Below are 57,671 nucleotides of genomic sequence, written 5' to 3' on the forward strand. Positions count from 1 at the left end.
GTGGTCGTCGTGCATTTACTTGTCACTTCTCGAATCGTTTAACAATCCATCGTACAAAGCTTGAGAAAGCAGATGAATTGTATAAAAATCATGCTGGGGATTTACTAAGCCCGCCAACACCAGAAGAATTAGAAAATATGCCAGAGTTAGTGAAATACGAATTTAATATTCGTGAACCAAAAACGGATGTTGTATTCTCTGGATTAGGATGGGTTACGGTAAACGAACCGGGAGCAAAAATTGTTGCACACGTACCAAAAGGAGTAAGTGTTTCGCTACGTAAATCTTTAATTTAATATGGAGAGGGATTTATGAAACAATTATATGGTGTAATCGGAAATCCAATTGGACATTCATTATCGCCTGTTATGCATAACGATGCATTTGAACACTTGAATATGGATGCCCATTATCATGCATTTCTTGTTAAAGAGGAAGTGCTAGGGGAAGCAGTAAGAGGTTTAAAAGCATTAGGTATTTCAGGATTTAATGTAACCACTCCGCACAAAGTTGCTATTATGGATTATTTGGATGAGATTGACCCGCTAGCAAAACAAATTGGTGCAGTAAATACAGTGGTTCATAAGGATGGGAAATTGATTGGCTACAATACAGATGGAATTGGTTTTGTCCGAGCGCTGCAGTCAATTAGTAGTGAACCACTTCAGGAGAAACGTATTTTATTGCTTGGCGCAGGTGGTGCTAGTCGAGCTATTTATTTTTCTCTTGCTGATGTAGGTGTGAAAGAGATTGATGTAGCTAATCGTACAGTAGATAAGGCGAAAGAACTTATTGCTGCATGTACAGCTACTGTTAATTCTGTTGCTTTATCGCTAGAAAAAGCAACAGAAGAACAAGGGAATTATGATATTATCATTCAGACGACAACAATAGGTATGCATCCACGCGTCGAATATACGCCATTACAAATTTCTTCGTTAAAAAAAGGGACGATTGTATCAGATATAATTTATAATCCATTTGAAACGAAAATTTTATATGAGGCAAAAGAGCAAGGTGCAATGATTCAAAATGGTATTGATATGTTTGTTTATCAAGGTGCACTTGCATTTGAAATGTGGACAGGGCGTGTACCGAATATCGATAGAATGAAACAATTAGTTATAAGAAAGCTTGGAGGCTAACATATATGTTAACAGGAAAACAAAAAAGATTTTTACGTGCACAAGCACATCATTTAACACCAATTTTTCAAGTAGGAAAAGGCGGAGTAAATGAAAATATGATTAAACAAATCGCAGATACTTTAGAAGTTCGTGAACTATTTAAAGTAAGTGTGCTACAAAACTGTGAATTCGATCGTCGTGAAGTTGCAGAAGAACTTGCAAAAGGCGCACGTGCTGAAATCGTTCAAGTAATTGGAAGTACAATCGTTTTATACAAAGAATCTAGAGAAAATAAACAAATTAAACTTCCTCGATCAAAAGACTAGCATATGCTATTTTTTATCGTTAGTGCGTAATGATGTAGAGAGCGAAACCAATTGAACTTTTATTAACAGTGAACTCTCTTCGGATAGGAATGAAGAGAGTTACTGTAGGTAAAAGGAAGGGGCGTTTCTTTTGAGAAAAATTGGCATCATTGGCGGTACATTTGATCCGCCACATTATGGGCATTTGCTAATTGCAAATGAAGTATATCATGCTTTGAATTTAGAAGAAGTATGGTTCTTACCGAACCAAATTCCACCGCATAAACAAGGACGGAATATTACAAGTGTAGAAAATCGCTTACAAATGTTAGAGCTTGCGACTGAGGCGGAGGAACATTTTTCTATTTGTTTAGAAGAGCTAAGCAGGAAGGGCCCATCTTATACGTATGACACTATGTTACAATTGACGAAGAAGTATCCGGATGTGCAGTTTCACTTTATTATTGGTGGAGATATGGTTGAGTATTTACCGAAGTGGTATAACATTGAAGCGTTACTCGATCTTGTGACGTTTGTTGGGGTTGCAAGACCTGGTTATACATTGCGTACGCCTTATCCTATCACCACTGTGGAAATTCCGGAGTTTGCAGTTTCTTCATCTTTATTGCGTGAGAGATATAAAGAGAAGCGAACATGTAAATATTTACTTCCTGAAAAAGTACAGGTGTATATCGAGAGGAATGGGTTGTATGAATCGTGAGAAAGCACTTCATATTGTCAAACAACAAATGCATGAAAAACGTTATATACACACAATAGGTGTAATGGAGACAGCAATTGAACTTGCTAAGTTATACGGTGTGGATGAAAAAAAGGCTGAAGTTGCAGCTATATTCCATGATTATGCGAAGTGTAGAGCGATTTCTGAGATGGAAGAGATTATTAAAAGTGAAGATTTGCCGAAAGATTTACTTTGTTATAACAAAGAGTTATGGCATGCGCCTGTTGGGGCATACTTAGTAGAAAAAGAAGTAGGCATTACGGATCATGAAATCCTGCAAGCTATTACATATCATACAAGTGGTCATGAGAAAATGACGATGTTAGATAAAGTAATTTATGTAGCTGATTACATTGAGCCTGGGCGAAAGTTTCCAGGGGTGGAGGAAGCTCGTAAACTCGCATATACGGATATAAATCAAGCTTTATTATTTGCGTTAAAGCGAACAATTCAATTTTTAATGGAAAAAAATCAAACGATTTATCCATTAACATTCCAAACATACAACGCAGTTATCAAGGAGGAAATTAGTAAATGAAAGATAAAGAGTTATTAGTATTAGCAGCAAAAGCAGCTGATGATAAGAGAGCAGAAGATATGGTTGTCCTAAATATGCAAGGTATTTCACCAATTGCAGATTATTTCATTATTTGTCACGGTAACTCAGATAAGCAAGTGCAAGCAATTGCGCGTGAAATTAAATCAAAAGCACATGAGTTCCAAATCGACGTACAACGTATGGAAGGTTTTGACGAAGCACGCTGGGTACTAGTTGACCTTGGAGATGTAGTTGCTCATGTATTCCATAAAGATGAGCGTAATCACTATAATTTAGAGCGTCTTTGGGGCGATGTGCCACGTGAGGATATTACAGACGAGCTAGACCAATGAAATACGAACAATTTGCATTGTTGTACGACGAACTAATGAATGATGTTCCTTATGATAAATGGGTGGAATTCACAGAGGAAAGTTTACAGCAAGCGGATATGAAAGAGGCGAAAATTCTTGATGTAGCATGCGGTACTGGTAATGTAACACTTCCGCTTGTACAAAAGGGTTACGATTTAATCGGTGTCGATCTTTCAGAAGAGATGTTAACGGTCGCTCAGCAAAAACTAGGCGGAGAAGGATACTTTATTCCTTTTTACCAACAAGACATGCGAGAGCTTGATGTTCCAGGTGAGTTTGACTGTGTAACGATCTTTTGTGATTCATTAAATTATGTATTGCAAGAAGATGGAGTGCAAGAAACATTTCGAAGAGTGTTTCACCATTTACGTCAAGATGGTTTGTTTTTATTTGATGTACATTCTTTATATAAAATACATCATGTATTTCAAAATGAAACATACACAGTGAATGGAGAAGAAATATCTCTTATTTGGAATTGCTTCCCTGGTGAAGAATCAAATAGTGTAGAACATGATTTAACATTCTTTGTTCAAGACCCAGAAGAAGATGTGTACCATCGTTTTGACGAATGTCACGTGCAACGTGCATATCAGGTTGAAGAGTTAACGAAATGGCTTGAAGAAGCTGGTTTTACCGTGCTTCGCGTCACTGGTGACTTTGAGCGACTTGAAGTTACAGAACAAACAGAGCGTATTTTCTTCATGGCGAAGAAAAACGCATAAAACAAAAGCAACCGAGAAGGTTGCTTTTGTTTTATAAAGAAGTTGTAATTTTAGTTCTAGCATAATAGGAAGATGATATACGTGAAGTGTGAAAATGCTAGTTTAAGTGAAAATGTAATGTAAAAAAGTAAGTATTTATAAAAAGGATTTGGAATGACGATGACGTATTTATTATGTGTGTTTATTGAATTGTTGATCGACGCATTTTAAATCTTCATCAAATTTCTCATGTGTTCGCTCAATTAATTTATGAAACATATCCCCAACATGTTCTTCTAAAACACGAATGCCTTCTCCTGTAACGCCGCCTTTAACACATACTTTTTCTTGTAAAGTAGGCAATGTGAAAATCTCTTTTTCAAGTAGTTTCCCCATTCCAACGACCATTTCACTTACTAAAGTAGTGGCTTCTTCATGTGTAATATTTGTTTTATCTACAGCAGCGTTAATGAAACATTGTAATAAATAACTAAAGAATGCAGGGCCGCAGCTTGCTATATCAGATGAAACGCGCGTTATATCTTCTTCTATCATAAGGGGAGTAGAAATGTTTTTGAATAGGCGAAATAGCTTTTGTTGCCACTCTTCAGAGCATTTACTTCCAAATGTAAATAGTGATGCACCAGACAGGGCGCGGTTTGTAATGCTTGGAATGATACGTGCAACGTGGCAAGGTACAAGTGTCTCTAATTGTGACGGAGATATTGGACTTGTGATAGAAACTAAGCACTTTTCATCAGAAAAATGTTCAGCGTATTTTTGTAGGATCGGGTATATATCTATCGGCTTTACACAAATAAAAATAAGATGTGATCGTTCGATTACCTCATCGATAGTTTTGGCTATATGAACAGAAGGGTATTTTTCCTTTATATGATATGCTTTGGCGGGCGTTCGATTAATGATTGTAAGGCACGAAGGTTTGACAGCACGGGTTTCTAAAAATGCGTCGATTAGTATATTCCCCATGTTCCCTGTCCCTATAATTCCTATGTTCAATGTTTCATCCCTCCTTCGTAACAGCTTTCTCCTAAACAATATGAATGATGTTATAAATTTATGATTAGAGGTGTAAAATGATGTGGGATTTTCCAAAGAAATGGTTAGGGTTAGTAGCTATTATTGGAACTGTACTTTTTCTTCTTTTTTGGAAAACGAACCAGCATACAGAGCGAACGGTCGTTGCAACGGATGTGCAAGCGAAAGAGATAGAGAAAAAAAGTAAACCGAAAATATCGGATACAAAGCAGCAGAAAAAAATAATTGTAATTGATATGAAAGGGGCTGTTGTTAAAGAAGGGGTGTATGAAATGAAAGAAGGGGACCGGGTCAAGGATGCTATTGAAAAGGCAGGTGGTTTTTTACCCGAGGCAGATAGGAAGAAGGTGAATTTAGCACAAATGGTACAAGACCAAATGATCCTTTATGTACCGAATGAAAACGAACAAGTGCAAGAGGTAGCTGCTATTTCAAAGGGGGAGGGGAAAGTTCAAATAAATGCGGCTTCTAAAGAACAACTTGAAAAAATTACAGGCATTGGTTCTCGGAAAGCAGAAAGTATTCTGAAATATCGAGAAGAACATGGTCCTTTTCAGAAAATAGAAGATTTGTTAGAGATTGATGGGATTGGTGTGAAGTCATTGGAAAAAATAAAAGATCAAATTATTATTCCGTAAAAGATTGACGAAGTTTTTCTTCATTCGCTACACTACAAGTAGACAAAAAAGTAGGTGAAAAATATGGAACGAATTTCATGGGATCAATATTTTATGACGCAAAGCCATCTGCTATCTTTACGTAGTACATGTACAAGGCTTGCAGTAGGAGCGACAATCGTTCGTGATAAACGAATTATTGCTGGTGGATATAATGGTTCAATTAAAGGTGGCGTACATTGTATAGATGATGGATGCTACGTTATTGATAATCATTGTGTTCGTACAATTCACGCAGAAATGAATGCTTTATTACAGTGTGCAAAATTCGGTGTGAAAACGGAGGAAGCGGAAATTTATGTTACGCATTTCCCTTGTTTACAATGCTGTAAGGCGATTATTCAAAGTGGTATTACAGCAGTTTATTATGCGCAGGATTATAAAAATCATCCATATGCCGTAGAGTTATTTGAAAAAGCGAATGTAACAGTGAAACACGTTCCGCTAGAATATAATATTGCAGCATTAGAGGATCAAAAGCGTCATATGGAGTTAAAAGAACTATTTGCATCTTTAGAAAAAGAAAACTTATCAATGGAAGAATTACAGCATGTATTCACGAAAGCAAAAATGATGCTATAAGGAGTGAGTATGAGTTGTATGGACAATGGGGCTATGTTGCAATCTCGTTTATCATAGGGATTGCAATTGCCTTTTCCACTTCAGTTTTATTGCTGACTTGTTGTCTCGTTTTGTATGTTTTCTATTGTTTATACCGTACTTCGCGTAAAACCTTCTTTTTTTGTATGTTAGCGTGTTTTAGTGGCGCTATGTACACTACGTATATTCAAGGGAAAAACAAGCCTCTAGGAGGACCTTACGAAGTTACAAGGGGATTAATACAAAATACACCTCTTATTAACGGGGATCGCCTAACATTTCAAGTTGAAGATCAGAATAAAAATATAGTGCAGTTAAGTTACAAAATTAAATCGGCCTTGGAAAAGAAACAACTGCGACAATTACATGCAGGAGTATCATGTGTATTCGAAGGTGAGAGGAAAGAACCACCAATAGCTCGGAATTTTCATGGTTTTAATTATCGTGATTATTTGTATAAGCAAAATATTCATTTCATATTGGAGGCTACATATATTTCTGAATGCCAAAAAACATCGTTGTCACTCGTGCAATGGATTCTTCTTTTGAGACAGCAAGCAATCTTGGGCGTTACAGAAATGTTTCCAGCGCAATCAGGTGCTTTTATGAATGCATTAGTATTCGGTGATAGACAACAAATGACATTTGAAGTTGAAGAGCAATATCAGCAATTTGGTCTTGTACATTTGTTGGCGATTTCAGGATCGCATATCGTATTGTTAATGGTGATTGTGTATTTTATTTTGCTAAGAAGTGGTGTAACGAGGGAGGTAGCGACAGTATGTCTTATCTTTTGTATTCCTCTATATATGATTTTAGCAGGAGCATCACCGTCTGTTATAAGAGCTTCTATAACAGGAGTTTTGATGTTGATTGCTTTCATATGTTCTATTCGTTTATCTAGCTTAGATGCTTTAAGCGTTACAGCTATATGCATGCTTATATTTGATCCGTATCTTGTTTTTAATATTGGCTTTCAGTTTTCGTTCGTTGGTAGTTTCGCCTTGCTTTTGTCAGCCCCGCTTTTACTAGATAGTAGTAATGGAGTAATCCGAAATTCCATTTATATTTCTTTTATTTCACAACTCGTTAGTACTCCGATTTTGTTATATCACTTCGGTTATTTTTCTCCATATAGTATTTTTCTTAATATCCTATACGTTCCGTTTTTATCTCTTATTGTATTGCCGGGTAGTATTATCGTTTTGGTATGTATACCGATCGTCCCGTTTCTTGCAAAAGGACTTGCGAATGTACTATCAATAGGTTTGAATCTTTCTAATGATTTTCTAAGTTATTGTGAAAATTTACCGTTTATCCGCCTTGTTTTCGGGCAAACATCTATACTTCTTGTAGCTCTATATTACGCGAGTATTGTTAGTATATTGATGGTTTGGGAAAGGCGGGTGTCGAAGAAAATTATGTTCGTAGCTTCGGGTATATTTCTTTTTGTTTGTACATGTCATTATGTATATCCGTATTTTCGAGAAAGTGGGAGTGTTACATTTCTTGATGTTGGACAGGGAGACGCAATTTTAATTCGCCTCCCGTACGATAAAGGGATTTACCTCATTGATACCGGTGGCACAATGCGTGCAAATAAGGAAGAATGGCAACGGAAAAAGCATGAATTTTCTGTTGGAAATGATATTTTAATCCCTTATTTACAAAAGGAAGGGATTAAAACAATTGATAAATTAATTGTAACGCATGGAGATGCGGATCATATAGGTGCTGCGCAAGAGTTATTATCAAATATAACCGTAAAAGAAGTTGTATTTGGCCGAAAAGAACAAGATGCGGTATTAGAAAAATTATTAAAGAAACAGGCATTAGAAAAGGCAGTGAAAATAAGTGAAGTGGGGGAAGGAGAGAGTTGGAGCGTAAATGAAGCAGAATTTTTTGTGTTAGCTCCAACAGGAAAAGCAAGAAGTGAAAATAATGCTTCAATTGTAATATGGGCAAAATTAGGAGGGGCAACGTGGCTGTTTACAGGTGATTTAGAAGAAGAAGGAGAGAAATTTTTAATAGCTACGTATCCAGATTTACGGGCGGATGTTTTAAAGGTTGCTCATCATGGGAGTAATACGTCATCTATAGTGCCTTTTTTGAGCGCTGTACAGCCTGATGTAGCGATTATTTCTGTCGGTGAGCGTAATAGGTATGGGCATCCTCATAAGGAAGTGATAGAGCGTTTGGAGAAGATGGGGATTGAAATATGGCGTACGGATAAGCAAGGCGCTATTTCCTATGTGTTTAAAGTGGAACACGGAACCTTTCGTAGCAAAATCACATATGATGAAACACATGATAGATAAAAAAGAAGACTGCCAGTAAGCAGCAGTCTTTAAGAACCGATAAATTTAATAACAGTTGCAATGATGAAAAGTGTTGCGAAAAAACCAAATGAGACGATAAATCCTACCCCTGAATCAATAGCGTCATTGCGTTTACTTTGAACGTTCTGTTCAAAATCATTCATTTAGAATCCCTCCCCAACATTCCACTTTAGTATAAAATATTGTCAGAAAAAAATCTACAATTTCCATATGAAGAGAAATCGAGCGTTTTTACTACTTTAGATCATTAAGGAACGCGAGTTTTTTGTTTCCAAGCATGTTAACAGTTGGCACTTATACTCGAATTTTTATTGCGAATAATAAAGGGAAGGTGATTACCGCACACCAATAAGAAACCCGGGGCTTATTGCGTGGCGTTTAATATAAATAAAGGAACGGGTCATAAAGCCTGTTCCTTTGTACTTGTAAAACGAAAGCTAGGGCATTAGTATAAATATATATTGCCAAGTTAGGGAGTAGGAAAAAGTATGAGTGATATACATAAAAAGATTAAAAAGAAGCAGTTTGCTCCAGTGTATTTACTGTATGGAACGGAAGCGTTTTTGATAAATGAAACGATAAAGCTTATTACAACAGAAGCGCTTGAAGAGGAAGATCGCGAGTTTAATGTTGTGACATATGATTTAGAAGAAGCGTATTTAGAAGATGTGGTTGAGGATGCACGTACACTTCCTTTTTTCGGGGAACGTAAAGTGATATTAATAAAATCACCACTATTTTTAACTTCACAAAAAGAAAAATTAGAGCAAAATATAAAAATTTTAGAAGAATATATTGGGGAGCCTTCTCCATTTTCTATTCTTGTTTTTGTTGCGCCTTACGAAAAACTTGATGAACGAAAAAAAATTACAAAACTATTAAAGAAAACAGCGGATGTAGTAGAAGCGAATGCGATGCAAGTGCAGGATGTTCAGAAGTGGATTGTTGCTCGTGCAGATGAAGTACATGTGCATATAGATAATGCAGCTGTTAGTTTGTTGTTAGAGCTTGTGGGAAGTAATGTAACGATGTTGGCGAAGGAAATGGACAAGTTAACGTTATACGTCGGTATGGGCGGAGAGATTACACCGAAACTCGTTGGGGAGCTTGTGCCAAAATCGGTTGAACAAAATGTGTTTGCTTTGACAGAAAAAGTGGTAAAAAAAGATATTGCGGGTGCGATGCAAATTTTGGATGGATTATTTACGCAGCAAGAGGAACCAATTAAACTGCTTGCGTTATTAGTAAGTCAATTCCGCTTGCTCTATCAAGTGAAAGAGTTACAGCAACGTGGTTATGGACAAAATCAAATTGCGTCTCATATTGGTGTGCATCCATATCGTGTAAAGTTAGCGATGAATCAAACGAAGTTTTTCTCTTTTGAAGAATTAAAAAAAGTGATTATAGAATTAGCGGAAGCTGATTATAGTATGAAGACTGGAAAAATGGATAAGAAACTTGTACTTGAGTTTTTCTTAATGCGGTTAAATCATATGTGATGAAACAAAAAGTTCACGTGTTTAGCACGTGAACTTTTTGTATATAAAAAAACGATCCAAATGGATCGTTTTTTAAACGCCTTACGCGTTTACTTGTTTCGCTAAGCGAGATTTTTGACGAGCTGCAGCGTTTTGGTGGATAAGACCTTTACGAGCTGCTTTGTCAAGTTTTTTAGAAGCAGTTTTGAAAGCTTCTTTAGCATTTTCAAGATCGTTATTAGTAACTAAAGCTTCTACAGTTTTAACAGCAGAACGCATGTCAGACTTGATAGAAGCGTTATGTGAACGACGCTCTTCGCTAAGTTTAGCGCGTTTGATAGCAGATTTGATGTTTGCCATACTTTTCACCTCCCTGGTGCAATCGAATGACTCGATTCTTAACATAGAACAAGTGATATTCTATCAAACGGTGAAGAGAATTGCAATAGTATATCAATGAAATTTCACGTAAAGGAAAGAATGACCTTATATAACTTTGGGAAATCTAACGATATTTACTATGAATTACGGAGGAGATACGATGAGAGAACCATTAGATTTAAGTAAATATAGTGTTAGAACGGACCTTGCTGTCGAGGCACATGAAATGCTGCAAGAGAGTCAAGAAGAGCAAAAAGGGATACAAGGAGTTATTGTCAAAGAGAGGGAAGAAGAAGGTATTACCATTACAAAAGTAACGATTGATGAAATTGCCTCTGAATCGATGGGTAAAAAACCTGGGAGTTATTTAACGCTTGAAGTACAAGGCATACGTCAACAAGATACGGAACTGCAACAAAAAGTAGAGCGCATTTTTGCAAAAGAATTTTCTTATTTCTTAGAAGAGGTTGGCGTTACGAAAGAAGCGAGTTGTTTAATTGTTGGTCTTGGGAATTGGAATGTAACGCCAGATGCGCTTGGACCAATCGTTGTAGAAAATGTATTGGTAACGAGACATTTGTTTCAATTGCAGCCTGAAAGTGTAGAAGAAGGGTTTAGGCCTGTTAGTGCAATTCGGCCGGGGGTAATGGGAATTACAGGAATCGAAACGAGCGATGTCATTTATGGAATCATTGAGAAGACGAAGCCAGACTTTGTCATTGCAATTGATGCATTAGCTGCCCGCTCTATTGAACGAGTAAATAGTACGATACAAATTTCTGATACGGGAATTCATCCTGGATCGGGTGTTGGGAATAAGCGTAAGGAACTTAGTAAAGAAACATTGGGTATTCCTGTTATCGCGATTGGTGTTCCGACTGTGGTTGATGCAGTTTCGATTACAAGCGATACAATTGATTTTATTTTGAAACATTTTGGAAGGGAGATGAAAGAAGGAAACAAACCTTCCCGTTCTTTGTTGCCAGCCGGTTTTACATTTGGAGAAAAGAAAAAATTAACAGAAGAAGATATGCCGGATGAAAAGAGTCGGAATATGTTTTTAGGTGCTGTAGGTACACTGGAAGATGAAGAGAAGAGAAAATTAATTTATGAAGTGTTATCTCCTCTTGGTCATAATTTAATGGTGACTCCGAAAGAAGTGGATGCTTTCATAGAGGATATGGCGAATGTAATAGCGAGTGGTTTAAATGCAGCCTTGCATCATCAAATTGACCAAGATAATACAGGAGCATATACACATTGATGGGAAGAGACGATAATCGTTTAAGCCGTTTTTCGCTTTTATGTATATGTAGTGCGGCCTTATGTTTACTTATGATAATAGCAGGGATGGCACTTGCTAATCATGGTTTGAAAAGTATGAAAGGTTATCAGCAAATGTCGTATGAACAAATCGCTCATATGACAGGAACAGAGGGTGCGGGTGCTGAATCAGAAATTTTGGAGGGTTCATTTTCCGCTACTGAAAAACAAAAACAATTAGAAAGCTTAAAAAGCTTTAATGTTGTAGAAGGAATTGGTATGGCAATAGCAAGTGCTACTTATGAAGTAACAAAGTTCGGAACGGATATAGTTGTTGGGAAAGTAAGAGAGATTTTTAGTTAAGGGTAGCAGGAAGAACGGTTGTCTTACCATTTTGTACGACAGCCGTTTTTAAATTTGAAAAAAGTTTGTCTCTTATGGTTTGTTCGCATAAGATATAGATAGAATGATTTGTATTGTAAGCAGCACGAGTTTTCATTGAATCTTTGCTGCTCTATTGATATAATCAGTGCTAGTGTATATTGGCGAGACTATTAGGAGTTGAGAACATAGATGAACAAAGAAGAAAGAGCAAAAAGACAGTCCAAAATCCGTAATTTCTCTATCATTGCTCATATTGACCACGGAAAATCAACGTTAGCAGACCGTATTTTAGAGAAAACAAATGCGTTAACACAACGTGAAATGAAAGCTCAATTGCTTGACTCTATGGATTTAGAGCGTGAGCGCGGTATTACAATTAAATTAAATGCAGTACAACTAACGTATAAAGCGAAAGACGGTGAAGAGTATATCCTTCACTTAATCGATACTCCAGGACACGTCGACTTTACGTACGAAGTATCTCGTAGTTTAGCGGCTTGTGAAGGTGCGATTCTTGTTGTGGATGCAGCACAAGGGATTGAGGCGCAAACATTAGCGAACGTATATTTAGCGCTTGATAATAATTTAGAAATATTACCAGTTATTAATAAGATCGACTTACCAAGTGCGGACCCAGAACGTGTACGTCAAGAGGTAGAAGATGTAATTGGTTTAGATGCATCGGAAGCTGTACTTGCCTCAGCGAAAGCTGGTATTGGTATTGAAGATATTTTAGAACAAATTGTTGAAAAGGTACCAGCTCCAACAGGGGATTCAGAAGAGCCTTTACAATGTATGATTTTCGATTCTTTATATGACCCGTACCGCGGTGTAATTGCATATATCCGTGTTGTAAATGGAACGGTAAAAGTTGGCGATAAAGTACGTATGATGGCAACTGGAAAAGAATTTGAAGTAACAGAAGTAGGTGTGTTTACACCGAAAACAACGCAACGTGACGAGTTAACAGTAGGTGATGTAGGTTTCTTAGCAGCATCTATTAAAAACGTAGGTGATACACGCGTAGGTGATACAATCACACATGCAAAACGTCCGGCTGCAGAGGCGTTAGCAGGTTATCGTAAATTAAACCCGATGGTATTCTGTGGTTTATATCCAATCGATTCTGCACGTTACAACGACTTACGTGATGCGTTAGAAAAATTAGAGTTAAACGATTCTGCTCTTGAGTTTGAACCAGAAACATCTCAAGCGCTAGGATTTGGTTTCCGTTGTGGTTTCTTAGGACTTCTTCACATGGAAATCATTCAAGAACGTATTGAACGTGAATTTAAAATCGATTTAATTACAACAGCACCAAGTGTTATTTATAAAGTTTATTTAACGAACGGTGAAGATGTTATTGTTGATAATCCATCTAATATGCCGGATCCACAATCTATTGATCGTGTAGAAGAGCCGTTTGTGAAGGCTTCAATTATGGTTCCGAATGACTATGTTGGAGCTGTAATGGAAATTTGCCAAGGTAAACGTGGAACGTTTATTGATATGCAATATTTAGATGAAACACGTGTTACACTAACATACGAAATCCCGTTATCAGAAATCGTATATGACTTCTTCGATCAGTTGAAATCAAATACGAAAGGATATGCATCGTTTGACTACGAGTTAATTGGTTACAAACCATCGAAACTTGTGAAAATGGATATTCTTTTAAATAACGAACAAGTCGATGCTCTATCATTTATCGTACACCGTGATTCAGCGTATGATCGTGGTAAAGTAATCGTAGATAAATTAAAAGAATTAATTCCAAGACAACAGTTCGAAGTACCAATTCAGGCGACTATCGGAAACAAGGTTGTAGCACGTTCTACAATTAAGGCGATGCGTAAAAACGTACTTGCGAAATGTTACGGTGGTGACATTTCTCGTAAGCGTAAACTTCTTGATAAGCAAAAAGAAGGTAAAAAACGTATGAAGTCTGTTGGTTCTGTAGAAGTACCGCAAGAAGCATTCATGGCTGTACTGAAAATGGATGACAACTAATAATGGATTGTTATTTCATGCGGATTGAGATAAAAAAGAAGTCGTTTATACGGCTTCTTTTTTATGTATAATTACTTTTTAGACAACGTAGCTTCTCTCATTTACAATAGTGAGGTGGCTATATTTATGAATGATTGATATAGAGTTAGGAGACTATTAATGTCCGAAAATATTCGAAAAGATATTCACGAAAAAATACAAAATGGCAATTTTAATTGTGAAAAGGAATTGACGCTTTCTATTATTAGCGGGAAGTGGAAAGTTGTGATACTGTGGCATCTTGGTGTGGAAGGGCCTCATCGTTTTAGTGAATTACAACGATTATTCCCAAGCATTTCTCATAAAGTTTTGTCGAACCAATTAAAAGAGTTAATAGAAGATGGGATTGTTGACCGAACGGTATACCCAGAAATTCCTCCGCGAGTAGAGTATTATATGACGGAATTAGGCATGTCGCTTTTACCGATCGTTGAAATGATGTATGATTGGGGAAAAATGCGAATGGAACAAATTCGTAATACGTTAGAGAAGTGAAGATTCCTCCGGAGTGCGGAGGTTTTCTTTTTAGAAAGGTAGGAGTTATATTTGGTTCAAGCTGCATATATTCATATTCCATTTTGTCAGCATATTTGTCACTATTGTGATTTTAATAAAGTGTTTATTGAACGCCAACCGGTTGATCAATATTTAGAGTATTTAGAGAAAGAAATAATAAATACAGTTCAAAAAGTACCGTTTGATAGTATGAAAACGATTTTTGTTGGTGGAGGAACTCCGACAGCGTTAAATATGGAACAGACAAAAAAGTTACTAGATATTATAAACCGTCGCTTACGTCCGTTTGCCCCAAATTGTGAATTAACATTTGAAGCGAATCCAGGTGATTTACCAAAAGAGAAGTTAAATGTATTGCTAGAAGGTGGAGTGAACCGAATTAGTTTTGGTGTGCAAACATTTCGGGATGAGTTGCTTGAGAAAATTGGGCGTAAGCATACGAGGGAAGATGCATTTGTAGCAATTAGAGAAGCGCAGGAAGTGGGCTTTAAAAATATAAATGTAGATATTATTTATGCTCTGCCAGGGCAGACGATAGAAGATGTAAAAGAAACATTAGACATTGCTTTTACGCTTGGTGTACAACATTTCTCAGCATATTCATTAATTGTGGAACCGAAAACTGTGTTTTATAACTTAATGAATAAAGGGAAATTAAGACTTCCAGGTGAAGATCATGAAGCAAAAATGTATGAAATGGTAATGGATGAAATGGAGAAACACGGCTATAGCCAGTATGAAATTAGCAATTTCTCAAAAGGTGATAATGAAAGTAGACACAATCTCACATACTGGAATAATGAGGAGTATTATGGATTTGGAGCTGGAGCGCATAGTTATGTAAATGGAAAACGTATCCAAAATGTAGGGCCGCTCAAGCAATATTTCAATAAAATCGATGAAACTGGATTTCCGTATTTAGATGTTCACGCGGTGACGGAGAAAGAAAGAATGGAAGAAGAGTTGTTCTTAGGACTTCGAAAAACACAAGGTGTATCTAAAATATTGTTTCAAAAGAAATTTAATATGGAGATGAATCAAGTTTTCGCGAAGCAGTTGCAAAAAAATCAAGAACAAGGATTGCTTGAAGAGAAAGATGGATATGTTCGTTTAACGCGAAAAGGAAAATTATTAGGGAATGAAGTATTCCAATCATTTTTGATTGACTAATTAAATGTTCCATAAACGTGAAAAAGTTTCATTATTTCGTGACGTTTCCGTTGACAATTGAATGTCAATTTTGGTAAGTTATTAATAGATTTAGCACTCGAAGACAAAGAGTGCTAACAGAGGTGATGATGAGATGCTTACGGAACGTCAGCTCTTAATTTTACAAACAATTATTGATGACTTTATTGGATCAGCGCAACCTGTTGGGTCGAGGACGTTGGCTAAGAAAGATGAAATTACGTTTAGTTCAGCTACTATTCGAAATGAAATGGCTGATTTAGAGGAACTAGGATTTATTGAGAAAACGCATAGTTCTTCAGGACGTGTTCCTTCTGAAAAAGGATATCGTTTTTATGTAGACCATCTTTTAGCGCCGCAAAACTTACCGAACGATGAAATTGTACAAATTAAAGATTTATTTGCTGAAAGAATTTTTGAAGCGGAAAAGATTGCACAGCAATCGGCTCAAATTTTATCAGAGCTTACGAATTATACGGCCATTGTTCTTGGACCTAAGTTAAGCACAAATAAACTTAAAAACGTACAAATTGTACCGCTTGATCGTCAAACTGCAGTCGCTATTATTGTAACGGATACAGGGCATGTACAAAGCAAAACGATTACCGTTCCGGAATCTGTTGATTTATCAGATTTAGAAAAAATGGTTAATATTTTAAATGAAAAGCTGTCGGGTGTACCAATGGCAGAACTGCATAACAAAATCTTTAAAGAGATTGTTACAGTTTTACGTGGATATGTTCATAATTACGATAGTGCAATAAAAATGTTAGATGGTACATTTCAAGTTCCTTTATCGGAAAAGATATACTTTGGAGGCAAAGCAAATATGCTTTCGCAACCAGAGTTCCATGACATTCACAAAGTAAGATCCTTGCTGACGATGATTGATAATGAAGCCGAATTTTATGACATTTTGCGTCATAAACAAGTAGGTATTCAAGTGAACATTGGTAGGGAAAACTCTGCGACGGCCATGGAAGATTGTAGTTTAATTTCTGCAACATATTCGATTGGAGAAGAACAGCTTGGAACAATTGCTATTTTAGGTCCGACAAGAATGCAATACTCTCGGGTAATTAGTTTGTTACAGTTATTTACGAGGCAATTTACTGATGGACTTAAAAAGTAAATGAGAGTAATACATTCGCTCAAGTAATGAAATTTTCATTGCTGTGTGTAATATATAATGCTTAAGGAATTGTGTTCAGCATAATACCTAATACCTTTTAAGGAGGTGAATATTGTGGAAGAGCGTAACGAACAAGTGGTAGAAGAAGTAAAAGAAGCGCAAGTTGAAGAAGCTGTCACGACAGAAAACAGTGAAAAAACTGTAGAAGAAAAAAGTGAGGCTGCTCTTTTACAAGAAAAAGTAGATGAGTTACAAGCGAAGCTAACGGAAACGGAAGGTCGCACATTACGTCTACAAGCTGATTTTGAAAATTATAAGCGTCGTGTCCAAATGGATAAACAGGCTGCTGAAAAATATAGAGCACAAAGTCTAGTTTCAGATATTTTGCCAGCTCTTGATAATTTTGAAAGAGCGATGCAAGTGGAAGCAACTGATGAGCAAACGAAATCCTTGTTACAAGGTATGGAAATGGTGCATCGTCAATTGCTAGAAGCGCTGACTAAAGAAGGCGTTGAAGCGATTGAAGCTGTTGGTAAACAGTTTGATCCTAATGAACACCAAGCTATTATGCAAGTGGAAGATAGTGAATTTGAATCAAACGCGGTAGTTGAAGAATTCCAAAAAGGTTATAAACTAAAAGACCGTGTGATTCGCCCATCAATGGTAAAAGTAAATCAATAATTTACATAAAAGTAGGAGGATTCGCCATGAGTAAAATTATCGGTATTGACTTAGGTACAACAAACTCTTGTGTAGCTGTTATGGAAGGTGGAGAACCAAAGGTTATCCCAAATCCAGAAGGAAACCGTACAACACCTTCTGTTGTAGCTTTCAAAAATGAAGAGCGTCAAGTTGGGGAAGTTGCAAAGCGTCAAGCAATTACAAACCCAAATACAATCATGTCTGTTAAACGTCATATGGGTACAGACTACAAAGTAGAAGTTGAAGGTAAAGATTATACACCTCAAGAAATTTCTGCAATCATTTTACAAAACTTAAAAGCTTCTGCTGAAGCATACTTAGGTGAAACAGTAACGAAAGCTGTTATTACAGTACCTGCATACTTCAACGATGCAGAACGTCAAGCAACAAAAGATGCTGGTCGTATCGCTGGTTTAGAAGTTGAGCGTATCATTAACGAACCAACAGCAGCAGCGCTTGCTTACGGTTTAGAAAAACAAGATGAAGAGCAAAAAATCTTAGTATATGACTTAGGTGGCGGTACATTTGACGTATCTATCCTTGAGTTAGCAGATGGAACATTCGAAGTTATTTCAACTGCTGGTGACAACCGTCTTGGTGGAGATGACTTTGACCAAGTTATTATTGATCACTTAGTAGCTGAGTTCAAAAAAGAAAATAACATTGATTTAAGCCAAGATAAAATGGCACTTCAACGTTTGAAAGATGCAGCTGAAAAAGCGAAAAAAGATCTTTCTGGCGTAACACAAACACAAATTTCATTACCATTCATTAGTGCTGGAGCTGCTGGTCCATTACACTTAGAATTAACGTTAACAAGAGCGAAATTCGAAGAGATTTCAGCAGGTCTTGTTGAAAGAACGTTAGAGCCAACTCGTCGTGCATTAAAAGACGCTGGTTTTGCTCCAAGCGAATTAGATAAAGTTATCCTTGTTGGTGGATCTACTCGTATCCCAGCTGTACAAGAAGCTATTAAACGTGAAACTGGTAAAGAACCATATAAAGGTGTAAACCCTGATGAAGTTGTAGCATTAGGTGCTGCAGTTCAAGGTGGCGTACTTACTGGTGATGTAGAAGGCGTACTATTATTAGACGTAACTCCACTTTCTTTAGGTATTGAAACTATGGGTGGTGTGTTCACGAAATTAATCGAGCGTAACACTACAATTCCAACAAGTAAGTCACAAGTATTCTCAACAGCTGCTGATAACCAACCGGCAGTAGACATTCACGTATTACAAGGTGAGCGTCCAATGTCAGCTGACAACAAAACATTAGGTCGTTTCCAATTAACAGACCTTCCACCAGCACCACGTGGTATTCCACAAATCGAAGTAACATTCGATATTGATGCGAACGGTATCGTTAACGTACGTGCAAAAGACTTAGGAACAAGCAAAGAGCAAACTATTACAATCCAATCTTCTTCAGGTCTTTCTGATGAAGAAGTAGATCGTATGGTACAAGAAGCGGAAGCAAATGCTGACGCTGACCAAAAACGTAAGGAAGAAGTTGAACTTCGTAACGAAGCTGACCAACTTGTATTCCAAACGGATAAAGTTGTAAAAGATTTAGAAGGTAAAGTGGATGCGGCTGAAGTTGCAAAAGCAACAGAAGCGAAAGAAGCATTACAAGCTGCGATCGAGAAGAACGAGCTTGAGGAAATCCGTGCGAAAAAAGACGCTTTACAAGAAATCGTACAACAATTAACTGTTAAATTATACGAGCAAGCTCAAGCAGCTGCAGGGCAAGCAGAAGGTGCACAAGGAGCACAAGATGCTGGCGCGAAGAAAGACAATGTAGTAGACGCTGAGTTCGAAGAAGTAAAAGAAGATAAGTAATATAAATAAGTAAGATGACAAAAAGTCAAAGTCAAGCGTGCCTTGACTTTGGCTTTTTTCACGAATGAAAAGAAAAGTGTGAGGTTCTTAAGTTTTTTACTTTGCATACTGTAAGTGAGGAAACTTTGTTGCAAAGCACTTTCTTTCGGTGTTAAAATTACGTTTATGTGAAAGATTCGGGGGTTGTAAATTTATGAGTAAACGAGACTATTATGAGGTCCTTGGACTTAGCCAGGGTGCTTCAAAAGATGAAATAAAAAAAGCGTATCGTCGTTTGGCTAAAAAATACCATCCAGACGTAAGTAAAGAAGAAAATGCAATTGAAAAGTTTAAAGAAGTACAAGAAGCATACGAAGTATTAAGCGACGATCAAAAGCGCGCGCAATATGATCAATTTGGTCATGCTGGTGCAAATCAAGGTTTCGGTGGCTTTGGCGGCGGAGGAGACTTCGGCGGTGGCTTCGGTTTCGAAGATATCTTTAGTTCGTTCTTTGGCGGCGGTGGCGGTAGACGTCGTGATCCAAATGCTCCGCGTCAAGGTGCTGACTTACAATATCAAGTTACTTTAGAGTTTGAGGAAGCTATTTTTGGTAAAGAATTAAATGTTGAGATTCCAGTAGAAGATCCATGTGATACTTGTAAAGGTAGCGGAGCGAAACCAGGAACTTCAAAAGAAACATGTAAACATTGTTCAGGATCAGGGCAAGTAAGTGTAGAACAAAATACACCATTTGGTCGTATCGTAAACCGTCAAGCTTGTGGTCATTGTTCAGGAACTGGTCAAATGATTAAAGAAAAATGTACGACATGTCACGGTTCTGGTAAAGTACGTAAACGCAAAAAAATCAATGTTAAAATTCCAGCAGGTATTGATAATGGTCAACAAATTCGTGTATCTGGAAAAGGTGAAGCGGGCGTAAATGGCGGACCGGCAGGAGATTTATATGTTGTTGTTCATGTGAGAAATCATGAATTCTTTGAGCGTGAAGGAGATCACATTATTTGTGAAATGCCATTAACATTTGCGCAAATGGCACTTGGTGCTGAAGTGGAAGTTCCTACTGTTCATGGGAAAGTGAAGCTGAAAATTCCAGCAGGAACACAAACAGGAACAGAATTCCGCTTAAAAGGAAAAGGTGCTCCGAACGTACGTGGATACGGTCAAGGAGATCAATATGTAGTCGTTCGTGTTGTTGTACCGACGAAATTAACTTCACATCAAAAAGAGTTATTACGTGAATTTGCGGGACAAGAAGAGCAGGATGATAGTTTATTTGGAAAGCTTAAACGTGCTTTCAAAGGGGAATAATGGAAATAAAAAATGGAGTTGGTAAATTGTGAAATGGTCAGAAGTTAGTATTCATACAACAGAAGAAGCAGTAGAAGCTGTCTCTCATATTTTACATGAAGCTGGTGCTAGTGGAGTTGCGATTGAGGATCCAGCGGAGTTGACGAAAGAGCGCGAGCAACAATATGGTGAAATTTATGCATTGAACCCAGATGAATATCCGGCGGAAGGTGTATTAATAAAAGCATATTTCCCACAAACGGATTCTTTACAGGAAACGATTGCGGGTGTAAAATCATCTATTGATATGCTTCCATCTTACGACATCGAAATTGGTACTGGAAATATTACCGTTAACGAAGTCAATGAAGAAGATTGGGCTACTGCTTGGAAAAAATATTACCATCCAGTACGAATTTCTGATACATTCACAATTGTGCCGACGTGGGAAGAATATACACCAGCTTCTCCGGAAGAAAAAATTATTGAATTAGATCCAGGTATGGCGTTTGGGACAGGAACTCACCCGACAACAACGATGTGTATTCGTGCTTTAGAAAAAACAGTTCAGCCAGGTGATACTGTCATTGATGTAGGAACAGGTTCTGGTGTACTTAGTATTGCAGCGGCAAAATTAGGTGCGTCTTCTGTTCAAGCGTATGATTTAGATCCGGTTGCAGTGGAAAGTGCAGAAATGAATGTACGTTTAAATAAAACAGATGATATCGTGTCTGTTGGGCAAAATAGTCTTTTAGAAGGTATTGAAGGTCCTGTTGATTTAATCGTAGCTAACTTATTAGCAGAAATTATTCTTTTATTCCCTGAGGATGCAGCAAGAGTTGTGAAGTCGGGCGGATTATTTATTACATCGGGCATTATTGCAGCGAAGGAAAAGATAATTTCTGAAGCGCTAGAAAAAGCTGGATTTACAATTGAAGAAGTATTACGAATGGAAGATTGGGTAGCAATTATTGCACGAAATGCGTAATATAGATTTTAGTTTATAATGAAAAGGGGGAGTCTCTCACTATAAGGTGAGGGACTTGCCGTTTGTTATATGAAAAAATGATAACGTTTCGTTCTTTTCGTAAGTGTTGACTTACGAAAGGAACGAAACTCTACTAAGGTGATTATATGCAACGTTATTTTGTAGAAGAGAAATATGTAAATGAGACAAGTATTCGCATTGTAGGTGATGACGTACATCATATTGCAAGAGTGATGCGTATGTCAGCTGGCGATCACATTTATTGCTGTGTAAACGGAAAAACAGCAGTATGTTCAATTGATGAAATTACCAGTGAATTTATTAATACGGCTATTGTAGAATGGGTAGAGGCGTCAAGTGAACTTCCTGTTTTCGTGACGATTGCAAGTGGACTGCCAAAAGGAGACAAGCTAGAGTTAATTTTCCAAAAAGGAACTGAGCTTGGGGCGGCCGCATTTTTACCATTTCAAGCATCTCGCTCTATTGTAAAATGGGATGCGAAAAAAGCTGATAAAAAAGTTGAGCGTTTAAGAAAAATTGTGAAAGAAGCTGCGGAACAATCGCATAGAAGCGAAATTCCAGAAGTGCATGCTCCGGCATCATTTAAGCAATTGCTTTCAATGAGTAATGAGTATGATGTATGTCTTGTTGCGTACGAAGAGGAAGCAAAACAAGGTGAGAAATCCAATTTTTCTAAAGCTTTAACGACGATGAAACCAGGCCAAAAACTATTGATTGTATTTGGACCAGAAGGTGGTTTAGCGGAGGAAGAGATTACTACGCTTCGTGAACATAAATTTGTACCATGTAGTTTAGGACCAAGAATTTTAAGAACAGAAACGGCGCCGTTATATGCGTTAAGTGCTGCTTCGTATCATTTTGAATTGATGGGGTGATGATCAATGTCAACTGTTGCGTTCCATACGTTAGGTTGTAAAGTAAACCACTATGAAACAGAGGCCATTTGGCAATTGTTTAAACAAGGTGGATATGAAAGAACTGAATATGAAAAGAAAGCTGATGTATATGTTATTAATACGTGTACAGTAACGAATACGGGGGATAAGAAAAGCCGTCAAGTTATTAGACGTGCTGTTCGTCAAAATCCGGATGCGGTTATTTGTGTAACGGGATGTTATGCACAAACATCTCCAGCGGAAATTATGGCGATTCCAGGTGTAGATATTGTAGTTGGTACACAGGATCGTGAAAAGATGTTAGGATACATTGAAGAATTCCGCAAAGAGCGTCAACCAATTAATGCGGTCCGCAACATTATGAAAACACGTGTATACGAAGAACTGGATGTACCTTATTTCACGGATCGTACACGTGCATCTTTAAAAATACAAGAAGGTTGTAATAATTTCTGTACATTCTGTATTATTCCTTGGGCACGTGGTTTAATGCGTTCTCGTGATGGAAAAGAAGTTATTAAACAAGCACAGCAATTAGTAGATGCAGGTTATAAAGAAATCGTATTAACAGGTATTCATACAGGTGGGTACGGTGAAGATATTAAAGATTATAACTTAGCTGGATTACTTCGTGATATGGAAGCGGAAGTAGGCGGATTAAAACGTCTTCGTATTTCTTCTATTGAAGCGAGTCAGATTTCAGATGAAGTAATTGAAGTGTTAGATAAGTCTGAAGTTGTTGTACGTCACTTGCACATTCCATTGCAATCTGGATCTAATACTGTATTAAAGCGTATGCGTCGTAAGTATACGATGGAATTTTTCCAAGAGCGTTTAGATCGATTGAAAGAAGCGTTACCAGGCCTTGCGATTACATCGGATGTAATTGTTGGTTTCCCAGGTGAAACAGAAGAAGAATTCATGGAAACATACAATTTCATTAAAGAGAATCGCTTCTCTGAGTTACACGTATTCCCGTACTCAAAGCGTACAGGAACACCTGCAGCGCGTATGGAAGATCAAGTTCCTGAAGATGTGAAGAATGATCGTGTTCATCGTTTAATTGAACTATCTAACCAATTAGCGAAAGAGTATGCGTCACAGTTTGAAGGGGAAGTGCTTGAAATCATTCCGGAAGAGCAATTTAAAGAGGGCGACCGTAAAGGGTTATATGTAGGCTATACGGATAACTACTTAAAAATTGTATTTGAAGGATCAGAAGAGTTAATTGGTAAGCTAGTGAAAGTGAAAATTACGAAAGCTGGTTATCCATATAACGAAGCGCAATTTGTTCGTGTTCTTGAAGATGATGTAAAAAAAGAATCAGCAAGCGCATAAAACGAAACTTTAATCAGTGGGGTTTTTGTTCCTCCCCACTAATTATCAGCCGGATTCCTACCTAAGTTCTTTGCTTGTGCTGAATTTTGAGGTGGGGGGTCTTACTGCCCGGCAAATAGCGGGATAAAAAAAGCATGCAAACGGAAACGATTTGCATGCTTTCTTTTTTTTCGTGGAGAAGTTAAGTACTGAAAAAGGCAGGTACGTCGAATGAGTAGTTGTTTCGTACATTCCTGCATTAAAAAAGATGTAATGATAAAAATATAGTTGTCTTCAGGGAAAAGGATAATAGCTATCTACGTAGCTTTTGAACAGGAAAGGGCATCTATTCTTCTTTTATTCTGCCAAATAGTTGACCTGAAGTGATAAAATGTATTATAATCGTAAAAGACATGCTGAAGAAGGGTTTCTTTTTGCATGCTGAAATTAGTATGTAAGTGTGATGTTTCGGAGGGAGGGAAAGAGAATGTCAAAAACAGTCGTTCGTAAAAACGAGTCTTTGGAGGATGCACTTCGCCGTTTTAAAAGATCGGTTTCTAAAACTGGTACACTTGCTGAAGCAAGAAAGCGCGAGTTTTATGAAAAACCAAGTGTAAAACGTAAGAAGAAATCTGAAGCGGCAAGAAAGCGTAAATTCTAAGAGAGGGTGTAAGTGATGAGTCTTCTCGGTCGTTTAAACGATGATATGAAACAAGCGATGAAGAATAAACAAAAAGAAAAATTAACCGTTATTCGTATGGTTAAGGCTGCTTTACAAAATGAAGGTATTAAACTGCAACATACTCTTACTGAAGAAGAGGAATTAACAGTTTTAGCTCGTGAAGTAAAACAGTATAAGGACTCCCTCCTTGAATTTAAAAAAGCTGGTCGTGAAGACCTTGTTAATAAACTGCAAAGTGAAATTCAGATTTTAAGCGCATATTTGCCGGAGCAATTAACAGAAGAAGAACTAGCGAATGTAATTAAGCAAGTTATTTCTGAAGTTGGTGCAACTTCTAAAGCAGATATGGGTAAGGTGATGACTGCTGTTATGCCGAAAGTAAAAGGTAAAACAGACGGATCACTTGTGAATAAGTTGGTTATCCAGCTATTAGCATAAAAAAACGTCTCATTTCGTATGAGACGTTTTTTTATGCTTTTTTTCAGTTTGGACGTGATATTACAAGCTCTTTTTTCATACATATGGGATGAGAGGGGGTCTTTTGAGATGAAAAAATTAGAACAAATGAAGAATTGGTTAACAAAGCAAATAGACCTGCCAGTGGATGTGCTAATGGATCTACCTCGGATCACGCTTGTTGGGCAAGTGCATATCTATATAGAAAATCATCGGGGTTTATTAGTGTTTTCAGATAAAGAAGTAAGATTGTTATTAAAGCACGGTCAATTATTAATTAAAGGGCAATCCTTTATTATTAAAACAATCCTTCCAGAAGAACTTTTGCTTGAAGGAATAATTGAGCAAGTGACGTTTTTAGAAAACGAAAAAAAAGAGGAGTGAGGGAAACTTCCATATGTGAAGTTTTTCTTCGTTATTTTCGTGATTTAACCTTACTATTCAGTTTATCTCGCTATTTATGGGTGGTAGAACTCTTTATTTTATTTTCGTACGAGCTATTTTGCTAATTAAAGTGAAAAAAGTAGTGTGTATACTTTTGGAAAGGTAGTGGAGATAGTAGATGAAAAATAAATGGTTTATAAAATGGCTTGGATATGTAAAAGTACGAATTGAAGGTAGAGGAGCGGAACGGTTCGTTAACGAATGTGTACGTAGAAAATTATTAGTTTGGGATGTTAAGAAGATTGCTGATGAAACGTTAGTTTTTTGTATGTTATTACGAGATGTGAAGAAAATAAAACCAATTTATAGAAAAAATGAATGTAAACTATATTTTATTGGGCGTTACGGTTTTCCCTTTTTGAATAAGCGTTTAATTAAAAATAGTGGATTCTTAATTGGTTTTTTAATTTTCTTTTTTGGCATGATTGCATTATCCAATATGGTTTGGAAAATTGAAATTACAGGGGCGAAACCTGAAACAGAATATATATTGATGAAAGAATTGGACAAAATGGGTATTAAAAAAGGGAAATTACAATTCCAAATGCCTAATGTAGAAGATGTACAACGTCATTTGACAGACAATATTAATGCGATTACTTGGGCGGGACTAGAAATAAGAGGAACGACGTATCATTTTAAAATTGTTGAAAAAAACGAGCCGAAAAAAGAAAAGGAACAAAGGCCGCAAAATTTAGTAGCAAAAAAAGAAGCGATTGTGACAAAAACATTTGTTGAAGTAGGAAAACCAGTCGTCTTGAAAAATGACCATGTCGAAAAAGGGCAGCTTCTCGTATCAGGGGTATACGGTAATGAGGAGAGTCCGACGATTGTTTCGGCGAAAGGTATTGTATATGGAGAAACGTGGTATACATCTGAGGTGAATGTACCACTGAAGACGCAATTTCAAGTATATACTGGCAATGCATATAATGAGCATTACCTTACATTTGGGAGTGCGAAAATAAAAATATGGGGATTTCAACATGATAAGTATAAACGCTCTCGTACTGAAAGTGTAAAACACGATGTGAAACTATTTGGTTTTACACTGCCGATCGCGTATGAAAAAGATATTGTACGAGAAGAGGAAGAAGCGAATCGGGAATATACTGAAAAACAGGCAATGAAAGTAGCGAAAGAGATGGCTGAAAAAGAACTAAAGAAAAAATTGGATGAACATGCTATGATTGTAAGTGATAAGATTTTGAGTAAAGAGGTTGAGGCGGATCAACTAAAAGTCACATTGCATTATACTGTGATCGAAAATATTGCAGAGCCACAACCAATATCCGAATCCGATATTCAAGGAGACTGAGTAATGGCAGAACAATTAGTAGAAATGAACCAACAATTGGAAAATGCTAACGAAGCAATCGCTCTTTTTGGAGTCAATGATGCTCATTTGAAAGTAATTGAACGGGAATTGAATGTATCGATTGTAACTAGAGGTGAAACTGTTCATGCATCTGGAGCAGTTGAAACTGTGACACTCGTAGAAAAAATCTTACAGCAATTACTTGTTGTTATTCGAAAAGGTATATCAATTACAGAAAGAGATGTTGCGTATGCAATTCAGCTCGCACAACAAGGGAAAATTGCTCAATTTGAAGAGTTATATGAAGAAGAAATCTTTAAAACGGCAAAAGGTAAATCCATTCGTGTAAAAACAATGGGGCAAAGAAGATATATTCATGCAATGAAGAAGAATGATATTGTATTTGGAATGGGACCTGCTGGGACTGGGAAAACATACTTAGCTGTAGTAATGGCTGTGAGAGCTTTAAAGCAAGGGTATGTAAAGAAAATCATTTTAACGAGACCGGCTGTAGAAGCTGGAGAAAGTTTAGGTTTTTTACCAGGAGATTTGAAAGAGAAGGTAGATCCGTATTTACGTCCATTGTATGATGCTTTGCACGATATTCTTGGACAAGAATATACGCAACGTATGATGGAGCGAGGGGTAATTGAAATTGCACCTCTTGCTTATATGAGAGGGCGTACGCTCGATGATTCATTTGTTATTTTAGATGAAGCGCAAAATACAACGGGTGCACAAATAAAAATGTTTTTAACTAGATTAGGTTTTAGTTCTAAAATGGTTATTACGGGGGACCCTTCACAAGTAGACTTACCAAAAGGGGTAAAATCAGGGCTTTCGCTAGCTTCTAACATTTTATCTGGTGTATCAGGTCTTTCATTCATTACATTAGAACAAACGGACGTTGTGAGGCATCCGCTGGTGCAACGTATTATTGAGGCATATGATAAAATGGAATGATCCTATTTGTCAGGATCATTTCTTTTTGTATTAAGGTTGGCGAACGGCATATTTTTTACTATCATAAAAGATAAGAGAAATAAACTATAGGTGCTGGTGTATCAAAATGTTACTTAAAAGTATTGTTGGCTAGAAGAAATGAAAGCTATAAATAGTTTCACTTTATTTCTGGAGAGGAGAAGGTATTGAAATCATGTTAAGATCTGAAGAAATTTCTAAGTGGTTTCGTAATTTACAACATTCGAAAAAACTAAGTTGGATTTCTTACGTTTTATTAGGAGCAGTGCTGTTTTTTGCACTTATGAATAATGTAAAACCAGAGCAATTAGATGTTGATATGTATTCTATTGCAAAAAAAACAATTCATTCTCCTATTAAAATTGAAGATAAGGTTATAACGGACAGAAAAAAACAAGAGGCCGCTCAAAAAGTTGGAGATCAATATACATATAGAAGTGAATATAAACAAAATAGAGTAGATATTGTAAATGATGTTTTTGCTAAGGTAAATGAAGCAATTCAAGAGATGAAAGCTGCTGGACCTGAAGAGCAAAAAAAGATGACCGATGCAAATAAATTAGAAAAATTGAAGAAGAAGTTGCCATCTAATTTAACAAAGGAATTATCTGATGAGAATTTATTATATTTTATTAATGCAGAACCGGATCAATTAGAATTAGCAAAGAACGCGGCTCTAACGTCTATTAGTGTTATTATGGGTGGAAATATTAAAATGTCCGAAGAAATAGCAGCAAAAGAGCGATTTGTTAATGAAATGAAAAGCCTCAATGTGAATAGTGGATTGAAGGAAGCTGTGAACGCGCTAGGATCATATGCGATTACAGCAAATTATTTTTATGATCCGGCTGTAACGAAAGAGAAGAAGAAAGCGGAAGAAGATTTAATTCCACCTGTTTATATTCTTCAAGGACAAGTTATTGTTAGAGAAGGTGAAACAATTTCAAGTGATATGTATAATCAGTTGAAATTAGTCGGTTTATTAGAGAAAGGTAATAGTTTTCAGCCTTATGTTGGATTAGCAGTGCTCATTGGTGTGTTACTGTACTTTATGCATAAGCAGTTTGAAGTATTTTTACAGCGTAAAAGAGAAGATAGACCGTATATTTTAGCGTATATTACAATTTTATCTATCACGATTGTTTTGATGAAAACGATTAGTTTGTTTCAAAAGCTTGAATATGCAGGAATTGCGTATGTTGTCCCGGTTGCGATGGGAACAATACTTGTAAAACTAATGATTGGCGACCGATTTGTATTTTTAACAAGTATGATTTTTTCTGTGTGCGGAAGTATTATGTTTAATGAAGGGGTAACAAGTACACTGAATTATAGTGTAGGTATTTATGTGTTGTTAAGTTCATTATCAGTAAGTATTTTCTTAAGAGAAAAAAATCGTCGTACGATGATTTTGCAAGCTGGTATACTCGTTTCTATCTTAAATGTGGTCGTCTTAGCGGCGTTATTATTATTACGTAATGGGAATTTTTCACCTCTTGAAATTGGAACGCAATTATTGATGGCTTCCGTTTCAGGAATTATCTCATCCGTTTTGGCTATGGGGATATTACCGTATTTAGAGAGTGGACTTGGAATTGTATCAAGCATGAAGCTTATGGAACTATCAAGTCCGAATCATCCGCTTTTACGTAGAATTTTGTTAGAAGCGCCAGGAACGTATCACCACAGTGTAATGGTAGCGAATCTTTCTGAGGCAGCGTGTGAAGCGGTTGGAGCAAATGGTGTATTAGCACGTGTAGGGGCGTATTATCATGATGTAGGAAAAACAGTACAACCGCAATTTTTTATTGAAAACCAGATGGGAATTGAAAATCCACATGATAAATTAGATCCTGTGACGAGTAAAGATATTATCATTGCTCATGTAACAGATGGAGTCAGAATGCTCGAAGAATACCATATTCCGCAAGAAATTATCGATATTGCTGGACAACACCATGGTACAACATTACTTAAATATTTTTATTATAAGGCGATTAAAGAAGATAAAGAAAAATATACAGAAGAGATGTTTCGCTATCCGGGATCAAAAGCAACTTCTAAAGAGTCGGCAATTGTTGGTATTGCTGATAGTGTTGAGGCAGCGGTACGTTCTATGAATCACCCAACGCCAGATCAAATTAATAATTTAGTACAAAGTATTATTAAAGATCGCCTGCAAGATGGGCAATTTAGTGAATGTGATTTGACGTTTAAGGAACTACAAATCGTTGGAAAAACGTTATGTGAAACGTTAAATGGTATTTTCCATTCGCGTATTACATATCCGGAACCACCGGAAGAGAAGGAGAAAGAATGAGTTTATTAATTGATTTCATTGATGAAACAGAAGAAGTGAAAGAAGAATATGTGAATTTAATTCGTGAGATATTAGAAAAAGCAGCTCAAATGGAAAAAATAGAGGATGGTGCGGAGTTATCAGTGACATTTGTAGATAACGAACGCATTCGCGAGATTAATCGTGATTACCGAGATAAGGATCAGCCTACTGATGTCATTTCCTTTGCTATGGAAGAAATGGGAGAAGGAGAAATGGAAATTGTAGGTGCAGAGATGCCTCGTATGTTAGGTGACCTTATTATTTCTATTCCGAGAGCGAAAGAACAAGCTGAAGAGTATGGACATTCTTTTGATCGTGAACTTGGCTTTTTAGCGTTACATGGCTTTTTACATTTACTTGGTTATGACCACATGACAGAAGAGGATGAAAAAGAAATGTTTGGAAGACAAAAAGAAATTTTAGAGGCATTTGGATTAGGTCGATGAAAAAAGGAAAACTTATAAATAGTTTTGGATATGCTATAGCAGGTATATTCTTTTGTCTTCGTCATGAACGAAATATGAAAATTCATTATGTAGCCGCAGTCATTGTTATATGCTGCGGCTTTTATTTCCATATTACGAAAGTAGAGTGGATGGTATTACTTATTGTAATAGGAATTGTAATGAGTTTAGAGATGGTAAATACGGCTGTGGAAAAAACAGTAGATTTAGCGACTACCGATATACATCCGTTTGCGAAAATTGCAAAGGATGTCGCAGCCGGATCGGTTTTATTGTTTGCGATAATAGCCGTTATAATTGGTGCTATTATCTTTTTGCCGTATGTGGTATAGTTGCATTCCAAAGCTTTTATGAAGCTTTGAAAGTGCCGTAAAGGCCTTTAATGAGAGAGTGTATCTATTCACAGCTGTGGACAGGAAGGATGCGGGAATATGAATAGTAAACAATTAATTCAAGAAGCAATCGAAGCGCGTAAACAAGCGTACGTACCATATTCTAAATTTCAAGTAGGTGCAGCATTATTAACACAGGATGGAAAAGTATATCGTGGATGTAATGTTGAGAATGCATCATATGGCTTATGTAACTGTGCAGAAAGAACAGCTTTATTTAAGGCGGTTTCTGAAGGAGATAAAGAGTTTTTAGCTATCGCGATTGTGGCGGATACAAAGCGTCCAGTACCTCCTTGTGGAGCATGTCGACAAGTTATGGTAGAATTATGTAAACAGGATACGAAAGTATACCTATCAAATTTACATGGTGACGTTCAAGAGACGACAGTCGGAGAATTGTTACCAGGAGCATTTTTAGCGGAGGATTTACATGAATAGAAAAGGTTATAAATCAGGTTTTGTCTCTATTATTGGCAGACCGAATGTTGGGAAATCTACATTTTTAAATCGTATTATCGGCCAGAAAATTGCCATTATGAGTGATAAGCCACAAACAACTCGTAATAAAATTCAAGGCGTATATACAGAAAATGATTCACAAGTAATTTTCATTGATACACCAGGAATACATAAACCTAAACATAAATTAGGCGACTTCATGGTGAAGATGGCTCAAACGACATTAAAAGAAGTTGATATTGTTCTGTTTATGGTCAATGCAGTTGAAGGATTTGGTCGCGGTGAGGAATTCATTATTGAGAAATTAAAAGAAACGAAACAACCAGTATTTTTAGTAATTAATAAAATTGACCAACTTCATCCAGAGCAATTATTAGAGTTAATTGATCAATACCGTAAACTATATGAGTTTGCAGAGATTGTACCAATTTCTGCATTAGACGGCAATAATGTGGATGCTTTAATTGGAACAATTAAAAAGTATTTACCAGAAGGACCGCAATACTATCCAGATAATCAAGTAACGGATCATCCAGAGCGATTTATTATTTCAGAGCTTATTCGTGAAAAAGTATTACATTTAACACGTGAAGAAGTGCCGCACTCTGTAGCGGTTGTTATTGATGCAATTCAAAAACGTGAGGGCGGAGCGGTTTATATAAACGCAACGATTGTTGTTGAACGTGCATCACAAAAAGGAATTATTATAGGTAAGCAAGGAAAGATGTTAAAAGAAGTCGGTAAGCGAGCTCGTTTTGACATTGAAGCATTACTTGGTTCTAAAGTATTTTTAGAAGTATGGGTAAAAGTGCAAAAAGATTGGCGTAATAAAATGTCTCAGCTTCGTGACCTTGGTTTCCGCGAAGACGAGTACTAAAATAGAGTAAAGCTGTAATCAGCGGATGTTTTGTTCATCCGCTGATTATTGGTTTTTATGAGTTTTGATAAATTAGGAAAAATTTTTCTCACATGAAAATGGACAAAATGGGTCAATTTAATAACAACAAAGGAAATTGGTTTATAGGCTACGCTTATTGAGAAAGGTGGATTCTTATGCTAGATTTTACCTGGAAGTTTTTCTCCAAAACAGGAAGCATTGAAACGTACTTGCTTTTGAAAGAAATGGAAAAAGACGTAAACGATGAGATGGATCAACATGAAGAGGAGCTAGCGCATCTAGACTCTCCAATTTCTTGACCCGTTTTGTTCAAACCTTGGATGGTGACGAACATGTTTCAAAAAGTTGAGGGCATCGTTATCCGTACGACAGATTACGGAGAAACGAACAAGATTGTTACAATATTCTCAAGAGAATTGGGTAAGGTAAGTGCAATGGCAAGAGGAGCGAAAAAACCGAAAAGCCGGTTAGCATCTGTTTCGCAACTTATGACCCATGGTAATTTTCTTATTCAAATGGGATCTGGACTTGGAACTTTGCAACAAGGCGAGATTATTTCAACTATGAAAGAAATTCGCGAGGATATATTTTTAACTGCTTATGCATCATTTATTGTTGAGTTAACTGATAAAGCAACAGAAGATAAAAAACATAATCCATATTTATTTGAAATGTTATATCAAACGTTGCATTATATGTGTGAGGGTGTTGATTCAGAAGTATTATCATTAATTTATCAAACGAAAATGCTTCCGGTATTAGGGATGCGCCCGTACTTTGATACATGTGCGATTTGTCATCAAGAAACAGATTTTGTCGCCTTCTCTGTCCGGGAAGGCGGTTTTCTGTGCTCGCGTCATGCTGAGCAAGACCAGTATCGTATACCAGTGGGGGAAGCTGTTCATAAATTATTACGTCTTTTCTACCACTTCGATTTACATAGACTTGGCAATGTATCGGTGAAGGATAGCACAAAAAAACAAATGCGTTTAGTATTGAATACATATTATGATGAATATTGCGGGATTTATTTAAAGTCAAGACGTTTCTTAGAACAACTTGATAAGTTTCAAATATAATTTGGGGCCGTATACGGTCCTTTTTACATCCTATCTTTTTCAAATAGCATATTTAGTATATAATATTTAAGAGATAGTATAACTTTTTTCGTTGTGCATTAAAGGTGGTGATTATCATAGAGCTGAATAAACGGCAAGAACATATCATTCAGATTGTAAAAGATCACGGTCCTATTACAGGGGAGTCAATTGCTGCGCAATTAGGATTAACACGTGCAACACTAAGACCAGACTTAGCAATTTTAACGATGGCTGGTTATTTAGAAGCGCGTCCACGCGTAGGTTATTTTTATACGGGTAAAACCGGGGGGCAGCTATTATCTGAGGCTGTTAAGAAAATTAAAGTACAAGATTATCAATCTAGACCAGCTGTAATTGATAAAAATGTATCAGTATACGATGCGATTTGTACAATGTTTTTAGAGGACGTAGGTACCTTATTTGTTGTAGATCAGGCGATTCTATTAGTTGGTGTTGTGTCTCGTAAAGATTTATTAAGAGCTAGCCTTGGAAAGCAGGATTTAACCTCTCTTCCGGTTAATATTATCATGACAAGGATGCCAAACATTACGATGTGTCGTAGAGAGGATTCTTTATATGATATTGCGATGGAATTAATAGAAAGACAGATTGATGCGATGCCGGTTGTGAAGGATACGAAGCAAGGTTTAGAAGTGATTGGACGAATTACAAAAACAAATATTACACGTGCGTTTGTAAACTTAGTAAATAACGAATAAGTGTAATTTGTTTAAAGTGAGGTAATATAATGGATAATAAAATCGTATATGTCGTATCTGACTCTGTTGGAGAAACGGCTGATTTGGTTGTTCGAGCAGCGATGGGGCAATTCCCATTTGCTCCTGATATTAGACGTGTACCGTATGTAGAAGATACAGGGACATTAAAAGAAGTGATTTCGATTGCTAAGAGCAATCAAGCGCTTATTTGTTTTACGTTAGTAAAGCCTGACATGCGTCAGTATTTAGTGACAGAGGCTGCGAAAGAAGGCGTAGAGGCATATGATATTATCGGGCCTCTTATCGATCAAATTGAAGAAATTACAGGGCAAGTACCAAGATATGAGCCGGGTGTTGTTCGTAGATTAGATGAAGAATACTTTAAAAAGATTGAAGCGATTGAGTTTGCTGTAAAGTATGATGATGGTAGAGACGCGCGTGGTATTTTAAAAGCAGATATCGTGTTGATTGGGATTTCGCGCACATCAAAAACACCACTTTCTCAATATTTAGCTCATAACAAACGTTTGAAAGTTGCTAATGTACCGCTCGTACCAGAAGTAGATCCGCCTGAAGAGTTATATCAAGTGGCTAAAGAAAAATGCTTCGGTTTGAAAATTACGCCAGAGAAGTTGAATCATATTCGAAAAGAGCGATTGAAATCACTTGGACTAAGTGATGGTGCAACATATGCCAATATTAATCGTATTAAAGAAGAAATTGATCACTTTGAGAATGTAGTTGGTAAAATAAATTGTCAAGTAATTGATGTGTCGAATAAAGCGATTGAAGAAACAGCCAACATTATTGTGAATGCAGTGCAAAACCAAAAATTGTTTTAGCACATTTACCAAAGGTGAATGTGCTTTTTTCGCTCGTGAGAAACACAATACCTGTTGATTTCGTAATAGATTATAGCGGAGTGGTTATACTTATATTCTTCTGTCTTTTTATTATGCTAAAGGCAGGGTTTCGTTATCCTGAAATAGAAGATGAAAAAATAAAGGGATATGTAGCGTAGTTGAAGAAAATATATTATAATAAAAAATTGTGATAAAAACCTATATTTTACGTTTAGACTTTAATTTTTCAGAATAAACTAGGGATAGGATTTACGAAAAGACATGTAATTACGTTAAATCGACAAAATCTATACAAGAAAACGCACATTATGGAAGGATTCGCAGAAGGGATGTAGAATACAGAAATATGCAAAACATCAATATCGTATTAGTTGATGCAGATGCATAGCCTGTGAATGCTGAAAATTGTGCAAGTTGGAACGAAAGTTCATGTCGAAATTTTGTTTGTCACATCGTATGCTCATCGTTTAAGGAAGTAGCAAGGGAAATTGGATCTATGTAGATACTGAATAAGCTACAGTTGATTTTTTATATGTATCAACATGAAAAAAACAGATCTCATGATCACATAGGATATGGTGCTTGCTAGTCTCCTTGTAAAAAAGTGTATATGTATTGTCTCCAGGAGGTACATTTGTAACAGGTGAGCAAATGGATACAATTTTATATAGTAGGTACGTATCTGCGAAATTACGCAGAAAAGGGCCTACAAAATCGTTTGATAACGTGATCGACAACACTTTCTAATAAGTTTAGAAAAAATATTGTCGAATTATAAAGGAATTTTTTAATTTTTATCGAATACAAAATACGACACGGAGATGGATTTATGGGGAACAGAATTCCCGAAGAAGTTGTTGAACAGATTCGGACGTCATCGGATATTGTAGAAGTGATTGGTGAATACGTTCAACTTAGAAAACAGGGGCGTAACTATTTTGGCCTTTGTCCATTTCATGGTGAGAATTCTCCTTCATTCTCTGTTTCATCTGATAAGCAAATTTTTCATTGCTTCGGATGTGGAGAAGGTGGAAATGTATTTTCCTTTCTAATGAAAATGGAAGGATTGGCTTTTACCGAAGCTGTTCAAAAGCTAGGTGAAAGAAATGGAATGGCGGTTGCAGAGTATACATCAGGGCAAGGACAACAAGAAGACATATCTGATGACACTGTCATCATGCAACAGGCTCATGAACTTTTGAAAAAGTATTATCATCATTTATTAGTAAATACAGAAGAAGGAAATGAAGCACTTTCGTATTTGTTAAAACGTGGTATTACGAAAGAGATGATTGAGAAGTTTGAAATTGGTTATGCGTCACCTGCTTGGGATGCAGCAACGAAAATTTTACAAAAAAGAGGTTTATCGCTGTCTAGTATGGAACAAGCTGGTCTTCTCATAAGAAGCGAGAAGGATGGTAGTCATTATGATCGCTTCCGTGGAAGAGTTATGTTTCCAATCTATACGTTACAAGGTAAAGTGATAGCGTTTAGTGGAAGGGCATTAGGAGATGACACTCCAAAATATTTAAATAGCCCTGAAACACCGATTTTTCATAAAAGTAAATTGTTGTATAACTTCCACCAAGCGAGGCCGTTTATTAGAAAACGTGGGCAAGTGGTCCTTTTTGAAGGGTATGCTGACGTAATGGCTGCGGTAAAAAGTGGTGTGGAAGAAGCTGTCGCGACAATGGGAACAGCTTTAACTGAAGAACAAGCAAAACTTCTGCGACGTAACGTTGAAACTGTTGTTCTTTGCTATGATGGTGATAAAGCAGGGCGAGAAGCGACGATGAAAGCAGGGCAATTATTGCTAAAAGTTGGTTGCCAAGTGAAAGTTACATCCTTGCCAGATAAGCTTGATCCTGATGAATATGTGCAACAATATGGGACAACTGCTTTTGAAAATCTTGTGAAATCAAGTATAAGTTTTGTTGGTTTTAAAATAAATTATTTGCGTTTAGGGAAAAATTTGCAAGATGAGTCTGGCAAAGAAGAATATGTGAAAAGTGTTTTAAAAGAGTTATCGTTGCTACAGGATGCGATGCAGGCAGAATCATATTTGAAGTCATTATCGCAAGAATTTTCGTATTCAATGGAAACTCTTTTGAATCAATTGCACCAATATCGCAAAGAACAAAAGGTACAGCAAAAACAAGTAAAGCAGGTTTCTAAGCCGTCTCAAATTGTTCAAACAAAACCGAAGTTAACAGGTTTTGAAAGGGCAGAAAGAGAAATTATTTATCATATGTTGCAAAGTCCAGAAGTGGCTGTTCGTATGGAATCCCACATAGAAGATTTTCATACAGAAGAACATAAAGGGATTTTATATGAACTATACGCATATTATGAAAAGGGAAATGAACCTTCAGTCGGAACATTTTTAAGTTGGCTCTCTGATGAAAAGTTGAAAAATATTATCACTGATATTTCGACGGATGAATTTATTAATCCAGAATACACAGAAGAAGTGTTACAAGGCCATTTGGAGACGCTCACCCGTCATCAAGAAAAACTTGAAAAGATGGAAATCATCTTTAAGGTAAAACAAATGGAAAAAACAGATCCTGTAGAGGCTGCTAAGTATTATGTAGCATATTTACAAAATCAAAAAGCGAGAAAATAGCTTTTTTGATAAATTTTTAGTATAATGAATGTTTGTATCTCGCGTAAGGAGGGGAACAGATGGCTGACAAACCAGCTCGTTCTAAACAAATTGAAACTGAAATGACCCTTGAGCAAGTGAAAGAACAACTCACTGAGCTCGGAAAAAAACGTGGCGTTCTTACATATGAAGAGATTGCAGAACGCATGAATGGATTTGAAATTGAATCCGATCAAATGGATGAATACTATGAATATTTAGGTGAACAAGGGATTGACTTAGTTGGTGATAATGATAACGACGAAGGTCCTAATAATCGCCAAATTACAAAAGCGGAAGAAGAATTTGACCTTAATGATTTAAGTGTACCACCTGGGGTTAAAATCAATGATCCCGTTCGTATGTATTTAAAAGAAATTGGTCGTGTAGATTTACTATCTGCAGAAGAAGAAATTCGACTTGCAACGCGTATTGAAGAAGGCGATGAAGAAGCGAAACGTCGTCTTGCAGAAGCAAACTTACGTCTTGTAGTAAGTATTGCAAAGCGCTACGTGGGCCGTGGTATGCTTTTCTTAGACTTAATCCAAGAAGGGAATATGGGTCTAATTAAAGCGGTTGAAAAGTTCGATTATCGTAAAGGTTTCAAATTTAGTACGTATGCAACTTGGTGGATTCGCCAAGCGATTACACGTGCGATTGCAGACCAAGCACGAACAATTCGTATCCCAGTTCATATGGTTGAAACGATTAATAAGTTAATTCGTGTACAACGTCAATTACTACAAGATTTAGGACGCGAACCATCTCCAGAAGAGATTGGTGAAGAAATGGATCTTGCTCCAGAAAAAGTACGCGAAATCTTAAAAATTGCACAGGAGCCAGTTTCTCTTGAAACACCGATCGGTGAAGAAGATGACTCCCATTTAGGTGATTTTATTGAAGACCAAGAAGCAACATCGCCTGCGGACCATGCAGCGTATGAATTGCTAAAAGAACAATTAGAAGATGTGTTAGATACACTAACAGATCGTGAAGAAAATGTTCTACGTCTTCGTTTTGGTTTAGATGATGGACGAACTCGTACGCTTGAAGAAGTTGGGAAAGTATTCGGCGTAACGAGAGAACGTATCCGTCAAATTGAAGCAAAAGCACTTCGTAAATTAAGACATCCAAGCCGTAGTAAGCGTCTTAAGGATTTCTTAGAATAGGCTACCTTTAAGTTTACTTCACCTTTGTGAAGTAAACTTTTTTATTTTGTTAACTTTTGTTAAACTTTAGCTATCAGCAACGATTACAATTTCTTGTAATTTATTTTACAGAATTGTCTTTTGATTTGCAAATGCTCATTTTTCGATTTTTCGATTAATTTTGTGTATTCTATACAAAAATATATGTAGAAAAGTGAAAAATATGATGAGAAACGTTAATAATTATCGAAATAATAAGCGATATAACAATAAAAAACAATAAACTGAATTTATGGAATATTTTTAACGATTAGTAGTTTACTCTTTTCTGATAGAGCGTTTTCAAGTACAATGGAAATGACTGAATCATCTAACTATTTAGGGGTATAGAGGGGGGAGAAGAGATATGAAACGTAATCCGCTGATTCCGTTCGCTCTTATTGCAGCATTAGGTATTATCGTTATGTTTGTATTTTCATTTCAGGGGCTAAATAAATCTAAAGAGTTAGCTGATGCAAAAAATGGCGGGAAGCCAGCACAAACAGCATCAAAGCCAGAGGATATTGTGAAACAAAGCTGTACGAGCTGCCACGGTGATCAATTACAAGGGGCAGTAGGACCTAATTTGCAAAAAATTGGTGGGAAACTTTCAAAAGATGAAATTAAAGAAATTCTTTCGAAAGGTAAAGGGAACATGCCACCAAATATAGTCCCAGCTGATCAAGCTGCTAAAGTAGCTGATTGGTTATCGAAGAAAAAATAAAGTTCCGTATGACAAGCCTTTTGCTTAAGCAAAAGGCTTGTTTTTCTATATTTTCTAAAATACGATGAATGATAGAGAAGTGAATTGTTGTTATAGGCTTGCAACAACTACTATAAATTCATTATCATGGAGACAGACTGACAAGAGAAGGAGTAATGGAAATACATGAATGAAGTAAAGCTTTCAAAACGATTAGAAGAAGTTGTGCGTGAAATACCGGTAGGATCTACAGTTGCTGATATTGGATCAGATCATGCGTATTTACCGTGTTATGCAATTATAAATAATATTGCTACAAAAGCAGTTGCAGGAGAGGTTGTAGAGGGGCCATTTCGCTCTGCGCAAGCAACTGTAGCTGAAAGTGGCTTACAAGATAAAGTAGATGTGCGTAAAGGGAATGGATTAGCTGTTATCGCGCCAGGAGAAGTAGATGTAATTACGGTTGCCGGAATGGGCGGGGCGTTAATTCGTGACATTTTAGAAAGTGGTAAAGAAAAATTAGAAGGTGTAACGCGTTTAATTTTACAGCCGAATATTGCAGCGCATCACATTCGTGAATGGTTTATTGAGAATGGATGGGAACTTATCCATGAAAAAATCGTAAAAGAAGATGGGAAAATTTACGAGATTTTAGTAGGAGAGCGAGGAAACATCGCGTCGCCTTATTCTGAAAATAAACAAGCTGAATTGTTTATGGGACCATTTTTAATAAAAGAAAAAAGTGAGGCTTTCGTTGAAAAATGGGAAGGAGAATTGAAAAACTTCCAAAATATTTTAAAGCAGTTAGAACGTGCGGCTGATTCTGAAGAAACAAAAGCGAAGCGTGCGGAAGTAGAAGCGAAAATGAAAATGATAGGGGAGGTTTTATCATGAGTAAAATTCCAAATGGCCATGAAATTATTTCTTTATTTGAAAGTATGTATCCGAAGCATTTGGCGATGGAAGGAGATAAGATTGGCCTGCAAATTGGAGCGCTTAATAAACCCGTACAACACGTATTGATTGCGTTAGATGTAACGGAGGAAGTTGTGGATGAAGCAATTCAATTAGGGGCGAATGTCATTATTGCACATCACCCTTTAATTTTTAATCCGTTAAAAGCGATTCATACAGATAAAGCGTACGGAAGAATTATTGAAATGTGTATTAAAAATGATATCGCCATTTATGCAGCACATACAAATGTGGATGTTGCTAAGGGCGGGGTAAATGATTTACTTGCTGAGGCGTTAGGATTGCAAAATACAGAAGTTTTGGCACCGACATATGCAGAAGAAATGAAAAAAGTTGTTGTGTTTGTGCCAGTAACTCATGTAGAAGAAGTACGAAAAGCATTAGGAGACGCAGGTGCTGGTCATATCGGCAATTATAGCCACTGTACGTTTAATAGCGAGGGTACAGGCACGTTTGTACCTCAAGAGGGAACAAATCCTTATATCGGGGAAACTGGGCAGTTAGAACGCGTAGAAGAAGTGCGAATCGAAACGATAATTCCAGCTTCACTACAACGAAAAGTGATTAAAGCAATGGTAACTGCACATCCATATGAAGAAGTAGCATATGATGTGTATCCACTTGATAACAAAGGTGAAACATTAGGGCTTGGAAAAATAGGATATTTACAAGAAGAAATGACACTTGGACAGTTTGCGGAACATGTAAAGCAATCATTAGATGTGAAGGGCGCAAGAGTTGTAGGGAAATTAGATGATAAAGTGCGCAAAGTAGCTGTACTTGGTGGCGATGGTAACAAATACATCAATCAAGCTAAATTTAAAGGAGCGGATGTATATGTAACGGGTGACATGTATTATCATGTTGCTCATGATGCTATGATGCTCGGTTTAAATATAATTGACCCAGGACATAACGTTGAAAAAGTAATGAAGCAAGGTGTACAAAAGCAATTACAAGAAAAAGTGGATGCAAAGAAATTCAATGTACACATTCATGCTTCGCAATTACATACGGATCCATTTACATTTGTATAAGAAAAATAAAAACCGTTGCTCATATAGGCAACGGTTTTTATTATTGTTCTTTTTTCACTTTTACACGAGGTAATATTTTTTGTAATGGTACTTTTCGAACTCTCTCCCATGTAGCGGGATTCATTGGATCATATTGATCTAAGAAAGCGATAACTTCTTTTGTAATTGGAGTTGGAGTAGAAGCACCTGCTGTAACAGCTACGTTTTCTACACCTTGTAGCCACTCTAATTTAATCTCACTTACGTCTGCAACGCGATATGCTTTCGTACCAGCGATTTCTTGTGATACTTGTGCTAAACGGTTTGAGTTGTTACTTTTCGGATCACCGACAACAATTGTTAAGTCTGCAACATCAGCTTGTTTAGCGACAGCTTCTTGGCGAACTTGAGTTGCTAAACAAATTTCCTTATGGAATTCTGCTGTTGGGAATTTTTTCTGAATGTCCTCCATTAAATGTTGAACATCCCATTGGCTCATCGTTGTTTGATTTGTAACTAAAATTTTATCTGTTGGAATTTCTAATGTTTTTAAATCATCAGCTCTTTCGATAAGGTGAACGATGTCAGGTGCAATACCAACTGCGCCTTCTGGTTCTGGATGATTTTTTTTGCCGATATAAATGACATGGTAACCTTCAGCTTTCTTTGCTTCAATAAGGTCATGTGTTTTTGTAACATCTGGACAAGTGGCATCGATTGTCGTTAAACCTTTTTCTTTTGCACGTTGTTTAACTTCTGGAGAAACACCGTGTGCAGTGAAAATAACAGTACCAGATTCGATTTTATCTAAAATTTCTAATCGACTTGGACCGTCTAATGTAATGATGCCATCTTCTTCGAATGCATCTGTTACATGTTTGTTGTGAACAATCATACCTAAAATATAAATAGGTCTTGGTAATGATGTATCTAATGCGGCGTTACGTGCAATAACCATCGCGTCCACAACACCGTAGCAATAACCACGAGGGGAAATTTTAACAATTTTCATATGAGTAATCCTCTCCTTCTAAACAAGGGATACTTTTGTGCATAGTCTTTTACATTATAAAGGAGGAATGGATAGAAAACAAAGGATTGTTACACATATAGTTTTGGTTTTGTTGCTATTTTTTGAACAGGCTCCTCTCGTAATTCTTTTTCTATGACAGGCTCAATCACTATTTTTTTTCTTTTTCTTTTTTTTTGTGGAGGAGGCGGAGTTGCTACCTCAACCTTTTCTGTTATGTCTTCAGTTGGATTTTTAGTTGGATTTTCTTCCGTACTTTTTCCAGAGGTGAGGATTTTAACAATGCTTGGTAGGTTACGCATAATAGGACCGTACTGTTCGACGACAGGGCTTACAGATTGAACGACTTGGGATACTTTTTCAATATTGTTTATCATATTAGTTGGATTCGAAATTAAATTTGCAAAAAAACTGCCGATGCCGCTACTTGATGCTGCTGTAGTTGCTGCACCGCCGCGCGTTTCATTTGATTCATACATTTGAGGGGGAATCATTTGCTCTGGATGTTGCTGCATGTATGGTTGATATTGTTGTGAGTATTGCTGCGGGTATTGTTGTTGGTATTGGTATTGTTGTTGATATTGGGGCGGCGGTTGCTGGTGCATCATTGGCGGCGGTCCATCTATTTGTCGATAAGGTGGAACCATTTGCATGAAAGGCTCGGTTGGATCGTGTTTTTTAAAGAGTTTAGCAAGGAACCCTTTCTTTTTTTGTGCCATCGGTGGTAGTTGTGGAATTGGATATGGTGTATAAGGTTGCTGTCCTTGATTCGGATACATTTGCCTTGTGTGGGATTTTGGAAACATGTGAGAAATCCTCCTTTCTTCAGTTAGGTATATACACATACAATATGCAATAAGAGGGAAGAAGGTTAGTTTTTGAAGTAAAAACCTAAACTAAAGATGGATTTTACTTGTAGATTTCGATATAATGTAGACTTGGCTGATTTGTGCGCGCAGTAGAAATTTAGAAAGAAGGTGTAACTTATGACACAACAAACTTTTACACAGTATGACTTTAAACCATTTTTAATAGATGCAGTTCGTGAACTACGCTTTACAGAGCCGACAGGAATTCAAAAGAAAATTTTCCCGGTCGTGAAAAAAGGTGTAAGTGTAATTGGACAATCCCAAACAGGTTCTGGGAAAACACATGCATACTTACTTCCTACATTGAACAGAATTAATGCAAGTCGTGAAGAAGTACAACTTGTTATTACAGCGCCTACTCGTGAGTTAGCACAACAAATTTACGAAGAAATCGTGAAATTAACAAAGTTTTGTGCGGAAGATCAAATGATTACAGCACGTTGTTTAATTGGTGGAACTGATAAACAACGATCAATTGAAAAGTTGAAAAAACAACCTCATATTGTAGTTGGAACACCAGGACGTATTAAAGATTTAGTGGAAGCACAAGCATTATTTGTTCATAAAGCAAATACTATTATTGTCGATGAAGCAGACTTAATGCTTGATATGGGATTCATTCATGATGTAGACAAAATTGCATCACGCATGCCTAGAAACTTGCAAATGCTAGTTTTCTCTGCAACAATTCCTCAAAAATTAAAACCGTTTCTGAAGAAATATATGGAGAATCCAGAGCATATTCATATCAATCCAAAACAAGTTGCGGCTGGGAATATTGAGCATTATTTAGTACCTTCTAAACATCGTAACAAAATCGATTTAGTGAACAAAATGTTGCTACAATTTAAACCGTATTTAGCAGTTGTTTTCACGAATACGAAGAAGATGGCGGATCAGGTTGCTGACGGATTAATGGAACGTGGCTTAAAAGTTGGACGAATTCACGGAGATTTATCACCGCGTGATCGTAAAAAAATGATGAAACAAATTCGTGATCTTGAATTCCAATATATTGTTGCAACTGATTTAGCAGCACGTGGTATTGATATTGAAGGAATTAGTCATGTTATTAACTACGAACTTCCATCAGATTTAGATTTCTTCGTTCACCGCGTTGGAAGAACAGCACGTGCGGGGCATTCAGGTATTGCAGTGACGATTTATGATCCAGCAAACGAAGAAGCGTTAGATAGTTTAGAAAAACAACGTCATATTGAGTTCAAGCATGTAGAGTTACGCGGAGATGAGTGGGCGGATTTAGGTGAACGTCGTCGTCGTAAGAGCCGTAAAAAACCAAATGATGAACTTGATGTTATGGCAACGAAAGTTATTAAAAAGCCGAAAAAAGTAAAACCAAACTATAAACGTAAACTTGCAACAGAACGTGATAAAGTGAAGAAAAAATATAGCAATAAAAAAAGATAAGGGGAGCCCCCTTATCTTTTTTTATCCGGATATTTGCGGGATAATAATCGGTGGGGAATGGAAAAACACTGATTAAAGTTTCGGTGTAGCTAGTTACAATTTGCGTAGTGTTTTAGGAACAAACAATTCGCTACATATTTCTACAAATTATGCTATCATTATATCTATTGTATATTGAAGAGGTGATTGTATGTTAAAGATTGGATCTCATGTTTCTATGAGTGGTAAGAAAATGTTATTAGCAGCAAGTGAAGAGGCTGTTTCATACGGTGCAACGACGTTTATGATTTATACAGGTGCACCGCAAAATACACGAAGAAAACCAATTGAAGAATTGAACATAGAAGCAGGAAGAAAACATATGGAACTAAACGGTATTGAGGAAATTATCGTACATGCGCCATATATTATTAATCTTGGGAATACGACGAAGCCAGAAACATTCCAATTAGGTGTAGACTTCCTTCGCATGGAAATTGAAAGAACATCGGCATTAGGTGTAGCGAAACAAATCGTTCTTCACCCAGGTGCGCACGTTGGTGCAGGAGCGGATGCTGGTATTCAACAAATTATTAAAGGGCTTAATGAAGTATTAATGCCAGAGCAGACGGTTAACATTGCGTTAGAAACGATGGCAGGAAAAGGAACAGAATGCGGTCGTAGCTTTGAAGAAATTGCAAAGATTATTGATGGTGTAAAATATAATGAAAAATTATCAGTATGCTTTGATACGTGTCATACGCACGATGCAGGATATGATATTGTAAATGATTTTGACGGCGTATTAAATGAATTTGATAAGATTGTTGGTATGGATCGTTTGCAAGTACTTCATATTAATGATAGTAAAAATGTATGTGGCGCAGGAAAGGACCGTCATGAAAATATCGGCTTCGGTCATATCGGTTATAAAGCGTTACATCATATTGTGCATCATCCGCAGTTAATGCACGTACCAAAAATTCTTGAAACGCCATATGTAGGTGAAGATAAAAAAGATAAGAAGCCACCATATAAATTAGAAATCGAAATGCTGAAAAATGGTACTTTTGATGAAGGAATTCTTGAGAAAATTAAAGCGCAATAAGCAATAAGGAGGGGATTTTCCCCTCCTTATTTTAGTAGTTGCTGAAATAAAGTATTTACTTGTTGGGCAGTAGCAGGGGAGGTTACTTTTGCTATTTGTTTTAAGAGCTCTAGCCGTTCGTCATTATCGTAAATGTTAATATTTTTTCCTTTCATAAGTAAAACAATTTGATCCGCTTGTGCAGTCGTAATAGAAACTTCATACTCTTTACTATATTTCAATAACTCTTTTGTAGAAATATGATTTAATTTTTTATTTACAAGTTGTTTAATGAGGTTCATTGAGTTATCCTCCTTCACACGTTCTTCTATCGAAATATATGAGTACGTAGCTTGTACATATTCGTATAGAGTTTCTTTTTTCATGAGAAAAAGAAGCGTATGTTATAATATAAGGACAAAACTATAGAAAAAGAGTATAAGGAGGACTTATGGAACAAAAGCAACATCGAAAAGAAAGTGTTATCCATCTTATTTATCGTTTAGTTATGATTATTTTTGGGGCAGCATGCGCAGCGGTAGCGATTGAACTATTTTTAATGCCAAATAAAATTATTGATGGTGGAATTATTGGTATTTCTCTTATATTAGATTATCTTACTCCTAATATTTGGTGGTTAAGTTTCTCTACTTTAGTCGTTATTCTCAATATCCCATTTATGTATTCAGGTTATAAGCAAATCGGAAAAACGTTCATGTTATCTTCGGCGTTCGGTATTGTAGCTTTAGCGTTTATTGAATCAACGTTACATGCTGTTCCACCATTTACAACAGAGCCGATTTTAGCAACAGTGTTTGGTGGTCTTATTTTAGGTATTGGTGTAGGGCTCGTTATTCGCCATGGTGGATCAATGGACGGAACAGAAATTATGGGTATTTTATTAACGAAGAAATTACCTTTCTCTGTTGGCGAATTTGTAATGTTTGTGAACTTATTCATTTTTGCATGGGCAGCATTTGTATTTGGTGTTGAACAAGCTATGTATTCTGTTATGACGTACTATATTGCATTCAAAACAATTGATACAGTCATTCAAGGTTTAGATGAAACGAAAGCAGTTTTAATTGTATCAGATCAATATGAGGAAGTATCAAATGCGATTTTGCATCGTCTTGGTCGTGGAACTACAAAGCTTGTAGCGAAAGGCGGTTACACGGATAAAGAAAAAGAAGTTATTTATGCAGTTGTAACGCGTCTGGAAGTGACGAAGTTAAAATCAATTGTGTATGAAATTGATGCGAATGCGTTTGTTACGATTATGAATACACAAGAGACAAATGGTGGCAAGTTTAAATCGGCTATCCACTAGAAAATTTATCCAGTAAAAATCCTCGCCAATCGTTAGGGGATGGCCTCATCTGATTAAGGTTTCATTTTATCCCGCGTTAACGGACAGTAAACTCCCACCTCAAAATTCAGTTGGAGCAAAGAAGTTAGGTGGGAGATCAACTGTCCGTAAACGTCCGATTGGTTCAACTAATAATCAGTGGGGGATGAAGAAAACCCCCACTGATTAAAGTTTCACTTTATAGGAATATTTTTCGAAAGCAGAGAATTTTTCTCTGCTTTTTGTTATAATAGTAAGGTTTCTTGAAAAAATTGATATATTTTAGGCAGATTGGTTTACAACTATAATAAGCTGTACTATAATTCAAATAGATATAAATCGGAATCATTCTGAATTAAAATAGGTGAGATGCTATGAATAATATATTAGAAATAGAAGGATTGTCATTTCGATATGAAGATCGAAATGTGTTAGAAGATATTAATTTGCAAGTTCCGAAGGGAGCTTTTTTAGGTTTAGTTGGACCAAATGGTTCTGGGAAATCAACTTTGCTAAAATGTTTATTAGGCGTTTTAAAGCCAAAACAGGGAAGTATTCGTTTGTTTGGTGTTGACAGTAAGAAGTTTAAAGAATGGAACAAAGTTGGTTATGTGTCGCAAAAGGCAAATAGCTTTAATTCTGGTTTTCCGGCCACTGTTTTTGAAGTGGTATCAATGGGACTCGTTTCGAAAAAAGGGCTGTTTCGCTTTTTCACGAAAAACGATAAGGAAAAGGTAGAAAAAGCGATTGCTGATGTAGGGATGAGTGCGTTTCAAGGGCGCAATATCGGAGAACTTTCTGGTGGACAACAACAGCGTGTATTTATTGCTCGTGCGCTCGTTAGTGATCCTGAATTACTTATTTTGGACGAGCCCACTGTTGGAATCGATGTGAAGAATGTAGAAAGTTTTTATGAGATATTAGAGGATTTAAACAAAAGGTTAGGAATCACATTAATTCTCGTTACTCATGATATGGGAGCTGTTACAGAGAAGGTAACACATGTTGCATGCTTAAACCAACATCTACATTTCCATGGAAATGTAGAGAAGTTCCGAGAGTTAGAAGATGCAGAAATGTCCGTCTTATATGGACATCATGTTCATCGTTTAGAACACGAGCATGAGCATCACGGGAGGATATAATGATACAAGATTTTTTACAATATGACTTTTTACGGAATTCTTTATATGCAGGGATTTTAATAGGACTTGTTGCGCCGCTTATCGGTGTATTTGTTGTCATTCGCCGAATGTCGCTTATTGCGGATGCTTTAAGTCACGTGACATTATCGGGTATTGCTGCAAGTTTACTACTAGAAAAAACAATTTTCACAGGAGGATTTTTAAATCCGTTATATATGGGAATGATTTTTTCTATTGGTGGGGCGTTACTAATTGAAAAATTACGTACTGTATATAAACATTATCAAGAATTAGCAATTCCGATTATTCTTTCAGCAGGAATGGGAATTGGGGTTATTTTTATATCACTTGCAAATGGATTTAACACTGATTTATTTAGTTATTTATTTGGGAGTGTAAGTGCTGTAACAAGTACGGATTTAATAATCATCGGCATTGTAGCAATTGTTGTTATTGTAACGATCACTTTATTATACAAAGAGTTATTTTTACTATCGTTTGATGAGGAATATGCTGTATCAACCGGTTTGAGTGCAAAGTGGATTCACTTTATTTTCATTATATTGGTTGCTCTTGTTATTGCAGTATCAATGCGTGTAGTAGGGGTTCTCCTCGTATCATCATTAATGACGTTACCAGTTGCAGCAAGTATTCGTATTGCGAATGGATTTAAACAAACAATTTTCTTTTCCATTTTATTTGGTGAAATTGCAGTAATTGGTGGAATGTTTGCTTCATATCAACTTGATCTAGCACCAGGTGGTACAATTGTTATGATAGCAGTTCTTATTTTAATTGGTGCGATTTTATGGAAAAAGAAAAAAACTGCATAAAGTAGGGATAGATATGAATCTAACAGAAGCTTTACGCCTAATGAAAGATAAAGGATACAAACATACTGGGAAAAGGGAAGAAATGCTCAGGTTATTTGCAGCTCACAATCGTTATTTAACGGCGAAAGACGTTTTAGAGCATATGAAGGATGATTATCCAGGTCTTAGCTTTGATACGATTTATCGTAACTTAACGGTGTTTGCTGAAATCGGTGTTTTAGAACAAACGGAATTAAATGGTGAAAAACATTTTCGTTTTACATGTTCTATTATGGAACATCATCATCATTTTATTTGTTTAGATTGCGGGGGGACGAAAGAGATTACTTCCTGCCCGATGGATTTTATGAATAAAGATTTTAACGGTTATGAAGTAACCGGTCATAAGTTTGAAATATATGGCCGTTGTCCAAAATGTGCAAAATAAGAACTCGTCGGTTACATAACTGACGAGCTTTTTTACGTAAAAAAGAAGGTTGCCCACAAATATTGTGGCAACCTTCTTTTTATTGTTCTTGTGTTTCTTTTTCTTTTTCTCGTTCAGCAGCCATTTCAGCAGCAATTACATCGATTTCTTTTTTCAGTTCTTCTACCATTATTTCTTCTGGTACTTTACGAACAACTTGCCCTTTACGGAATAATAATCCTTCTCCACGTGCACCGGCAATACCGATATCAGCTTCACGAGCTTCACCAGGACCGTTTACAGCGCAACCAAGTACTGCAACTTTAATTGGTACTTTTAGTGTAGAGATGTATTCTTCCACCTCGTTAGCGATGCTAATTAAATCAATTTCAATACGACCACAAGTTGGGCAAGAAATAAGTGTTGCTGCATTAGATGCAAGACCGAATGACTTTAATAGTTCACGCGCAACTTTTACTTCTTCAACTGGGTCAGCACTTAATGAAATACGTAGTGTATTTCCGATGCCTTTATTTAAGATTGCGCCAAGACCAGCGGCACTTTTTACAGTTCCGGCAAATAATGTTCCGGATTCTGTAATACCTAAATGTAATGGGTAATCAAAAGCACGAGCAGCTTTTTCGTATGCTTCAATTGCTAAGTTAACATCAGAGGCTTTCATAGACACGATAATATCGTGGAAATCTAAGTCCTCTAAAATTTTAATGTGATGTAGGGCGCTCTCGACCATACCATCTGCAGTTGGGTATCCGTACTTTTCTAAAATGTGACGTTCTAATGAACCTGCGTTTACACCGATACGGATTGGAATACCGCGTTCTTTTGCTGCATTTACAACAGCTTCTACTTTATGGCGACGACCAATGTTACCTGGATTGATACGTACTTTATCAATGCCACCTTCAATTGCTTTTAAAGCAAGACGATAATCAAAATGAATATCAGCAACAAGTGGAATGTTGATTTGTTTTTTAATATCAGCAATAGCATTTGCTGCGCGTTCGTCTGGAACAGCAACACGGACGACTTGACAGCCAGCTTCTTCTAAACGTTTAATTTCAGCAACTGTTGCTTCAACATCATGTGTTTTTGTTGTTGTCATACTTTGTATAATTAATTCATTATTACCGCCAATTGTTAAATTACCGACTTTAACTGGACGTGTTTTTGTACGATGAGTCATTTCATTCACGAATAGATCGCTCTCCTTATAAAAGAAGTTTCTTATTTAGTCCCTCATATCAATGAAAGTATACGTGATACAGGGCTATAGAAACCGAAGTGCTCGGTTTCACTTTTACTATTGTATCAGCGCCTTTATGTAATTGACAAGGATTAAGTGATTGCTCATTGATATAACGGGAATTTATAAGACTTTCCAATTTGTATTTTTGTAGCAGATGTACTTTTGTTTAGTTGTTTAAAGTCATCAATTACCTTTTCAATGGAAGGGATTTTTTTCTTATTAATTTGTTCGGTAATAGAAAGAACTGTCTCACCTGTTTTGACTTCGATTGTTTTATAAGTTACATCTGTTTCTTTTTCTGCTTTGTTCTCTTTCTTTTGTTTTGTATCTGTATTTTCTTGCTTTATCGTTTGGGCAGCGGTTGTTTTTTTATATGAACTTAACATCGGTAAGGTGCCGATTTTTATATCGTAATAAAATATATAACCAAGAACAAGCACGAATAAGAATATACCTAATCTTTTCATATTCTTCACTCCTTTGCTAGGAATATATGCTTGTCCAAAAAAAAAATGCCTATTTAGGCATTTTTTTTTCGTTCTTATTTTTCTTTCGGTTTTGGAACTTCTTTAATCGTTAAGTAAAGAACAATTAAAACAACTGCGATATAAATGAATGTTGAACCAGGTACAACAATTTTGAATAGATCCATAATCATAAAGAAGATTGTTGGGATTGTGTAGCTGTATGCAGTTAACGTCCATACTTGCTTATAAGATAATTTACGTTGACCACTCATAGCAGAACCTATAAACGCAAGTAAAGTAATTCCTAAGAAAGTAATAAACAATTGGAATAGGTACACTAACACTCCAATAACGGCTAGTAAAATTGGATAAATACTATCGAATACAGAAATGAAATCTTGCAAATCTTTCTTCTCAAGAGATGTCCCTAATAAATCATTATAGGAGTATGTTTGTGTTTGACCATTTCCTATAGAAACTACTTTATCTTTTAAAATAAATAAACCAGTTTTGTTTTGATATGTTTCTATATCTGTTGTATTGGGATCAAATACGAAAAGAGCATCTCCCTCTTCCTTTAGAATAGGTTGTTCAATATCTGCTTTTAGTTCACCGTTTTCGATTTTAAAATCAGGTAAATCTTTTTCAATTGCTTGATTTACCATGCTGACACTATCTTGGATAAAGCTGCCGTAAAAGAATGTTCTTGGAATAGTAGTGATTAGACAAAGTAGCATAATATACAAAATGGTTTTTCCGATTTTTTGAAAACGGAATAGCGCCATATCTTTAGGCGAATATACGCTTTTTGCTAATTGGGTAAATATGGACATAGATTCACTTCCTTTATGTATGTATAAAATCATTGTAACGTAGGAATCTAGAGAATCTCAAGATATATTATATTTACATATAGTGGAGATAACTAAATTTCTTTTTATTAATTTTCTTCTTTTATATGAGAAAAATACAATTGACACTTTTCTTTGTCATATGGTAAATTTATCTTACATTTCTTAAAGGATATATCCGATAGGAATTCCTTTATTTGATATGTTGTTACATACATAATTGTGGACCCTTAGCTCAGCTGGTTAGAGCAGACGGCTCATAACCGTCCGGTCGTAGGTTCGAGTCCTACAGGGTCCATATCGCATGTTTATTATGTCAGTGGGAAGCTTCCTTGTAGAAGGGAGCTTTTTTTACGGAATATATGAGCATTTTAATTGAAAAGAAGTGGGATTTTTGCTACGTTAATGATAGCAAGACAATGTGATTTATTTGTTTGCACCCTATGGCAATTAGGGTAGAATGAAGTTGTATGTCACTTAAGTGGCAATACATAAACTGGGAGGAATATAACAATGGCAAAACACGAATTACCAAATTTACCTTATGCGTATGATGCTTTAGAGCCTCACTTTGACAAAGAAACAATGAACATCCATCATACAAAACATCATAACACTTACATTACAAACTTAAACGCTGCTTTAGAAGGTCATGCAGAATTAGCTGACAAAAGCGTAGAAGAATTAGTTGCAAACTTAAACGAAGTACCAGAAGCAATCCGTACAGCAGTACGTAACAATGGTGGCGGACATGCTAACCATACATTCTTCTGGACAATCTTATCTCCAAACGGCGGCGGACAACCAGTAGGCGAACTTGCAACTGCAATTGAAGCGAAATTCGGTAGCTTCGATGCATTCAAAGAAGAATTCGCAAAAGCTGGCGCAACTCGTTTCGGTTCTGGTTGGGCTTGGTTAGTAGTAAACAATGGTGAGTTAGAAGTAACAAGCACGCCAAACCAAGATTCTCCTCTAACTGAAGGTAAAACTCCAGTTGTAGGTTTAGATGTTTGGGAACATGCTTACTACCTAAATTACCAAAACCGTCGTCCTGACTACATCGGTGCATTCTGGAACGTTGTAGATTGGAACGCTGCTGAAAAACGTTACCAAGAAGCAAAATAATTGTAATAACGATAGAAAAAGCTAGGAGAATGCTCCTAGCTTTTTTCTATGCTTTCCTTTTACATAATTGGGCTTGTCTTTGGAAGACTAGAACATGAAGTAAAGGAGAGTTGTGTATGAAGTGGAAACATATAATTGGTGACGTTGAAGTGAATCGGGATTTAGTGTTGTTGCTCCTTATTGGAGGTTTATACACGCTCGCAATTTCTTTATCGAATACGTTTGTTAACATTTATTTATGGAAACAAACACAAAATTATGTGAATCTTGGCTTGTATAATTTGGCCAGCGTTGTATTGCAGCCTCTCACATTTCTTATAGGTGGGAAATTAGCGAAGCGTATTGATCGCTCAATCTTGTTACGAATAGGCGTAGGCACGTTAGCTATTTTTTTTATCGTTGTTTTAGTAGCGGGAAAAAGCGCTTCTCACTATATTTTATTAATGGGGGCTCTTTTAGGAGTCGGATATGGTTTTTACTGGCTCGCGTTTAACTTATTAACATTTGAGATTACAGAACCAGAAACAAGAGATTTCTTTAATGGGTTTCTTGGACTTCTTACATCCTTCTCTGGCATGATTGGACCGATAGCAGCTGGATACACAATTTCACGTATGGAAAAATGGAGTGGCTATACGGTCATATTCTTTCTTTCGTTAGTGTTATTTGCAATTGCTGTTATTTTAAGCTTTTTTGTATCTAAGAGAGAATGTGAAGGACGGTATGAAATTGTACAAGTATTGAAAGAGCGGCAGATTGATAAAAATTGGGGAAGAATTACACGTGCTCATTTTTTCCAAGGGTTGAGAGAGGGAACGTTTATTTTTGTGATTTCCGTGTACGTGTATTTAGCGACGGATAGTGAACTCGCCTTAGGAAAATATAGCTTAGTAAATTCTGCTGTATCATTTGTATGTTACTACTTAGTCACTCGTATGTTAAAGAAAGAGTGGCGGAAAAAAGCAATTTTACTTGGAGGCATTATTTTATATGCTGTCGTATTTTTAGTTATATTCAACGTTACATACGCAAAATTACTTATTTATGCAGCGTGTATTGCGGTTGCATACCCTATTTTGCTTGTTCCGTACGGGTCCATGACATACGATGTAATTGGCAGAGCGAAAAATGCGAGAGAGTGGCGTGTAGAGTATGTAGTTGTCCGAGAATTATGGTTAAATGCAGGAAGAATTTGCTCGATTTTAAGTTTTTTATGCGCTGTACTATTCTTTCCGCCCGAAAAAAGTTTACCTTACTTATTATGTATTTTAGGTGCAGGACATTTTCTTATTTATTTTGCAGTTAAAAATGTCAAATATGATGAGGGAAATGCAAGTAAAACAAGTGTTGTAACGCAAGCAAATGCGCAGAATCAAACAGAACCAGAAGGTTAACTTCTCGGTTGTTTTATGCTAGAATAGAAAAAGATGTAAGACAGCAGTGAGGACACCTGTATGAAGGTGTCCCTTTCACATTACATAGCTGTTGGTAGAGGAGGTTTGTATGAGCAAGAAGCAGAAACAACAAAAGAAAAAGACTCACGTTCCTTTTCGGTTAAACGTGCTGTTTTTCTGCGTGTTTTTAATGTTCTCCGCGGTTATTGTAAGGCTAGGATATGTACAAATTGTTCGCGGTGAGGAATATAAGAATGAAGTGGAGAGGAAAGAGAACTCGACGATAAGTAATCCTGTACCACGTGGGAAAATATTTGACCGTTATGGGCGAGCTGTAGTAGATAATGCAGCTGTTCGTACGATTACATTTACAAAAATGAAAGGATCAACTGCAGAGGCTCGCTTAGAAACAGCGAAAAAGCTAGCAGAGTTGATTGAAGTACCGACAGATAAATTAACAGATCGTGATAAAAAAGATTATTGGCTTGCTATGCATAAAGAGGAAGCTAAAGAAAAAATTACGAATAAAGATCGTCAAGAGTTAAAAGATAAAAAAATTGACGATAAAGAATTAGATGAGCGTCAACGAAGTCGTGTGACAGAAGAAGAAGTGAATCAATTATCCGCAAAAGATTTAGAAATACTAGCGATTAAAAGCAAAATGGACGGCGGATATGCGATGACGCCACAAGTTATTAAAAAAGATGCTACACCAGAAGAGTATGCGATTATTAGTGAAAATTTAGCAGAATTGTCGGGAGTAGATACGAGTGTCGATTGGGAACGAAAATATGCATATGATGGTGATTTGTTCCGAAGTGTACTTGGTGGTGTAACAACTTCTGACGAAGGTTTACCGAAAGAGCGTTTAGATTACTATCTTGTTCGTGATTACAATCGTAATGATCGTGTAGGGAAAAGTTATCTTGAACAGCAATATGAAGATAGCCTGCACGGTACGAAAGCAGAAGTGAAAAATATTACAGATAAAAACGGTAATATTTTAGAAACGATTAATGTCTCACAAGGGCAACGAGGTAATGACCTGAACTTAACAATCGATATGGAATTACAAAAGCGTGTAGAGGAAATTATCACTAAAAATTTATTGAAATATAAAGGTGGGCAACCTCTTTTAGATCGCGCATTCGTTGTAATGATGAATCCGAAAAATGGTGAAGTTTTATCTATGGCAGGGAAACAGTTAGTGAATGAAAATGGCGAAACGAAAGTACAAGATTTCGCATTAGGATCGATGACAAGTTCTTATCCAATGGGATCGACTGTAAAAGGTGCGACAGTACTTACAGGATATCAAACAGGTGCGATTCAACCAGGTTCAGTTCAATTTGATGAACCAATCAGGTTAAAGGGAACACCACAAAAAGCTTCTTGGAAGAATATGGGATATATTAATGATTTGACAGCATTAAAAATGTCTTCTAACGTATATATGTTTAAAACAGCGATGAATCTCGCAGGCGTTCAATATGTGAGAGGTGGTACGTTAGATATACCACAAAAAGCATTTGATACGATGCGTTATTATTTCGGACAGTTTGGACTTGGCGTAAAAACAGGTATTGATTTACCGAATGAATCTGCGGGTCAAACAGGTAGAGGGAGTCAGCCAGGTTTCCTATTAGATTTATCAATTGGACAGTATGATACGTACACACCACTTCAATTAGCGCAGTACATTTCAACAATTGCAAATGGTGGTTACCGTATGCAGCCGCAAGTTGTGAAAGAAATTCGTCAACCGGCAGCGAAACCAGAAGAAACTGGAAAAGTTGTTCATTCAATGGAACCGAAAGTACTAAACCGTATTGATATGCCTGAATCACAAATTAAACGTGTTCAGGAAGGATTTAGACAAGTATTTAACGAGTCTGGTGGTACAGCTGCGAAATACTTTACAGGCGCACAATATAAAGCTGCTGGTAAAACAGGTACAGCTGAAACTGTGTATGGCGGAGATAAAGAGATTGGTAGAAAGGCAAACGGTGAGCGTAAAGAAACATATAACTTAACGTTAGTAGGTTATGCGCCACTTGAAGATCCTGAAGTAGCATTTTCTGTTGTTGTACCTTGGGTAGATGATAAATCAGGTATTAACGGATATATTAGCCGTGACATTATGGACGCGTACTTTGATTTGAAAAAAGTAGAAAATGGCGAAGTTTCAAAAGATGAAATAGATAATAAAAAGAAAAATAGAGATCAAGATGACGAATAAAAAAGTTGTAAAAAAAGCACACTATCTGAAAAGATAGTGTGCTTTTTTTTATGGTTCATGCATACGTTTTAATAAAGTGGACAAGCATATTATATCGGAAAATTAAGAGGCCTCACAAATGATATTTATGCCCCCCTCTGGAGGATAACGGTTTTATGGACCAATCATTAGTGAAAATGAACGATGGCTACGGATTAAAGTTTTACTTAATGTTGATTCTTGTGGAACTTTACAAAACTTTTACAAACAATTAAAACCGAATTAATAGTTTAGCAGTATTCTTATATCTGTAATCCTGTTATTTCCGGTTACTTCTAGGAGGAAGAACACGTGAAATGGATAAGTGCATCGATTAAAGTTTTCATACTGTCGACTTGTTTCCTTTATGTTGGCACGTCTACTGCATTTGCTGTAAATGAAATGGGAGAAGTGAGAGTTGATGGATCCTCAACAGTTTTTCCTGTTATAGAAGCAGTAGCGGAGGAATATACAAAGGTGCATCCAAACGTGAAAATTTCCATCAGTGTTTCTGGAACAGGAGGAGGATTTAATCGTTTCAGTAAAGGAGAAGTAGACATAAATAATGCTTCGAGAGCAATGAAACAAGTAGAAGAAAATGAAATGAAGAAAAACTCCATTCAGTTTACAC

General features: G+C 36.6%; 61 protein-coding genes and 1 tRNA gene (2 of these 62 only partly in view). 53 read left to right on the forward strand and 9 right to left on the reverse strand.

The features are described 5' to 3' along the window. The 7 genes from yqeH to ABH961_RS10775 form a co-directional block, all read left to right on the forward strand. Window positions 1-296: the final stretch of a ribosome biogenesis GTPase YqeH gene (gene yqeH / locus ABH961_RS10745; protein WP_048541493.1), read on the forward strand. 811 nt of this gene lie to the left of the window's left edge; only the last 296 of its 1,107 coding nucleotides appear in the window; the start codon falls outside the window, past its left edge; it ends in the stop codon at window positions 294-296. A 15-nt stretch (window positions 297-311) separates the two neighbouring features. Next, window positions 312-1,145, forward strand: a complete 834-nt coding sequence (aroE, locus tag ABH961_RS10750; protein ID WP_048541495.1) for a shikimate dehydrogenase — start codon at window positions 312-314, stop codon at window positions 1,143-1,145. Window positions 1,146-1,150: 5 nt separating this feature from the next. Next, the gene (gene yhbY / locus ABH961_RS10755) at window positions 1,151-1,453 is read left to right on the forward strand and encodes a ribosome assembly RNA-binding protein YhbY (RefSeq protein WP_048541496.1); all 303 of its coding nucleotides are present in this window, start codon (window positions 1,151-1,153) and stop codon (window positions 1,451-1,453) included. A 130-nt stretch (window positions 1,454-1,583) separates the two neighbouring features. Further along, window positions 1,584-2,153, forward strand: a complete 570-nt coding sequence (gene nadD / locus ABH961_RS10760) for a nicotinate-nucleotide adenylyltransferase (protein WP_001226041.1) — start codon at window positions 1,584-1,586, stop codon at window positions 2,151-2,153. Continuing rightward, on the forward strand, window positions 2,143-2,712 hold the full coding sequence (yqeK, locus tag ABH961_RS10765; RefSeq protein ID WP_048541499.1) for a bis(5'-nucleosyl)-tetraphosphatase (symmetrical) YqeK: 570 nt from the start codon (window positions 2,143-2,145) through the stop codon (window positions 2,710-2,712). Before nadD ends, yqeK begins: the two co-directional genes overlap by 11 nt. Next, the gene (gene rsfS, locus ABH961_RS10770; protein ID WP_000653210.1) at window positions 2,709-3,065 is read left to right on the forward strand and encodes a ribosome silencing factor; all 357 of its coding nucleotides are present in this window, start codon (window positions 2,709-2,711) and stop codon (window positions 3,063-3,065) included. The genes yqeK and rsfS overlap by 4 nt, the downstream gene beginning before the upstream one ends. After that, window positions 3,062-3,811 (forward strand): class I SAM-dependent methyltransferase, encoded by a 750-nt coding sequence (locus ABH961_RS10775; protein WP_000873068.1) that lies wholly within the window; start codon window positions 3,062-3,064, stop codon window positions 3,809-3,811. The genes rsfS and ABH961_RS10775 overlap by 4 nt, the downstream gene beginning before the upstream one ends. A gap of 171 nt (window positions 3,812-3,982) precedes the next feature. Here ABH961_RS10775 and comER read toward each other — a convergent pair whose 3' ends face one another. Further along, window positions 3,983-4,810, reverse strand: coding sequence for a late competence protein ComER (gene comER / locus ABH961_RS10780; RefSeq protein WP_098076748.1), 828 nt, complete (start codon window positions 4,808-4,810; stop codon window positions 3,983-3,985). A 77-nt stretch (window positions 4,811-4,887) separates the two neighbouring features. Between comER and ABH961_RS10785 the strand changes: the two genes are divergently transcribed. The 3 genes from ABH961_RS10785 (at window position 4,888) to ABH961_RS10795 (ending at window position 8,444) form a co-directional block, all read left to right on the forward strand. After that, window positions 4,888-5,487, forward strand: a complete 600-nt coding sequence (locus tag ABH961_RS10785; RefSeq protein ID WP_098076746.1) for a helix-hairpin-helix domain-containing protein — start codon at window positions 4,888-4,890, stop codon at window positions 5,485-5,487. Window positions 5,488-5,550: 63 nt separating this feature from the next. After that, entirely contained in the window at window positions 5,551-6,108 is a 558-nt protein-coding gene (locus tag ABH961_RS10790) for a ComE operon protein 2 (protein ID WP_000439786.1), read from the forward strand. A 14-nt stretch (window positions 6,109-6,122) separates the two neighbouring features. Next, window positions 6,123-8,444 carry a DNA internalization-related competence protein ComEC/Rec2 gene (locus ABH961_RS10795; RefSeq protein ID WP_098642269.1) on the forward strand — a complete coding sequence of 774 codons (2,322 nt, stop codon included), beginning with the start codon at window positions 6,123-6,125 and terminating at the stop codon, window positions 8,442-8,444. 29 nt (window positions 8,445-8,473) lie between these two features. Here ABH961_RS10795 and ABH961_RS10800 read toward each other — a convergent pair whose 3' ends face one another. Continuing rightward, window positions 8,474-8,608, reverse strand: coding sequence for a YqzM family protein (locus tag ABH961_RS10800; protein ID WP_000997609.1), 135 nt, complete (start codon window positions 8,606-8,608; stop codon window positions 8,474-8,476). Between the two features lie 345 nt (window positions 8,609-8,953). Between ABH961_RS10800 and holA the strand changes: the two genes are divergently transcribed. Beyond that, window positions 8,954-9,964, forward strand: a complete 1,011-nt coding sequence (holA, locus tag ABH961_RS10805; RefSeq protein ID WP_353837415.1) for a DNA polymerase III subunit delta — start codon at window positions 8,954-8,956, stop codon at window positions 9,962-9,964. 81 nt (window positions 9,965-10,045) lie between these two features. Here holA and rpsT read toward each other — a convergent pair whose 3' ends face one another. After that, entirely contained in the window at window positions 10,046-10,303 is a 258-nt protein-coding gene (rpsT, locus tag ABH961_RS10810) for a 30S ribosomal protein S20 (protein ID WP_001274014.1), read from the reverse strand. Window positions 10,304-10,484: 181 nt separating this feature from the next. Between rpsT and gpr the strand changes: the two genes are divergently transcribed. The 31 genes from gpr (at window position 10,485) to ABH961_RS10965 (ending at window position 41,575) form a co-directional block, all read left to right on the forward strand. Next, a complete protein-coding gene (gpr, locus tag ABH961_RS10815) occupies window positions 10,485-11,588 on the forward strand; it encodes a GPR endopeptidase (protein ID WP_048541507.1) in 1,104 nt (367 codons plus the stop codon). Then, entirely contained in the window at window positions 11,588-11,950 is a 363-nt protein-coding gene (locus ABH961_RS10820) for a YqxA family protein (RefSeq protein WP_404519529.1), read from the forward strand. The genes gpr and ABH961_RS10820 overlap by 1 nt, the downstream gene beginning before the upstream one ends. A 210-nt stretch (window positions 11,951-12,160) precedes the next feature. Next, window positions 12,161-13,984 (forward strand): elongation factor 4, encoded by a 1,824-nt coding sequence (gene lepA, locus ABH961_RS10825; protein ID WP_048541511.1) that lies wholly within the window; start codon window positions 12,161-12,163, stop codon window positions 13,982-13,984. 159 nt (window positions 13,985-14,143) lie between these two features. Beyond that, complete coding sequence (locus ABH961_RS10830) at window positions 14,144-14,518, forward strand: winged helix-turn-helix transcriptional regulator (protein ID WP_404519391.1); 375 nt, start codon at window positions 14,144-14,146, stop codon at window positions 14,516-14,518. Between the two features lie 51 nt (window positions 14,519-14,569). Then, a complete protein-coding gene (gene hemW / locus ABH961_RS10835; RefSeq protein WP_098076741.1) occupies window positions 14,570-15,709 on the forward strand; it encodes a radical SAM family heme chaperone HemW in 1,140 nt (379 codons plus the stop codon). A 133-nt stretch (window positions 15,710-15,842) separates the two neighbouring features. Then, window positions 15,843-16,859 (forward strand): heat-inducible transcriptional repressor HrcA, encoded by a 1,017-nt coding sequence (gene hrcA / locus ABH961_RS10840; protein WP_000954947.1) that lies wholly within the window; start codon window positions 15,843-15,845, stop codon window positions 16,857-16,859. A 114-nt stretch (window positions 16,860-16,973) separates the two neighbouring features. Further along, entirely contained in the window at window positions 16,974-17,540 is a 567-nt protein-coding gene (grpE, locus tag ABH961_RS10845; protein WP_000392716.1) for a nucleotide exchange factor GrpE, read from the forward strand. A 26-nt stretch (window positions 17,541-17,566) separates the two neighbouring features. Further along, window positions 17,567-19,402: a chaperone protein DnaK gene (dnaK, locus tag ABH961_RS10850; protein ID WP_000034697.1), complete on the forward strand. Its 1,836-nt coding sequence runs from the start codon at window positions 17,567-17,569 to the stop codon at window positions 19,400-19,402. A gap of 193 nt (window positions 19,403-19,595) precedes the next feature. Next, entirely contained in the window at window positions 19,596-20,711 is a 1,116-nt protein-coding gene (gene dnaJ / locus ABH961_RS10855; protein WP_000043954.1) for a chaperone protein DnaJ, read from the forward strand. 28 nt (window positions 20,712-20,739) lie between these two features. Then, on the forward strand, window positions 20,740-21,678 hold the full coding sequence (gene prmA, locus ABH961_RS10860; protein WP_048541517.1) for a 50S ribosomal protein L11 methyltransferase: 939 nt from the start codon (window positions 20,740-20,742) through the stop codon (window positions 21,676-21,678). A 146-nt stretch (window positions 21,679-21,824) separates the two neighbouring features. Beyond that, complete coding sequence (locus ABH961_RS10865) at window positions 21,825-22,574, forward strand: 16S rRNA (uracil(1498)-N(3))-methyltransferase (RefSeq protein ID WP_098076739.1); 750 nt, start codon at window positions 21,825-21,827, stop codon at window positions 22,572-22,574. A gap of 6 nt (window positions 22,575-22,580) precedes the next feature. Beyond that, the gene (mtaB, locus tag ABH961_RS10870) at window positions 22,581-23,933 is read left to right on the forward strand and encodes a tRNA (N(6)-L-threonylcarbamoyladenosine(37)-C(2))-methylthiotransferase MtaB (RefSeq protein ID WP_000108688.1); all 1,353 of its coding nucleotides are present in this window, start codon (window positions 22,581-22,583) and stop codon (window positions 23,931-23,933) included. A 466-nt stretch (window positions 23,934-24,399) separates the two neighbouring features. After that, entirely contained in the window at window positions 24,400-24,573 is a 174-nt protein-coding gene (gene rpsU, locus ABH961_RS10875; protein ID WP_000048061.1) for a 30S ribosomal protein S21, read from the forward strand. Between the two features lie 15 nt (window positions 24,574-24,588). Beyond that, a complete protein-coding gene (locus ABH961_RS10880; protein WP_000054579.1) occupies window positions 24,589-25,032 on the forward strand; it encodes a GatB/YqeY domain-containing protein in 444 nt (147 codons plus the stop codon). A gap of 108 nt (window positions 25,033-25,140) precedes the next feature. After that, entirely contained in the window at window positions 25,141-25,434 is a 294-nt protein-coding gene (gene yqfC, locus ABH961_RS10885) for a sporulation protein YqfC (protein ID WP_000732264.1), read from the forward strand. A 178-nt stretch (window positions 25,435-25,612) separates the two neighbouring features. After that, window positions 25,613-26,812, forward strand: coding sequence for a sporulation protein YqfD (gene yqfD, locus ABH961_RS10890; RefSeq protein WP_048541519.1), 1,200 nt, complete (start codon window positions 25,613-25,615; stop codon window positions 26,810-26,812). A 3-nt stretch (window positions 26,813-26,815) separates the two neighbouring features. Beyond that, window positions 26,816-27,775: a PhoH family protein gene (locus ABH961_RS10895; protein ID WP_000840500.1), complete on the forward strand. Its 960-nt coding sequence runs from the start codon at window positions 26,816-26,818 to the stop codon at window positions 27,773-27,775. Between the two features lie 193 nt (window positions 27,776-27,968). Then, window positions 27,969-30,113 carry an HD family phosphohydrolase gene (locus ABH961_RS10900; protein WP_048541521.1) on the forward strand — a complete coding sequence of 715 codons (2,145 nt, stop codon included), beginning with the start codon at window positions 27,969-27,971 and terminating at the stop codon, window positions 30,111-30,113. Next, entirely contained in the window at window positions 30,110-30,580 is a 471-nt protein-coding gene (gene ybeY / locus ABH961_RS10905) for an rRNA maturation RNase YbeY (protein ID WP_000054689.1), read from the forward strand. The genes ABH961_RS10900 and ybeY overlap by 4 nt, the downstream gene beginning before the upstream one ends. Then, the gene (locus tag ABH961_RS10910; protein WP_000715485.1) at window positions 30,577-30,930 is read left to right on the forward strand and encodes a diacylglycerol kinase family protein; all 354 of its coding nucleotides are present in this window, start codon (window positions 30,577-30,579) and stop codon (window positions 30,928-30,930) included. Before ybeY ends, ABH961_RS10910 begins: the two co-directional genes overlap by 4 nt. A gap of 99 nt (window positions 30,931-31,029) precedes the next feature. Next, window positions 31,030-31,428 (forward strand): cytidine deaminase, encoded by a 399-nt coding sequence (locus ABH961_RS10915; protein ID WP_048541523.1) that lies wholly within the window; start codon window positions 31,030-31,032, stop codon window positions 31,426-31,428. Continuing rightward, window positions 31,421-32,326, forward strand: coding sequence for a GTPase Era (era, locus tag ABH961_RS10920; protein WP_001080239.1), 906 nt, complete (start codon window positions 31,421-31,423; stop codon window positions 32,324-32,326). Before ABH961_RS10915 ends, era begins: the two co-directional genes overlap by 8 nt. Window positions 32,327-32,502: 176 nt before the next feature. After that, complete coding sequence (locus ABH961_RS10925; RefSeq protein ID WP_000883924.1) at window positions 32,503-32,646, forward strand: YqzL family protein; 144 nt, start codon at window positions 32,503-32,505, stop codon at window positions 32,644-32,646. A 33-nt stretch (window positions 32,647-32,679) separates the two neighbouring features. Further along, window positions 32,680-33,426: a DNA repair protein RecO gene (gene recO / locus ABH961_RS10930; RefSeq protein ID WP_000487012.1), complete on the forward strand. Its 747-nt coding sequence runs from the start codon at window positions 32,680-32,682 to the stop codon at window positions 33,424-33,426. A gap of 107 nt (window positions 33,427-33,533) precedes the next feature. Next, entirely contained in the window at window positions 33,534-34,166 is a 633-nt protein-coding gene (gene ccpN / locus ABH961_RS10935; RefSeq protein ID WP_000583754.1) for a transcriptional regulator CcpN, read from the forward strand. Between the two features lie 29 nt (window positions 34,167-34,195). Continuing rightward, the gene (locus ABH961_RS10940) at window positions 34,196-35,008 is read left to right on the forward strand and encodes a pyruvate, water dikinase regulatory protein (RefSeq protein ID WP_000368941.1); all 813 of its coding nucleotides are present in this window, start codon (window positions 34,196-34,198) and stop codon (window positions 35,006-35,008) included. An 850-nt stretch (window positions 35,009-35,858) separates the two neighbouring features. Further along, entirely contained in the window at window positions 35,859-37,655 is a 1,797-nt protein-coding gene (gene dnaG, locus ABH961_RS10945; RefSeq protein WP_048541525.1) for a DNA primase, read from the forward strand. A gap of 59 nt (window positions 37,656-37,714) precedes the next feature. Further along, on the forward strand, window positions 37,715-38,842 hold the full coding sequence (gene rpoD, locus ABH961_RS10950; protein ID WP_000764061.1) for an RNA polymerase sigma factor RpoD: 1,128 nt from the start codon (window positions 37,715-37,717) through the stop codon (window positions 38,840-38,842). 385 nt (window positions 38,843-39,227) lie between these two features. Next, on the forward strand, window positions 39,228-39,584 hold the full coding sequence (gene cccA / locus ABH961_RS10955) for a cytochrome c550 (protein WP_000828145.1): 357 nt from the start codon (window positions 39,228-39,230) through the stop codon (window positions 39,582-39,584). Between the two features lie 165 nt (window positions 39,585-39,749). Then, complete coding sequence (locus tag ABH961_RS10960) at window positions 39,750-40,457, forward strand: tRNA (adenine(22)-N(1))-methyltransferase (RefSeq protein ID WP_048541528.1); 708 nt, start codon at window positions 39,750-39,752, stop codon at window positions 40,455-40,457. After that, on the forward strand, window positions 40,454-41,575 hold the full coding sequence (locus ABH961_RS10965; protein WP_404519396.1) for a Nif3-like dinuclear metal center hexameric protein: 1,122 nt from the start codon (window positions 40,454-40,456) through the stop codon (window positions 41,573-41,575). The genes ABH961_RS10960 and ABH961_RS10965 overlap by 4 nt, the downstream gene beginning before the upstream one ends. A 40-nt stretch (window positions 41,576-41,615) precedes the next feature. On the opposite strand, the gene ABH961_RS10970 is transcribed toward ABH961_RS10965, so the two are convergent. Together ABH961_RS10970 and vrrA are read right to left on the reverse strand one after the other, a co-directional pair. After that, window positions 41,616-42,566: a 4-hydroxy-3-methylbut-2-enyl diphosphate reductase gene (locus ABH961_RS10970; protein WP_000706674.1), complete on the reverse strand. Its 951-nt coding sequence runs from the start codon at window positions 42,564-42,566 to the stop codon at window positions 41,616-41,618. Between the two features lie 89 nt (window positions 42,567-42,655). After that, window positions 42,656-43,390: a VrrA/YqfQ family protein gene (gene vrrA, locus ABH961_RS10975; protein WP_098681502.1), complete on the reverse strand. Its 735-nt coding sequence runs from the start codon at window positions 43,388-43,390 to the stop codon at window positions 42,656-42,658. Between the two features lie 180 nt (window positions 43,391-43,570). On the opposite strand from vrrA, the gene ABH961_RS10980 reads away from it, so the two are divergent. After that, window positions 43,571-44,881, forward strand: coding sequence for a DEAD/DEAH box helicase (locus ABH961_RS10980; protein ID WP_000194012.1), 1,311 nt, complete (start codon window positions 43,571-43,573; stop codon window positions 44,879-44,881). Between the two features lie 190 nt (window positions 44,882-45,071). After that, window positions 45,072-45,968: a deoxyribonuclease IV gene (locus ABH961_RS10985; protein ID WP_048541534.1), complete on the forward strand. Its 897-nt coding sequence runs from the start codon at window positions 45,072-45,074 to the stop codon at window positions 45,966-45,968. Window positions 45,969-45,994: 26 nt separating this feature from the next. Here ABH961_RS10985 and ABH961_RS10990 read toward each other — a convergent pair whose 3' ends face one another. Next, complete coding sequence (locus ABH961_RS10990) at window positions 45,995-46,249, reverse strand: DUF2624 domain-containing protein (RefSeq protein ID WP_001048965.1); 255 nt, start codon at window positions 46,247-46,249, stop codon at window positions 45,995-45,997. A gap of 149 nt (window positions 46,250-46,398) precedes the next feature. Between ABH961_RS10990 and ABH961_RS10995 the strand changes: the two genes are divergently transcribed. The 4 genes from ABH961_RS10995 (at window position 46,399) to ABH961_RS11010 (ending at window position 49,700) form a co-directional block, all read left to right on the forward strand. Beyond that, window positions 46,399-47,277 (forward strand): YitT family protein, encoded by an 879-nt coding sequence (locus tag ABH961_RS10995; RefSeq protein ID WP_000435955.1) that lies wholly within the window; start codon window positions 46,399-46,401, stop codon window positions 47,275-47,277. A gap of 392 nt (window positions 47,278-47,669) precedes the next feature. Next, complete coding sequence (locus ABH961_RS11000) at window positions 47,670-48,440, forward strand: metal ABC transporter ATP-binding protein (protein WP_001059648.1); 771 nt, start codon at window positions 47,670-47,672, stop codon at window positions 48,438-48,440. After that, window positions 48,440-49,273, forward strand: coding sequence for a metal ABC transporter permease (locus ABH961_RS11005; protein WP_000613823.1), 834 nt, complete (start codon window positions 48,440-48,442; stop codon window positions 49,271-49,273). Before ABH961_RS11000 ends, ABH961_RS11005 begins: the two co-directional genes overlap by 1 nt. A 13-nt stretch (window positions 49,274-49,286) precedes the next feature. Then, on the forward strand, window positions 49,287-49,700 hold the full coding sequence (locus tag ABH961_RS11010) for a Fur family transcriptional regulator (RefSeq protein WP_001054512.1): 414 nt from the start codon (window positions 49,287-49,289) through the stop codon (window positions 49,698-49,700). Window positions 49,701-49,779: 79 nt separating this feature from the next. Here the strand turns inward: ABH961_RS11010 and ispG are convergent, their stop codons facing one another. The 3 genes from ispG to ABH961_RS11025 form a co-directional block, all read right to left on the reverse strand. Then, on the reverse strand, window positions 49,780-50,883 hold the full coding sequence (gene ispG, locus ABH961_RS11015) for a flavodoxin-dependent (E)-4-hydroxy-3-methylbut-2-enyl-diphosphate synthase (protein ID WP_075308387.1): 1,104 nt from the start codon (window positions 50,881-50,883) through the stop codon (window positions 49,780-49,782). Window positions 50,884-51,047: 164 nt separating this feature from the next. Next, window positions 51,048-51,413 (reverse strand): protein YqfZ, encoded by a 366-nt coding sequence (yqfZ, locus tag ABH961_RS11020; RefSeq protein WP_048541536.1) that lies wholly within the window; start codon window positions 51,411-51,413, stop codon window positions 51,048-51,050. A 74-nt stretch (window positions 51,414-51,487) separates the two neighbouring features. Then, entirely contained in the window at window positions 51,488-52,246 is a 759-nt protein-coding gene (locus ABH961_RS11025) for a DUF1189 domain-containing protein (RefSeq protein WP_048541538.1), read from the reverse strand. 242 nt (window positions 52,247-52,488) lie between these two features. On the opposite strand from ABH961_RS11025, the gene ABH961_RS11030 reads away from it, so the two are divergent. The 5 genes from ABH961_RS11030 to phoX all read left to right on the forward strand — a co-directional run. Then, window positions 52,489-52,562: transfer RNA gene (locus ABH961_RS11030), tRNA-Ile, on the forward strand. A gap of 215 nt (window positions 52,563-52,777) precedes the next feature. Then, window positions 52,778-53,389 (forward strand): superoxide dismutase [Mn], encoded by a 612-nt coding sequence (gene sodA / locus ABH961_RS11035; RefSeq protein ID WP_001052034.1) that lies wholly within the window; start codon window positions 52,778-52,780, stop codon window positions 53,387-53,389. Window positions 53,390-53,505: 116 nt separating this feature from the next. Beyond that, window positions 53,506-54,783, forward strand: coding sequence for an MFS transporter (locus tag ABH961_RS11040; RefSeq protein WP_000871369.1), 1,278 nt, complete (start codon window positions 53,506-53,508; stop codon window positions 54,781-54,783). 109 nt (window positions 54,784-54,892) lie between these two features. Beyond that, window positions 54,893-57,022 (forward strand): peptidoglycan D,D-transpeptidase FtsI family protein, encoded by a 2,130-nt coding sequence (locus ABH961_RS11045; RefSeq protein ID WP_098681504.1) that lies wholly within the window; start codon window positions 54,893-54,895, stop codon window positions 57,020-57,022. A gap of 330 nt (window positions 57,023-57,352) precedes the next feature. Next, on the forward strand, window positions 57,353-57,671 hold the start of the coding sequence (phoX, locus tag ABH961_RS11050; RefSeq protein WP_098653267.1) for a phosphate ABC transporter substrate-binding protein PhoX. The gene runs 599 nt beyond the window's last position; the window shows 319 of its 918 coding nt (coding positions 1-319); its start codon is at window positions 57,353-57,355; its stop codon lies beyond the right edge, outside the window.

Source organism: Bacillus sp. RC251 (genome assembly GCF_044908765.1).
Taxonomy (GTDB): Bacteria; Bacillota; Bacilli; order Bacillales; family Bacillaceae_G; genus Bacillus_A; species Bacillus_A wiedmannii.

Coding starts and splice junctions, on each gene's coding strand:
- rpoD (WP_000764061.1), top strand. CDS start 37,715: ATGGCTGACAAACCAGCTCGTTCTAAACAAATTGAAACTGAAATGACC.
- ABH961_RS10915 (WP_048541523.1), top strand. CDS start 31,030: ATGAATAGTAAACAATTAATTCAAGAAGCAATCGAAGCGCGTAAACAA.
- ABH961_RS10830 (WP_404519391.1), top strand. CDS start 14,144: ATGTCCGAAAATATTCGAAAAGATATTCACGAAAAAATACAAAATGGC.
- mtaB (WP_000108688.1), top strand. CDS start 22,581: ATGTCAACTGTTGCGTTCCATACGTTAGGTTGTAAAGTAAACCACTAT.
- ABH961_RS10800 (WP_000997609.1), bottom strand. CDS start 8,608: ATGAATGATTTTGAACAGAACGTTCAAAGTAAACGCAATGACGCTATT.
- ABH961_RS10990 (WP_001048965.1), bottom strand. CDS start 46,249: ATGAACCTCATTAAACAACTTGTAAATAAAAAATTAAATCATATTTCT.
- ABH961_RS10940 (WP_000368941.1), top strand. CDS start 34,196: ATGGATAATAAAATCGTATATGTCGTATCTGACTCTGTTGGAGAAACG.
- rsfS (WP_000653210.1), top strand. CDS start 2,709: ATGAAAGATAAAGAGTTATTAGTATTAGCAGCAAAAGCAGCTGATGAT.
- yqfC (WP_000732264.1), top strand. CDS start 25,141: ATGAAAAAATTAGAACAAATGAAGAATTGGTTAACAAAGCAAATAGAC.
- ABH961_RS10790 (WP_000439786.1), top strand. CDS start 5,551: ATGGAACGAATTTCATGGGATCAATATTTTATGACGCAAAGCCATCTG.
- ybeY (WP_000054689.1), top strand. CDS start 30,110: ATGAGTTTATTAATTGATTTCATTGATGAAACAGAAGAAGTGAAAGAA.
- ABH961_RS10775 (WP_000873068.1), top strand. CDS start 3,062: ATGAAATACGAACAATTTGCATTGTTGTACGACGAACTAATGAATGAT.
- ABH961_RS10960 (WP_048541528.1), top strand. CDS start 39,750: ATGAATGAAGTAAAGCTTTCAAAACGATTAGAAGAAGTTGTGCGTGAA.
- yqfD (WP_048541519.1), top strand. CDS start 25,613: ATGAAAAATAAATGGTTTATAAAATGGCTTGGATATGTAAAAGTACGA.
- ABH961_RS10880 (WP_000054579.1), top strand. CDS start 24,589: ATGAGTCTTCTCGGTCGTTTAAACGATGATATGAAACAAGCGATGAAG.
- era (WP_001080239.1), top strand. CDS start 31,421: ATGAATAGAAAAGGTTATAAATCAGGTTTTGTCTCTATTATTGGCAGA.
- rpsT (WP_001274014.1), bottom strand. CDS start 10,303: ATGGCAAACATCAAATCTGCTATCAAACGCGCTAAACTTAGCGAAGAG.
- dnaG (WP_048541525.1), top strand. CDS start 35,859: ATGGGGAACAGAATTCCCGAAGAAGTTGTTGAACAGATTCGGACGTCA.
- yhbY (WP_048541496.1), top strand. CDS start 1,151: ATGTTAACAGGAAAACAAAAAAGATTTTTACGTGCACAAGCACATCAT.
- dnaK (WP_000034697.1), top strand. CDS start 17,567: ATGAGTAAAATTATCGGTATTGACTTAGGTACAACAAACTCTTGTGTA.
- ABH961_RS10970 (WP_000706674.1), bottom strand. CDS start 42,566: ATGAAAATTGTTAAAATTTCCCCTCGTGGTTATTGCTACGGTGTTGTG.
- lepA (WP_048541511.1), top strand. CDS start 12,161: ATGAACAAAGAAGAAAGAGCAAAAAGACAGTCCAAAATCCGTAATTTC.
- gpr (WP_048541507.1), top strand. CDS start 10,485: ATGAGAGAACCATTAGATTTAAGTAAATATAGTGTTAGAACGGACCTT.
- ABH961_RS10910 (WP_000715485.1), top strand. CDS start 30,577: ATGAAAAAAGGAAAACTTATAAATAGTTTTGGATATGCTATAGCAGGT.
- ABH961_RS10925 (WP_000883924.1), top strand. CDS start 32,503: ATGCTAGATTTTACCTGGAAGTTTTTCTCCAAAACAGGAAGCATTGAA.
- yqeK (WP_048541499.1), top strand. CDS start 2,143: ATGAATCGTGAGAAAGCACTTCATATTGTCAAACAACAAATGCATGAA.
- hrcA (WP_000954947.1), top strand. CDS start 15,843: ATGCTTACGGAACGTCAGCTCTTAATTTTACAAACAATTATTGATGAC.
- ispG (WP_075308387.1), bottom strand. CDS start 50,883: ATGACTCATCGTACAAAAACACGTCCAGTTAAAGTCGGTAATTTAACA.
- yqfZ (WP_048541536.1), bottom strand. CDS start 51,413: ATGAAAAGATTAGGTATATTCTTATTCGTGCTTGTTCTTGGTTATATA.
- ABH961_RS11025 (WP_048541538.1), bottom strand. CDS start 52,246: ATGTCCATATTTACCCAATTAGCAAAAAGCGTATATTCGCCTAAAGAT.
- ABH961_RS10820 (WP_404519529.1), top strand. CDS start 11,588: ATGGGAAGAGACGATAATCGTTTAAGCCGTTTTTCGCTTTTATGTATA.
- ABH961_RS10785 (WP_098076746.1), top strand. CDS start 4,888: ATGATGTGGGATTTTCCAAAGAAATGGTTAGGGTTAGTAGCTATTATT.
- ABH961_RS11040 (WP_000871369.1), top strand. CDS start 53,506: ATGAAGTGGAAACATATAATTGGTGACGTTGAAGTGAATCGGGATTTA.
- ABH961_RS10965 (WP_404519396.1), top strand. CDS start 40,454: ATGAGTAAAATTCCAAATGGCCATGAAATTATTTCTTTATTTGAAAGT.
- ABH961_RS11010 (WP_001054512.1), top strand. CDS start 49,287: ATGAATCTAACAGAAGCTTTACGCCTAATGAAAGATAAAGGATACAAA.
- sodA (WP_001052034.1), top strand. CDS start 52,778: ATGGCAAAACACGAATTACCAAATTTACCTTATGCGTATGATGCTTTA.
- ABH961_RS10995 (WP_000435955.1), top strand. CDS start 46,399: ATGGAACAAAAGCAACATCGAAAAGAAAGTGTTATCCATCTTATTTAT.
- holA (WP_353837415.1), top strand. CDS start 8,954: ATGAGTGATATACATAAAAAGATTAAAAAGAAGCAGTTTGCTCCAGTG.
- ABH961_RS11000 (WP_001059648.1), top strand. CDS start 47,670: ATGAATAATATATTAGAAATAGAAGGATTGTCATTTCGATATGAAGAT.
- recO (WP_000487012.1), top strand. CDS start 32,680: ATGTTTCAAAAAGTTGAGGGCATCGTTATCCGTACGACAGATTACGGA.
- ABH961_RS10980 (WP_000194012.1), top strand. CDS start 43,571: ATGACACAACAAACTTTTACACAGTATGACTTTAAACCATTTTTAATA.
- ABH961_RS10865 (WP_098076739.1), top strand. CDS start 21,825: ATGCAACGTTATTTTGTAGAAGAGAAATATGTAAATGAGACAAGTATT.
- dnaJ (WP_000043954.1), top strand. CDS start 19,596: ATGAGTAAACGAGACTATTATGAGGTCCTTGGACTTAGCCAGGGTGCT.
- ABH961_RS10895 (WP_000840500.1), top strand. CDS start 26,816: ATGGCAGAACAATTAGTAGAAATGAACCAACAATTGGAAAATGCTAAC.
- aroE (WP_048541495.1), top strand. CDS start 312: ATGAAACAATTATATGGTGTAATCGGAAATCCAATTGGACATTCATTA.
- ABH961_RS10985 (WP_048541534.1), top strand. CDS start 45,072: ATGTTAAAGATTGGATCTCATGTTTCTATGAGTGGTAAGAAAATGTTA.
- vrrA (WP_098681502.1), bottom strand. CDS start 43,390: ATGTTTCCAAAATCCCACACAAGGCAAATGTATCCGAATCAAGGACAG.
- ABH961_RS10900 (WP_048541521.1), top strand. CDS start 27,969: ATGTTAAGATCTGAAGAAATTTCTAAGTGGTTTCGTAATTTACAACAT.
- ABH961_RS11045 (WP_098681504.1), top strand. CDS start 54,893: ATGAGCAAGAAGCAGAAACAACAAAAGAAAAAGACTCACGTTCCTTTT.
- rpsU (WP_000048061.1), top strand. CDS start 24,400: ATGTCAAAAACAGTCGTTCGTAAAAACGAGTCTTTGGAGGATGCACTT.
- cccA (WP_000828145.1), top strand. CDS start 39,228: ATGAAACGTAATCCGCTGATTCCGTTCGCTCTTATTGCAGCATTAGGT.
- ABH961_RS11005 (WP_000613823.1), top strand. CDS start 48,440: ATGATACAAGATTTTTTACAATATGACTTTTTACGGAATTCTTTATAT.